Raw genomic sequence first — 56243 nt, 5'->3', positions numbered from 1 at the left:
AGAGCACCTTCTCGCCCTGCTCGAAGGCCCACTCCAGGGCCTTCTTCGCGTTGGACGAGGTGCAGATCGTGCCGCCGTGCTTGCCGGTGAAGGCCTTGATGTCGGCGGAGGAGTTCATGTACGAGACGGGAACCGTCGCACCGGCTATGCCGGCCTCGGTCAGCACGTCCCAGCACTCGGCGACCTGCTCGGCGGTGGCCATGTCGGCCATCGAGCAGCCGGCGGCCAGGTCCGGCAGGACCACCTTCTGGTCGTCCGAGGTAAGGATGTCCGCGGACTCGGCCATGAAGTGCACGCCGCAGAAGACGATGTACTCGGCCTCCGGCTTGGCGGCCGCGTCCTTGGCCAGCTTGAAGGAGTCGCCGGTGACGTCGGCGAATTCGATGACCTCGTCACGCTGGTAGTGGTGGCCCAGGATGAAGACCTTGTCCCCGAGCTTCTCCTTGGCGGCGCGGGCACGCTCCACGAGGTTCGGGTCCGAGGGCGAGGGCAGGTCGCCGGGGCACTCCACCCCGCGCTCGCTCTTGGGGTCGGCCTCGCGGCCGAGCAGCAGCAGGGCAAGGGGCGTCGGCTGGACGTCCAACGGCTGGGCGGTGGTCACGACACGCACCCTTTCTGTTCTGCGACAAGGGACTTCTGGATCATCGCTTCGACTTCTCGTCTACTTGACGTTATCTATCATAACCGCTTCACGTCAGTTTGACGATGCCCATAGTGTCAATGTGACGCATCAGCCCTCGATCCTTCGGCCCCGCCCCGCGCGCGGTGTGCGAGCATGGAATATCTGAAACAAGCGTCGGGTCCCGGAATGAATCCGCGGTCCCGCTCGTTGCCACCGACGGCAAGAGTCCGACGTTTCCCCGTCTCCGGCGGGGAGCCGCCCACTTCGGGAGTGAATGCAGATGTCCGTACAGGACGACAAGACCACCGTGAGCGACGGCATCCTCCTGTCCGACGCCGCCGCCGAAAAGGTCAGGACCCTGCTGGAGCAGGAAGGCCGCGATGACCTGGCGCTGCGCGTCGCCGTCCAGCCCGGTGGCTGCTCCGGCCTGCGCTACCAGCTCTTCTTCGACGAGCGCTCCCTCGACGGCGACGTCGTGAAGGACTTCGACGGTGTGAAGGTCGTCACGGACCGGATGAGCTCCCCGTACCTCCACGGCGCGTCCATCGACTTCGTCGACACCATCGAGAAGCAGGGCTTCACGATCGACAACCCGAACGCCACGGGCTCCTGCGCCTGCGGCGACTCGTTCAGCTGAGCCCGGACGCTCCGCACGTCCCCACGACGAGGGCCCGCCTCCGGTCGCACCGACCGGAGGCGGGCCCTCGCCGCATGCCCGGGGACCGGGCACCCGCTCCTACTGCCGGGGGAGCGGCTTGCCCGTGGTCGCGTCGAGCACCTTCCGGTCGCCCAGCGGCTGCGCCAGCGTGGCCGTCAGGGACCTCTCCTCCGCGAGCATGATGCAGGCCTGACCCGGCTTGTTCGGGGTGTCCGTGATCTTCACCAGGACCGATTCGGCCGACTCCCGCGCCTCCAGGGCGTAGGTGCTGCACACGCTGCCCCAGAAGTTCACGGTCAGTTTCCGGTCGGCTTCCGCGTACGAGAATCCGGGGACGGTACGACCGTCCTTCGGGCCGGGGGTGCTCTGCTCGGCGGCGGCCGGCTGGGCCACCGTGTGCGCGGGCGCGCCGCCGCGACCCGCCACCTCGAAGAGCCAGGCCGGGACCAGGCCCCGTGAGCCGTTCACCGTGCCCGGGGCCAGCCCGAGCACCGCGCCCTGGACCGTCTCCGTCCGCGGGGGCTTCATGGGTCGCGGCTCCGGGTTGCACGGCACCGTGTCGGTGGCCGCCACCGGGGCGTCCGGCGCCAGCGGGACCGCCGTGGCGCAGCCGCTGGGATCGGGGCCGGTGCCCTCCCGGCCGCCCGACTTCGCGTTCAGTGCGGCCAGCGCCTCCACGGCCCCGACCACCGGTTGCTCGGCCGCCCGGACGGGGGCCTTCAGCTCGCCGCTGCCACCGACCACCGAGCCGTCGCCGGCCACGCTCACCTTCGTGGACCAGCCCTGCGTGGGCAGCCCGCCGAGCACCGGATCGGCGCTGACCACCCGCACCGAACCCTGGGCGAGCCGGGCGTCGAGCTTCGCCCCGTCCAGCCCCGCGGCGGCCAGTACGGGGGCCGCGGCGGCCTTGGCGGCCTCCTCGGACACCGGGTTCGCCGAGGCCGCGGGCTTGTCCGCGCCCGGTACCGCGCCGCCGTCCTGCGGGACGGTCGCGGGACCGCAGGTGTCCTTGCCGCGGACGCAGTCGTCCCCGGTGCCGTTGGTCGGCGCCTGGAAGCGGGCGAAGTTCCAGGTGCCCGGAGCCGTACGGCTCACCGTGAGCCGGGGACCGGAACCGTCGGCGGCCTCCCCGGCCAGCCAGACGTCCCCGGCCAGCCGCGGCTCGCCCGGAATGCCGAGGGCCGCGGCGAGCCGGGCCACCTCCGCCGAGGTGACCTCGCCCGACGCGGCGAAGGCGGGTGCGGAGGCCGGGCCCTCCGGAAGCTTCACATCGGCCCGGTAGACCACGCCCTCGCCGGACGGATCGGGCTCCCCGGGCGCGATGCCCGGCCCCGAGGGATCTCCCGCGTCACGGGGCGCCGAAGCCGCGCTGTCCCCCGTACGGTGCCCCGGCCCGCCGTCGCCGTGGGCCGTGGACGCCCAGTACGCGGTGCCGCCGCCCGCGAGCAGCACCGCAGCCGCGATCGAGCCGACGGCCCAGGCGGGCCGCCGTCGTGTGCCGCGTGATGTGTCGGGTTGTTCGCTGGTCACCGCATCGCTCCTTCTCCGGTCCCGCCGTGTCTGATGCGGGTGTGACGGAACAGGGGCGCAACCGGTTCCCCGCCCTCCTACTGGTCCCCGTACGCCGCGGTGGAGGCGATCAGCCGCGCCGAGGCCGACGGGACGTTGATCCCGTGGATCTGCGAGGGCGCCACGCGGGCCGGCCGGGGGTCCGCCGGGACCGCCCAGTGCGGGGCCATCCGGGCGCAGTCGCCCAGCAGCCGGGCGAGGCCGGGCTCCCGGGGGGCTTCCGTGCCGCGCTTGTCCGCGGTGTACTCGCCGTAGCCGTAACCATCGGTATAGGTCATGAAGGCACCGTAGGCATCGGGGCTCTCGCGAAGAAAGAGCTACTAAGGGGTAGTTTCTGGGGTTCGGCCTGGGGTCGCTTACCGGGTAGTTTTGACTGTCCCTCGCCGTCCTCAGCAGGAGCGTCCACGCCGTGCGCATTGCAGTCACCGGCTCCATCGCCACCGACCACCTCATGACCTTCCCCGGCCGTTTCGCCGACCAGCTGGTCGCCGACCAGCTGCACACGGTCTCCCTCTCCTTCCTCGTCGACAACCTCGACGTGCGACGGGGCGGCGTGGGCCCGAACATCTGCTTCGGCATGGGGCAGCTCGGCAGCCGCCCGATCCTGGTCGGAGCCGCCGGCTCCGACTTCGACGAGTACCGCGCCTGGCTGGACCGGCACGGCGTCGACACCGACTCCGTCCGCATCTCCGAGGTGCTGCACACCGCGCGCTTCGTGTGCACCACGGACGCCGACCACAACCAGATCGGCTCCTTCTACACCGGCGCGATGAGCGAGGCCCGGCTGATCGAGCTGAAGGCCGTGGCCGACCGGGTGGGCGGGCTGGACCTGGTCCTGATCGGCGCGGACGACCCCGAGGCGATGCTGCGCCACACGGAGGAGTGCCGGACGCGGGGGATCCCCTTCGCCGCCGACTTCTCGCAGCAGATCGCCCGCATGGACGGCGACAACATCCGCACCCTGATGGAGGGCGCGACGTTCCTCTTCTCGAACGAGTACGAGAAGGGCCTCATCGAGTCGAAGTCGGGCTGGACCGACGCGGAGATCCTCGCGAAGGTCGGCACGCGGGTGACCACGCTGGGCTCCAACGGCGTCAGGATCGAGCGGGTCGGCGAGGCCCCGATCGTGGTCGGCTGCCCGGAGGAGACCGCGAAGGTCGACCCGACGGGCGTCGGCGACGCGTTCCGCGCCGGGTTCCTCACGGGGCTGGCCTGGGGCGTGGGCCTGGAGCGGGCGGCGCAGCTGGGCTGCATGCTCGCGACGCTGGTCATCGAGACGCTCGGCACCCAGGAGTACACCCTGGCCCGGGCCCACTTCATGGAGCGCTTCACGAAGGCCTACGGCGAAGAGGCCGCCGCCGAAGTCCGCGCCCACCTGGCCTGACCCCTGGCCTGACCCGGGCCTGCGCTGCCGCCGCCTGGACTCCGCCGCCACCTTCCGGCCTCGCCGGCGTTTGAGTGGGGGTTCCCCCCGGACGGAGTCCGGGGGAGGGTCCGGGCGGAGCCCGGTGCGCCGGCGGAGCCGGTGGTCCTGCCCGGTGCCGGGTGCGGCGCCGCCGCCGGGGGCGCCGCACCCGGACCCCCGCGCCTCGAACGCCGACGGGGCTGGTGTTGGCCAGGCTGGAACATCCAGGCGCGGGTCTGGGCGGCCCCGAGTTACAGCAGGCGGCGGACCGTGTAGGCGGAACCGGTGTCGCGGGGGGTTTCGCCCACGTACTCGTGCCCCCGCATCGCGCACCACGCCGGAATGTCCAGCCGGGCCACCTCGTCGTCGGAGACGACCGTGACCGTGCCGCCCACCGGGACCCGGAAGATGGCCCGGGCCAGTTCGATCACCGGCTGCGGGCACCGCAGGCCGAGCGCGTCGAGCTCCAGGAAGTCCGCCACCGGCTGCACCGCCGGCGGTTGCGAGACGCCGAGCCGCTCCCGAACGTCCGCCACCACACCCGGCAGCACCTCGAGGAACGCGTTGACCTCCTCCGCCGTGGTCCCCGGCGGCAGGGACACCCGAACGTTCCCCTCCGACAGCACGCCCATCGCTCGCAGCACGTGACTGGGGGTCAGCGTGGAGCTCGTGCACGAGGAGCCCGAGGAGACCGAGAAGCCCGCCCGGTCCAGCTCGTGCAGCAGCGCCTCCCCGTCGACGTACAGGCAGGAGAAGGTGACCAGGTGCGGCAGCCGCCGGTCCGGGTCGCCGACCACCTCCACGTCCGGGACCAGCCGCACCACCCGCCGCCGGATCCGGTCCACCAGGATCCGCAGCCGGGCCGCCTCCGCCTCGGCCTCGGCCCGTACGGCCCGCAGGGACGCCGCCGCCGCCACGACCGCGGGGAGGTTCGCGAACCCGGGTGAGCGCCCCGACTCCCTTTCGTCGGAAGGGTGTTGGGGGGCGAAGCGGACCCCCTTGCGGACGGCCAGCAGGCCGACCCCGGGCGGGCCGCCCCACTTGTGGGCGCTCGCGGCCAGGACCGACCAGGCGCCCTCCACCGGACCCCAGCCCAGCGACTGCGCCGCGTCCACCAGCAGCGGCACCCCGGCCGCCGCGCAGACTTCGGCCACCTCCGCCACCGGCTGGACCGTGCCCACCTCGTGATTGGCCGACTGGAGGCAGGCGAGGGCGGTCGTCGGGAGCAGCGCGTCCGCGTACCCGGCCGCGGTCACCGCGCCCGACCGGTCCACCGGGACCTCGGTCACCGTCCCGCCCTGCGCCTCGTGCGCCGCCGCCGCGTGGAGTACGGAACTGTGTTCGACGGCGGACATGGCCAGATGGCCTCCGACGCGCCGGCGCCCCGCGAGGACCCCCGCCACCCCCGTGTGAACCGCGTGCGTCCCCGAAGGAGTGAACACGAGCTCGTCGGGGCGGCATCCCACCGATTCCGCCGCGGCCTCCCGCGCCGCGTCCAGCAGCAGCCGGGCGCGCCTGCCCTCCCGGTACAGCCTGGCCGGATCGGCCCAGCCCTCGTCCAGGGAGGCCTGCAGCGCCTGCCGGGCCACGGGGTGCAGGGGAGCGGCGGACGCGCTGTCGAAGTACGGCATCCGGCCACCGTAAGGCAAGGCGGCGAGTCCGGTAGCGTCCGAGGTCAGGGGGCGTCAGTTGTGCCCCGGAGTCCGCCATTCAGGGCCGTCCGCACCGTCCCCCGGACGGCGGATCCATCCCTTCGGGGGCTGTAGCGGCGCGTTGGGCACCCTCCCCGCGCGACCCCAAATAGCGTCCAGTAGGGTTTGGTCCGCATAAACATCCAAACCCCTGCCTGCGTCAGGGCCGGCGACCGACCCGAACACGGCCGCGGCCGGCCGCGCGGGCCGAGACTCTCGGGAAGGCGCTACGTGAGTCCCTACGGCTCCGACCGCTCGCCGCGGCGCCCGATGCGGCGGAAGCTGCTGCAGGCGCTGACTGCGGGCGTGGTCCTGGCGACCGCCACTGGTTGCTCGTATACATGGAAAGACTTCCCCCGCCTCGGAATGCCGACTCCGGTAACCGAGGAGGCGCCGCGCATCCTCTCCCTGTGGCAGGGATCCTGGGCGGCCGCGCTCGTCACGGGCATCCTGGTCTGGGGCCTGATCATCTGGAGCGTCATCTTCCACCGGCGCAGCCGGACGAAGGTGGAGGTCCCCCCGCAGACCCGGTACAACATGCCCATCGAGGCGCTGTACACCGTGGTCCCGCTCATCATCGTCTCGGTGCTCTTCTACTTCACCGCGCGTGACGAGTCGAAGCTGCTCGCCCTCTCCAAGCCGGCGCACACGATCAACGTGATCGGCTTCCAGTGGAGCTGGGGCTTCAACTACGTCGAGAACGTCGACGGCGACGCGGCGACCCCGAAGACGGGCGAGGTTCCCAAGGAGCTCGCCTCGATCCCGGACCGCTTCACGAAGGCCTTCCCGGCGGGTGCCGAGGGCGTCTACGAGAAGGGCGTCCCAGGCGACAAGAACCCCCAGACGGGCAACCCGGGTCCGACCCTGGTCCTGCCCAAGGGTGAGAAGGTCCGCTTCATCCTGTCGTCCAACGACGTCATCCACTCCTTCTGGGTGGTCCCCTTCCTGTTCAAGCAGGACGTCATCCCGGGCCACACCAACGTCTTCGAGGTCACCCCGAGCCAAGAGGGCACCTTCATGGGCAAGTGCGCCGAGCTCTGCGGCGTCGACCACTCCCGGATGCTCTTCAACGTCAAGGTGGTCTCGCCCGAGAAGTACCAGGCGTACCTGAAGGAGCTGGCCGAGAAGGGCCAGACCGGCTTCCTGCCCGCCGGCATCCAGCAGACCGACCCGGCCCGGAATGCGGAAGTGAACAAACTGTGAGCATCCTCAACGAATCCCAGGGTGCCGCCGCAGCTGACTCGTACGAGAACGAGCTGCCGGTACGGCGCAAGCAGCCGGGCAACGTGGTCGTGAAGTGGCTCACCACCACCGACCACAAGACCATCGGCACGATGTACCTGGTCACGTCGTTCGTGTTCTTCATCATCGGCGGCCTCCTGGCGCTCTTCATGCGCGCCGAGCTGGCCCGTCCGGGTACGCAGATCATGTCGAACGAGCAGTTCAACCAGGCGTTCACCATGCATGGCACGATCATGCTGCTGATGTTCGCGACCCCGCTGTTCGCGGGCTTCGCGAACTGGATCATGCCGCTGCAGATCGGCGCGCCTGACGTGGCGTTCCCGCGGCTGAACATGTTCGCGTACTGGCTGTACCTCTTCGGTTCGACCATCGCGGTGGCCGGCTTCGTGACGCCGAACGGCGCCGCCGACTTCGGCTGGTTCGCCTACTCCCCGCTGTCGGACGCGGTCCGCTCGCCGGGCATCGGCGCCGACATGTGGATCATGGGTCTGGCCTTCTCCGGCTTCGGCACGATCCTCGGCTCGGTCAACTTCATCACCACGATCATCTGCATGCGCGCTCCGGGCATGACGATGTTCCGCATGCCGATCTTCACCTGGAACGTGCTGCTGACCGGTGTCCTGGTCCTGCTCGCCTTCCCGGTACTGGCCGCCGCGCTCTTCGCGCTGGAGGCCGACCGCAAGTTCGGTTCGCACGTGTTCGATGCCGCGAACGGCGGCGCATTGCTGTGGCAACACCTCTTCTGGTTCTTCGGACACCCAGAGGTGTACATCATCGCGCTGCCGTTCTTCGGAATCGTTTCCGAGATCATTCCGGTCTTCTCGCGCAAGCCGATGTTCGGTTACATCGGTCTGATCGCCGCGACGATCGCGATCGCCGGCCTCTCGGTGACCGTGTGGGCCCACCACATGTACGTCACCGGCGGTGTGCTGCTGCCGTTCTTCTCCTTCATGACCTTCCTGATCGCGGTACCGACCGGTGTGAAGTTCTTCAACTGGATCGGCACCATGTGGAAGGGCTCGCTGTCCTTCGAGACCCCGATGCTCTGGACGATCGGCTTCCTGGTCACCTTCACCTTCGGTGGTCTGACCGGCGTCATCCTGGCCTCGCCCCCGATGGACTTCCACGTCTCCGACTCGTACTTCGTCGTCGCGCACTTCCACTACGTCGTCTTCGGCACCGTGGTCTTCGCGATGTTCGCCGGCTTCCACTTCTGGTGGCCGAAGTTCACGGGCAAGATGCTGGACGAGCGCCTCGGCAAGATCACCTTCTGGACGCTGTTCATCGGCTTCCACGGCACGTTCCTGGTGCAGCACTGGCTGGGCGCCGAGGGCATGCCGCGTCGTTACGCGGACTACCTCGCGGCCGACGGCTTCACCACGCTGAACACGATCTCCACGATCAGCTCGTTCCTGCTCGGCCTGTCGATGCTTCCGTTCATGTACAACGTCTGGAAGACCGCCAAGTACGGCAAGAAGATCGAGGTCGACGACCCGTGGGGTTACGGCCGTTCGCTCGAGTGGGCGACCTCCTGCCCGCCGCCGCGGCACAACTTCCTCACCCTGCCGCGGATCCGCTCCGAGTCCCCGGCGTTCGACCTGCACCACCCCGAGATCGCGGCCCTCGACCACCTCGAGGACCACACCGCCGGCGCCACCAAGGCCCTCACCGGTGACAAGGAGGCCGGCAAGTGAAGATCCAGGGCAAGATGTTCCTCTGGCTCTCCTTCTTCATCCTGGTCATGGCCGTCGTGTACGGCGTGTGGTCGAAGGAGCCCGTCGGTACCACCGCGCTCTTCCTGGCCTTCGGCCTGAGCGTCATGATCGGCTACTACCTGGCCTTCACGGCCAAGCGCGTCGACGAGATGGCCCAGGACAACCTGGAGGCCGACGTCGCCGACGAGGCCGGCGAGCTGGGCTTCTTCTCCCCGCACAGCTGGCAGCCGCTCTCGCTGGCCATCGGTGGCGCGCTCGCCTTCATGGGCGTCGTCTTCGGCTGGTGGCTCATGTACTTCTCGGCCCCGATCATCCTGATCGGCCTGTGGGGCTGGGTGTACGAGTACTACCGCGGTGAGAACGCGAACCAGTAGGCAGCACCCGCGCGCGGCCGTGCCGCGCGAACACCTGGGGCCCGGACACCTCTTCGGAGGAGTCCGGGCCCCTCGTTTGCAGTCACCCCGCGCGCCGTAATTGTCATATCTTCATAGCGTTGGCCCCATGAACCACTCACCGCGTCTTTGGACGGTACTCAGCTGCTCCCTGCTGGTCGCGTCCCTCGGGGCCGGCGCCACCGCATGCGGGTCCGGCGAGAAGAACCCGCTGTCCGCCCGCCCGTACGACGCGGGCGATCAGGTCGCCTCCAACCAGACCGCCGGCAGCCGCCCCGTGGACCCCGACCGACCCCTCGAAATCACCGCCAAGGCCGGCGGCGGCCGGATCACCGACGTGCTGGCCGTGGACACCCACGGCCGCCGCCTGGCGGGCGAGCTGAGCGCCAAGGGAGACCGCTGGCACAGCACGGTCCCGATGGCCTCGGGAGTCCGCTACACGGTCACCGTGAGCACCGAGGACGAGCGCGGCGCTCCGGGGCAGCGCACGCTCACCTTCAACACGACCCCGTCGAAAGGGGTCCTGAAGGTCGAATTCGGCCCGGAGGAGGGCAAGTACGGCGTCGGACAGCCCCTCACGGCCGAGCTCAGCGAGCCCGTCAAGGACAAGGCCGCCCGCGCGATCGTGGAACGGGGCCTGATCGTCGACGCCCCGCCCGGAGTCGAGGGCGCCTGGCACTGGGTGGACGACAAGAACCTGCACTACCGCCCGAAGGACTACTGGCCCGCCAACTCCGCCGTCTCCGTACGGAGCAACCTGGAGGGCATCAGGATCACGGACGAACTCCACGGGGTCGCCTCCAAGCCGCTGAAGCTGGAGATCGGGGACCGGGTCGAGGTCACCACCGACGCCGCCTCGCACTACCTGACGTTCAAGCGCAACGGAGAAGTGATCAACACCATCCCGGTGACCACCGGGAAGCCCGGCTTCTCCACCCGCAACGGGGTCAAGGTGGTCCTCGGCAAGCAGTACTTCGTCCAGATGCGCGGCGACACCGTCGGCATCGGCGGCAGCGAGTACTACAACCTGCCCGTCTACTACGCCACCCGCGTCACCTGGAGTGGTGAATACGTCCACGCCGCGCCGTGGTCCGTCGGCTCCCAGGGCTACGAGAACGTCAGCCACGGATGCACCGGAATGAGCACGGGCAACGCCGCCTGGTTCTACGAGAACATCACCGAGGGCGACATCGTCCAGGTGATCAACAGCATCGGCGACGACATGGACATCTTCGGCAACGGCTTCGGCGACTGGAACATGGACTGGAAGGACTGGCGCCAGGGCAGCGCCCTCCTCAAGGGCACCCAGGAAGGCCGCAACCCGATGGACCAGGCCCGCCTCCGGCCCACTGTGTGACCGGAAGCGCGCTGCGGGCCCGCGGGGAAGCCGCGGGCCCGCAGGCGCTCCGTCAGGCGGCCGAGGAGGAGAGGCGGGAGCGCAGAACGCCCGCCAGGGCGTCCGCGAACTCCACCGGGTCCACCGGAAGGGTCACGGCGGCGTCCGCGCGGCTCCACGTGGCCAGCCAGGCGTCCTGGGGACGCCCCATCAGCAGCAGCACCGGCGGACACCGGAAGATCTCGTCCTTGATCTGCCGGCACACGCCCATGCCCCCGGCCGGAACCGCCTCGCCGTCGAGCACGCAGGCGTCGATGCCGCCCGCGTCCAGCTCCGTCAGGACCGCCGGCAGCGTCGCGCACTCCACGAACTCCACCGGCGGCAGGTCCGCGGCGGGCCGGCGTCCGGCCGCCAGCCGCACCTGCTCCCGGGTGCCCGCGTCGTCGCTGTAGACCAGAACCCGCGCAGTCGCCCGCATTTCGTTCCTCCACGTGTCCCGTGAATCACGTTGATGTTGCGCGGGATGCTACTCCTCCCGCTGCGCTGTCAACATCGGTTCGGACATGTGCACGGGTCATCCCACCGAGGTCATCTGATGGGCCGTTCGGGCCTTGCACACGCCGCTGACACTCCGAACGGCACCCCCCGGGGTGAGGGCGGGATAAGCGACCGACATAATGTCGGTCGTGGCGACAGCAACGACAGTAGATACCGGGCACGCGCACCCGACGGTCAACCGGCCGAACCTCGTCAGCGTCGGAACCATCATCTGGTTGAGTTCCGAGCTGATGTTCTTCGCGGCCCTCTTCGCGATGTACTTCACCCTGCGATCCGTGACAGGACCCGAGTACTGGACAGAGCAGGCTTCGGCCTTGAATCTGCCCTTCTCGGCGACGAACACGACGATCCTGGTGCTTTCCTCGCTCACCTGCCAGCTCGGCGTATTCGCCGCCGAACGCGGTGATGTGAAGAAGCTCCGGACGTGGTTCATCATCACGTTCGTCATGGGTGCGATCTTCATTGGCGGCCAGGTGTTCGAGTACACCGAGCTGGTCAAGCACGAGGGCATGAGCCTCTCGTCCGGTCCGTACGGCTCGGTCTTCTACCTGACCACCGGCTTCCACGGTCTGCACGTGACGGGTGGCCTCATCGCCTTCCTGCTGGTCCTCGGCCGGACGTACGCGGCCAAGAGGTTCACCCACGAACAGGCCACGTCGGCCATCGTCGTGTCCTACTACTGGCACTTCGTCGATGTCGTCTGGATCGGCCTCTTCGCCACGATCTACCTGATCAAGTAGCGAACACGTCACCGGGCCCGACCCGGCACTCCATCCAGACACACCGACGCAGAAGATCCTGACACCGGGGTAATCCGTGAAAAAGCTCTCCGCACGACGACGCCATCCGCTGGCGGCGGTCGTCGTTCTACTCCTCGCGCTGGCGGCCACTGGGGGGCTGTACGCCGCCTTTGCTCCCGCGGGCAAGGCGCAGGCCGATGAAACCGCCCAGTCCCTCGCCATCGAGGAGGGCAAGAAGCTCTACGCCGTGGGTTGCGCAAGCTGCCACGGAACCGGCGGTCAGGGTTCCTCTGACGGCCCGAGCCTGGTCGGCGTCGGCTCCGCGGCCGTCGACTTCCAGGTGAGCACGGGCCGCATGCCCGCCCAGCAGCCCGGCGCCCAGGTGCCGAAGAAGCCCGCCGTCTACACCCAGGCGCAGATCGACCAGCTGGCGGCGTACATCGCGTCCCTCGGCGCCGGTCCGATCACGCCGACCGCAAAGCAGTACGACCCGGCAGGTGCCGACATCGCCAGGGGTGGTGAGCTGTTCCGCAACAACTGCGCGCAGTGCCACAACTTCACCGGTGAGGGCGGCGCGCTGACGAACGGCAAGTACGCCCCGAACCTTGAGGGTGTCGACCCGAAGCACATCTACGAGGCCATGCAGACCGGCCCGCAGAACATGCCCTCCTTCCCGGACCAGACCATGCCGGAGCAGCAGAAGAAGGACATCATCGCGTACCTCCAGAACGTGAACGGCGAGAAGTCGGTCAGCCCTGGCGGCCTGAAGCTCGGTGGCCTCGGCCCCGTCTCCGAGGGTCTGTTCGGCTGGATCTTCGCCCTGGGTGCGCTGATCGCTGTCGCCGTCTGGGTCGCGGCCCACACCGCTAAGGCCAAGAAGTCATGAGTAGCCAAGAGATTCCCGAAGAGAAGCACCTGCCGAGCGAGCAGGGCGACGCGCACCACGGTGCCGTAGCGGTCGCGGACGACCCGTTCGCCGACCCGGGCCTTCCGGTCCACAAGCCCCGTATCCAGGACATCGACGAGCGGGCGGCGAAGCGCTCCGAGCGCACCGTCGCGATGCTGTTCACGCTGTCGATGCTGGCCACGATCGGCTTCATCGCGTCCTACGTGATCTTCCCGGTCGGGAAGATCGTGTACATCTTCCCCATCGGGAAGGTCAGCGCGCTCAACTTCGCCCTGGGCATGACGCTGGGCACGGCCCTCTTCTGCATCGGCGCGGGCGCGGTCCACTGGGCCCGCACCCTGATGTCCGACGTGGAGGTCGCCGCCGAGCGCCACGAGATCGCCGCTCCGCCGGAGGTCAAGGCTCAGGTCCTGCAGGACTTCCGCGACGGCGCGAGCGAGTCCGGCATCGGCCGCCGGCCCCTGATCCGCAACACGATGCTCGGTGCGCTGGCGATGCTGCCGCTCTCCGCCGTCATGATCATGCGCGACCTCGGCCCGCTGCCCGAGCAGAAGCTGCGCAAGACCGCATGGGCCAAGGGCAAGCTGCTCATCAACGACAACACGAACGAGCCGCTGCGTCCCGAGGACGTGCTCGTCGGGTCGCTGACCTTCGCCAGGCCGGAAGGCCTGGAGGAGGAGCAGCACGACTTCCAGGTCCAGATCGCCAAGGCCGCCCTGATGATCGTCCGCATTCAGCCGGACGACATCAAGGACAAGCAGGAGCTGGAGTGGTCCCACGACGGGATCGTGGCCTACTCCAAGATCTGCACCCACGTCGGCTGCCCGATCAGCCTGTACGAGCAGCAGACGCACCACGTGCTCTGCCCGTGCCACCAGTCCACCTTCGACCTCTCCGACGGCGCCCGTGTCATCTTCGGCCCGGCCGGTCACGCGCTTCCGCAGCTGCGGATCGGCGTGAATGACGAAGGCTTCCTCGAAGCGCTCGGCGACTTCGAAGAGCCCGTCGGTCCTGCATTCTGGGAGCGCGGATGAGCACCAGCGACAACAACGAGCGCAAAGCGCCGGCCGGCGAGCGCGTAGCGGACTGGGCGGACGGCCGCCTGGGCATCTACGGCCTGGCCAAGGCCAACATGCGCAAGATCTTCCCGGACCACTGGTCCTTCATGCTGGGTGAGATCTGCCTCTACAGCTTCATCATCATCATCCTCACGGGTGTGTACCTGACGCTGTTCTTCCACCCGAGCATGAACGAGGTCGTGTACCACGGCTCGTACGTGCCGATGCAGGGCGTCATGATGTCCGAGGCCTTCGCCTCGACGCTCGACATCAGCTTCGACGTCCGCGGTGGCCTGCTGATCCGTCAGATCCACCACTGGGCGGCGCTGATCTTCGTCGCGGCCATGGTCGTGCACATGATGCGCGTCTTCTTCACCGGTGCGTTCCGCAAGCCGCGTGAGGTCAACTGGATCTTCGGCTTCCTGCTGCTGGTCCTCGGCATGTTCACCGGCTTCACCGGTTACTCGCTGCCGGACGACCTGCTCTCGGGTACCGGTGTCCGCTTCATGCAGGGCGCCATCCTGTCCGTCCCGGTCGTCGGCACGTACCTGTCGATGTTCCTGTTCGGCGGGGAGTTCCCGGGCGGCGACTTCGTCGCGCGGTTCTACTCGGTGCACATCCTGCTGCTGCCCGGCATCATGATGGGCCTGCTGGTGGCCCACCTGATCCTGGTCTTCTACCACAAGCACACCCAGTTCGCGGGTCCCGGCAAGACGAACAACAACGTCGTCGGCATGCCGCTGCTGCCGGTCTACATGGCCAAGGCCGGAGGCTTCTTCTTCCTGGTCTTCGGTGTCATCGCGGCCGTCTCGGCCATCGCGACGATCAACCCGATCTGGGCGCTCGGCCCGTACCGCCCGGACCACGTGTCCACCGGTGCGCAGCCCGACTGGTACATGGGTATGCCGGAAGGCCTGATCCGTGCCATGCCCGGCTGGGAGATCAACCTGTGGGGCCACACGCTCGTCCTGGGCGTGTTCATCCCGCTGCTGCTCTTCCCGCTGGTGCTGGGTGCGATCGCCGTCTGGCCGTTCATCGAGTCCTGGGTCACCGGGGACAAGCGCGAGCACCACATCCTGGACCGCCCGCGCAACGTCCCGACCCGAACGGCCTTCGGTGTCGCCTGGATCGCGGAGTACATCGTGCTCCTCATCGGCGGTGGCAACGACATGTTCGCCCAGTACTTCCACCTGTCGATCAACTCGATCACCTGGTTCGTCCGGATCGGCTTCTTCGTCGTCCCGGTCCTCGCCTTCATCGTCACCAAGCGGATCTGCCTCGGCCTCCAGCGCCGGGACCACGACAAGGTGCTGCACGGTCGCGAGACCGGCATCATCAAGCGTCTGCCGCACGGTGAGTTCGTCGAGGTCCACGAGCCGCTCCCGCAGGGCACGCTGCACACCCTCACCGCGCACGAGCAGTACAAGCCGGTCGAGATCGGCCCGACGGTCGACGAGAACGGTGTCGAGCGCAAGGTGAAGGCCACCGAGAAGCTGCGCGCGAAGCTCAGCAAGGGCTTCTACGGTGAGAACAACCAGATTCCGAAGCCCACGGTGGAGGAGTACAAGGAGATCCAGGCCGGCCACGGCCACCACTGATCCCCTGCACGACCGAATGAGGGACTGATTCAGGTCAGTCCTGGTGTCGCCACGGCGAGAGCCCCGTCCAGTGTCTGGACGGGGCTCTTTGCCGTCTTGCGGGCTGGATAGGCTGAAGCCCTTCCCATTCGACGTGGAAACCTTGACGAGCAGCAGGAGCGGACCATGAACGTTGTGACCCCGGCAGGCGGCGACAGCGTGGCGGCTCGTGGCTGGCCGGGCGTCCTCGACGCTCTGCTGACCGGCCAGGACCTGCGTGCCGAGGACACCGCCTGGGCCATGGACCGGATCATGCGCGGGGAGGCCACCGACGCCCAGATCGCCGGCTTCACCGTCGCGCTGCGGGCGAAGGGGGAGACGGTCGCGGAGATCAACGGCCTCGTACGGGCGATGTACGAGCACGCCAACCTGATCGAGGTGCCGGGCCGGACGGTGGACATCGTCGGCACGGGCGGCGACGGGGCCAAAACGGTGAACATCTCGACGATGTCGGCGGTCGTGGTGGCCGGAACCGGCGCCAAGGTCGTCAAGCACGGCAACCGGGCCGCCTCCTCCGCGAGCGGCTCCTCGGACGTCCTGGAGAAGCTCGGGGTGAACCTCAACCTCAGCCTGGCGCGGGTCGTCGAGGTCGCGGAGGAGGCCGGCATCACCTTCTGCTTCGCGGTGAAGTTCCACCCGGCGCTGCGGCACGTGGCGGCGGCCCGCAAGGAACTGGGCATCCGGACCTTCTTCAACGCGCTGGGCCCGCTCACCAATCCGGCCCGGGTACGCGCCCAGGCGACCGGCGTGGCCGACCCCCGGATGGCCCCGATCATCGCGGGCGTGCTCGCCGAACGGGGCTCCTCCGCGCTGGTCTTCCGCGGTGACGACGGACTGGACGAGCTGACCACGACGGCAACGTCGCGGGTGTGGTGGGTCCGGGACGGCAAGGTGGCGGAGCAGGTCTTCGACCCGCGCGACATCGGCATCGACCTGGTCGACGTCTCGGCGCTGGCCGGCGGCGACCCCGCGTACAACGCGGACGTGGCCCGCCGTCTGCTGGCCGGCGAGACCGGCCCGGTCCGCGACGCCGTGCTGCTGAACTCGGCGGCGGCCCTGGTGGCCCTGGACCCCGGTACGGGCACGCTGGAGGAGCAGCTCGCCGCCGGCATCACCCGCGCGGCGGAGTCCATCGACTCGGGTGCGGCGCGTGCGGCACTGGAGCGTTGGGTGGCGGCCAGCAACGTCTGAACCCGAGGCCGGTCGTTTCGAGCCAAGGCCCCGGTCCGCCATGCGGACCGGGGCCTTGCGCACGGAGGATCATGTGGCAGGATGCTGACCAGGTCACGAGTGACAGCGTTTAGGCCCCGGCTTGCTGTCCGGCAACCCTCCTTCCGTGGCGGGGTGCCCCGGGTGATGACCAGGTCGTAGGCAGCAAGGCCTACGGCAAGCGCGGATCCCTCGACACCAGGGGTCCTGGTCTTCTCGAGGAGCTTTTTCCGTGAGCAAGCGAATGCGATAGGGCGACTCCGCCCCTACTTCACCCCTCGGACCAGGGTCACTTCCGTGTACCCCCGCCGACCGTCAGGTCCGGCCCGAGGGCTCTCCCGTACCCCGGACGGCCGCACGGCCGTACCCGCGTACGGACTCACCGAAGCCATTCAGCCCTGCCTGCCGGGAGATACCGCCATGTCCGCATTCCTGAACGCCGCCGCCACCTCCGCCGCCGCCACCTCCGTCGCCACCGCTTCCGCCGGCACCGCCGAGGGCCCCGCCTGTGCCGAGCCCCTGCCGGTGCTCGGCCGGGACGTCACCGTCCCGCTCGTCACCGGCGGCGAGGTCACCTACGCGGCCCTGGACTACGCGGCCAGCGCCCCGGCGCTCCAGCGGGTCTGGGACGACGTGGCCGCCTACGCCCCGTACTACGGCAGCGTGCACCGCGGCGCCGGGTACCTCTCGCGGCTCTCCACCGACCTCTTCGAGCAGAGCCGGGTCACGGTCGCCGAGTTCCTCGACTGCCGCCCCGCCGACCAGGTGATCTTCACCCGGTCCACCACCGACTCGCTGAACCTGCTCGCCGCCGTGCTCCCCGCCGACTGCCAGGTCTTCGTCTTCGAGACCGAGCACCACGCCTCGCTGCTGCCCTGGACGAACGCGCAGGTCACCTACCTCAACGCCCCGCGCACCCCGGACGAGGCCGTGGCCACCCTGGAGCGGGCCCTCGCCGGCCGGGAGCCGTACGGCCCGGCCCTGGTCTGCGTCACCGGCGCCTCCAACGTCACCGGTGAACTGTGGCCGGTGAAGGAACTCGCCGCCGCCGCGCACGCCCACGGCGCGCGGATCGTCCTGGACGCCGCCCAGTTGGCCCCGCACCACCCCGTCTCGGTCCAGGACCTGGACGTGGACTGGGTCGCCTTCTCCGGACACAAGCTCTACGCGCCCTTCGGCTCGGGCGTGCTCGCCGGCCGCGCGGACTGGCTGCAGCAGGCCGAGCCCTACCTCGCGGGCGGCGGTGCCTCCCGCAAGGTGGCCCGGCGCGAGGACGGCGGCGTGGACGTCGAGTGGCACACCACGGCCGCCCGCCACGAGGCCGGCTCCCCGAACGTCATCGGCGTCTACTCCATCGCCTCGGCCTGCAAGGCCCTGACCGAGGCGGGCTTCGACAGCCTCGTCGCCCGCGAGCGCCACCTCATCGCGAAGGTCCGCGAGGGACTGGCGGAGGTCCCGGCGGTCCGCGTCCTGTCCCTCTTCGGGGACGAGGCCCCGCGCGTCGGCGTCATCTCCTTCGTGGTGGACGGCTGGAACAGCTCCCACTTCGCCGCCGCGCTGTCCGCGGAGTACGGGATCGGCGTCCGCGACGGCCTGTTCTGCGCCCACCCGCTGGTCCGCACCCTCCTGGGCAGCGAGCCGCAGGCCCAGGGCGAATGCGGTGCGCCGGAGGCGGCCCCGGGGGAGCGCTCGCTGAACGCGATCCGCGTCAGCTTCGGCGCGGGTACCCCGGACGAGCACGTGGAGCGCTTCGTCCGCGCGGTGAAGGAGCTCGTCGCGGACGGAGCGAAGTGGCAGTACCGCACGGAGGAGGGCCGCTGCGTCCCGGCCGTGTGACCTGCGGTCGGCTCGGCGGGGCCGGGGGGTGCGGGGCGGTGCCCCGCGGGTGACAGGCCCGCAGACGCGACGACGAGGAGACGTCCCGGAGGGACCCCGCGTACGGGCCGACTGCTCAAGCCACTGCTCGGGGGCACCAACCCAGCCCCGCCGGCGTTTGAGGCGGACCGGAGCCGGGGCTACGGGGCAGCCCGGTACCCGTACGGCACAGCGCTACGCGTCCAGGCCGATCGCGAACGCCGCTTCCAGGTCGTGCTGGGAGTAGGTGCGGAAGGCCACGTGGGTGTCCGTCGCCTCGACGCCCGGGATCTTGCTGATGCGGCCGGGGATGATGTCGGCCAGGTTCTCGTGGCGGGCCACGCGGACCAGCGCGATCAGGTCGTACGTCCCCGTGACGGAGTAGACCTCGCTGACGCTGTCCAGCGCGGCGATGGATTCGGCGATCTCGGGGATGCGGTCCACGCTGGTCTTGATGAGCACGATCGCGGTGATCACGGCTGGCTGTCTCCCTCGGTGGCCGTCGCTGGTCGCCTCACTCTAGTCGTACCCCGATAGCGGGCCCACGCGTAGAGGAAGCCGACCGAGAAGCCCACCAGATGGGCCAGGTAGGCGACCCCCGGGCCGCTTTCCGCCCGGTGCGCGGCCACCCATTGGAGGGCGAACCAGAACAGCAGCACGAGCCACGCCGGGAAGCGCAGCGGCAGGAAGAACAGGAAGGGGAACAGGCTCGTCACCCTCGCGCGCGGGAGCAGGTAGAGGAACGCGCCCAGGACCGCCGAGATCGCGCCGGACGCCCCCACCAGGGTCTGCGGGGACCCCGCGTTGGCCGCCGCGTACGCCGCCAGGGCCACGTACCCCGTGCAGATGTAGAAGACGAGGAACGCCGGGCGGCCCATCCGTTCCTCCGCCATCGCCCCGAAGACGTAGAGGAAGAGCATGTTCCCGAGCAGGTGCAGCCAGCTGCCGTGGACGAACAGGGCCGTCAGCGGGGTCAGCCAGGCGCGCGGGGTGCCCGTGAAGAGCTCGTCCGGGACCACGCCCCAGCGCCGGAAGTACTCCGTCCCGGCGGCCAGCAGCTCGTCGCCCGTCCCGTAGACCGGGTTGAGCCCCGAGGCAGGGCCCAGTACGAACACCACACCGCAGCCCGCGATCAGCGCATGGGTGACCACCGGTCCCCGGGCAGCCTCGCGTACGGCCCGCCACCTTACGATCATGTGACAGAGCATGACGCAACGGGACCCACCTGAGGCGGTGGCAGGCCGTAGGGTTACGAGCTGCGGTCCGCCGTCCGAGGAAGTCCGGCCCGGACCGACGCCGACAGGCGCGGAGAGCTGCGCGGACGGCGGCGCGGACGGCTTTAATTGAATCAGCTACGAAGGAGAGAGCGACCTGATGACGGTTCCCCTGCCGACCGACAGCACCCGGTGGCGCTGCACCCTGTGCGGCAACCTCACGCGCTTCGACGTCACCCGTTCGTCGAAGGTCGTCGAGTACGTCCACCTGGACCTCGCCGGGGAGCCCAAGGTCGAGGAGCGCGAGGTGGTCAATGAGACCATCGAGTCGGTCCGCTGCCGCTGGTGCAACGCGGTGGACCAGATCGAGCTCGTGGACAGGCCGGGTGCGGACTCCTGAGGGAGGCGTGCCCACACGTAGATCACGGTAGGGGTGACGGATTGTGGAGCCAGCAAGCGGCGCTGAGCCGGCCGACGCGGCCGGCGACGCCGCCGAGGCGCTCGACCGCCCACTGCCGGAAGGCGTGCGGCGGCGGGTCGTCGCGCTCGTCTCGGACGCCTTCGGCGCACTGACGGTCGCGGACCTGCCGGCGCAGTTGCGCCAGTACGCCCGTTTCACCCCGACCCGGCGCGCCAAGTTCGCGGGCAACGCCATGGCCACGGCGGTCGAGACCGACGCGGTGTTCCGCAGCCGGGTCGCCGAGAAGCTGCGGGAGGGGCAGGCCGAGCTGGCCGCCGCGCTGGAGTCGGGTGCGCCGCCCGCGGCCGCGGATCCGCTGGACGTGGCGGCCGCCGCGTTCGTCCTGAGGCCGGCCGGCTGGGTCAAGCTGGTGGCCGCCGCGGGCGAGGAGGCGCAGCGTGCCGACGCCGAGCGGGTCGGCGAGGAGACCCGGCGCGAGCTGGAGCGGCTGCGCGAGGAGCTGGCCCACGCCCGGGAGCTGCAGCGCACGGGCGGCGAGCACGTGCGCGTGGAGCTGGACGCGGCCCGCAAGGAAGCGGAATCGCTTCAGCGCAAGCTGCGCAGCGCCCTCAGCGACGTCAAGCGCGGTGAGGCGGCCCTGCGCAAGCTGACCGCCGAGGTCGACGGGATCCGCGGCGACGCGGCCACCCGGGTGGCCGCCGCCGAGAGCGAGAGCCGGCGGCTCAAGTCCCGCCTCGCGGAGGTGGAGGCGGCGCTGGAGACCTCCCGCCGGGCCACCCGCGAGGGTCGCAGCATCGAGGACATGCGGCTGCGGCTGCTGCTGGACACCGTGCTGGACGCGGCCCAGGGGCTGCGCCGCGAGCTGGCGCTGCCGCCGGTGAACACGCGCCCGGCCGACACCGTGGACGCGGTGGAGCCGGGCCGGATGACGCCGAAGGACATTGCGGCGCGCGCCCTGTCGGAGACCGATCCGGCCCTGCTGGACCAGCTGTTGGCGCTGCCCCAGGCCCATCTGGTGGTCGACGGCTACAACGTGACCAAGACCGGCTACCCGACGATGCCGCTGGAGAAGCAGCGGCTGCGGCTGCTGGGCGGGCTGTCGATGCTGGCCGCGCAGACGGGCGCGGAGATGACCTGTGTCTTCGACGGGGCGGAGCTGGCGGCCCCGGTACTGCTCGCCCCGCCGCGCGGGGTGCGGGTGCTGTTCTCCAAGGCGGGGGTGACGGCGGACGAGCTGATCCGCCAGCTGGTGCGCGCCGAACCGCCCGGCCGGCCGGTGGTCGTGGTCTCCACGGACCGGGAGGTCGCCGACGGGGTGGCCAAGGCCGGTGCGCGGCCCGTGACGTCCGCTTTGCTCCTGAAGCGGCTTTCGCGCGTTTCGTAACTCCCCGCCCGAATGCCGGAATTGACCGGCGCCACAGCGAACGTACCGTCAAGTGCCCGGCACGGAGCGTGCGCTGTAGGTAAAGAACCTGGTCGGGGATCGGGTTTTTACCCGGCGGGATTTGAATGGATCACAGCAAGGTCACTAGGGTGCGTTCAAACCTTCGTGCGGTAGATCACTCATTCGGAGTGGCGGCGGAGGTGCTGCCGAGTTGCGTTCTTCGGCGGCTCTAGGAAGAAGGAGCTCGCCTCCGTGGCGTCCCACCGTCGACCCAAGCAGCCGAACCGCACTCGTGTGACCGTGCTCGGCGCCACCGCCGCCGCCGTGGTGGCCCTCACCTCCCAGAGCGCCTCCGCCGCGCCGGCGAAGCCGAGCAAGGACGAGGTCAAGACCCAGGTCGACGCCCTCTACGAAGAGGCGGAGCAGGCCACTGAGAAGTTCAACGGGGCCAAGGAGCGCCAGGAGAAGCTCGAAAAGGAGATCGGGCAGATCCAGGACCAGGTCGCGCGCGGGCAGGGCGAGCTCAACGACCTGCGCAGCGCGCTCGGTTCGATGGCCAGCGCCCAGTACCGCAACGGCGGCATCGACCCCTCCCTCGCTCTCCTCCTCTCCCAGGACCCCGACAGCTACCTCGACAAGGCCTCCTCGCTCGAGCACTTGAGCGGCAAGCAGGTCGAGTCGGTCCAGCGCATCCAGGCCAAGCAGCGCACCCTCGCGCAGCAGCGCCAGGAGGCCGCCGGCAAGCTGGCCGACCTCGACGCCACCCGCAAGGAGCTCGGCGAGAAGAAGAAGGTCTCGCAGGACAAGCTCGCCGAGGCCCAGGCCCTGCTCAACACGCTGACCGCGCAGGAGCGCGCGGCGCTCAAGGACGAGGAGTCGCGCGCCAGCCGCGCCGACGGCCAGCGGGTCGACCTCGGCGACGTCAAGGCCTCGGGCCGTGCCGGCGCCGCCCTCGCCGCCGCCAAGACCAAGCTGGGCAGTGCGTACATATCCGGCGAAGAGGGCCCCAACGCCTTCGACTGCTCCGGGCTGACCCAGTGGGCGTACAAGCAGGCCGGCGTCAACATCAGCCGCGTCACCTACACCCAGGCCAACGACGGCACCCGCATCGGCCGCAGCCAGCTCCAGCCCGGTGACCTGGTCTTCTTCTACGGGGACCTGCACCACGTCGGCCTGTACGCCGGCAACAACATGACGCTGCACGCCTCGAACCCGCGCGGCGGCATCAAGTACGAGTCCATGGACAACATGCCGTTCCAGTTCGGCGTCCGCATCGGCTGACCCGCCGCACACCGCCCATCCGGGCGAATTCCGCGGCCCCGTTCCGACCCCACGCCCCGCCGGTGACCTGCGTCTCCTGCGGGGCGTCGCCGTGTGCGGGCTCCGACGGCCGTTGGTCGGCATGTGACCGCCCGGCTACTGTCTGCCAGCGCGGAACCCGGCACAAGGCCGTCCACGGGGGGCGGACCCGGGCCACACACAGCGGAAGGGAGCGGTTTCACGTGGCGTCCCATCGCCGGAGCGGGCTCGGCAGCCTCGACCGGAACACGAAGGTCACCGTCCTCACCGCCGCCGCGGCCACGGCAGCGGCCGCCTTGGCGGGGGCGCCCGCGAGCGCCGCCCCCGGCCTCCCGTACGAGCCCGGCGGCGCGGCGAGGACGGGCGTCAGCGCCCAGGTCGACCGGCTCTTCGAAGAGGCCGAGCAGGCCACCGAGCGCTTCAACGAGGCGGGCGAGAAGGCCGACCGGCTGCGCGCCGAGGTCAACCGGGCCCAGGAGGCGGTGGCCCGCGGACAGGAGCGCATCAACACCATGCGGGGCGTCCTCGGCACCTTCGCCGGGGCCCAGTACCGCAGCGGCGGCATCGACCCGGCCGTCGGCCTGATGCTGGCCGAGGACCCCGACGCGTACCTGGAGCAGGCCGCCGCCCTCGACCGGCTGTCCGGCCGTCAGGCCCGGCAGCTCGACGAACTGCGCGAGGAGCAGCGCCAGCTCGGCCAGGAGCGCCGGGAGGCCTCCCGCAAACTCGCCGAACTCGACGCCCTGCGCTCCGACGTGGCCCGGCACAAGCGCTCCGTCACCGCGAAGCTCGCCGCCGCCCGGCGGCTGCTCAACACCATGCCCTCCGAGGAGCGGGCCGACTTCGAGCGCTCCTCGCGCTCCGGCGGCCGCGGCGACGAGCTGCCCGAGATGTCCGCCTCCGGCCCGTCCTCGGGCCGCGCCGCGGCCGCCGTGATGGCGGCCCGGTCGGCGGTCGGCCGCCCCTACGTATGGGGCTCCACCGGCCCCTCCGGCTTCGACTGCTCCGGGCTGATGGTCTGGTCGTACCGGCAGGCGGGGGTCTCGCTGCCGCGCACCTCCCAGGCCCAGCGGCACGCCGGCCGGCAGGTGCCGCTGTCGCAGGCCCGCCCGGGCGACCTGGTGACGTACCGCTCGGACGCCAGCCACGTCGGCATGTATGTCGGCAACGGCCAGGTGGTGCACGCGCCGTACCCGGGGGCCCGGGTGCGCTACGACCCCGTCGGGATGATGCCCGTCTCGTCGGTGACCCGCCCCTGACCGCCTCCCGCGCAGCCCAGCCCCCGGCCCCGGTCCGGGACCCCTCGTCCGGACCGTGCGTACGATCGGCGGATGCTCCCCGGTCGCCGTCTCGTCCGCGTACTGCCGCTCCTGCTGTGCGTGCTGCTCGCCGGCTGCGCGGCGCGGCCCGCCGACACCACGGGGCGCGACGTCCGCCGGGCCGTGGCCGACTGGTCGCGGGTGCCGCCCGGAGCGCTCTCCGGGATCCCCCTCGAGGGCTGGACGTACGAGGTCGCCTCGGTGCGGCGGGACGGCGCACGCGCCCTCGTACGCGCCGAGCTGCGCTACCGGCTGGCCGGCTACGACACGGCCCCGGGCGGCTCGGCGCGCGAGCTGGAACTCGTACGCGCGGCGGGCGGCGGGCCCTGGCTGGTGCGCGCCGACCGGCCCGCGCCGGGCGCGCCGCCGCAGCTGTGGGACCAGGGCCCGGTGTCCGTGGTCCGCGGTGCGCACTCCCTGGTCCTGGGCGGCGCCGGGCAGTCCCGCGAGGTGCTGGCCGGGATCGCCGCCGAGGCCGACCGGGCGGTTCCCGCGGCGAGCGCGGCCTGGCCCGGGCCCTGGGCGGGGCGGGTGGTCGTCCTGGTCCCCGGATCCCTGGAGCGGATGGCGCAGCTGCTGGGGCGGCCCGCCGACGAGTACCGGGGCATGGGCGCCGTCACCACCGGCCGGGTGGGCGCCGGACCGGCTCCAGCTGACCGGGTGGTGATCAACCCGGAGGGATACGCGGAGCTGGGCGGGGCGGGCCGGCGGGTCATCCTGACCCACGAGGTCACCCACGTGGCCACCCGGGCGGCGACCTCCGCCACGACCCCGCTGTGGCTCTCCGAGGGCTTCGCGGACTGGGCGGCGTACCGCGGCACCTCCACCACGCCGGAGCAGGGCGCCCCGGCCCTGGCCCGGGCGGTGCGGCGCGGCGAGGTGCCGGCCGGGCTGCCGCGGGCGGAGGAGTTCGCCTTCGGCGGCGACCCGGAGGCGCTGGCCGGGGCGTACGAGGGGGCGTGGCTGGCCTGCCGGCTGATCGCGGACCGGTGGGGCGAGGCGGCGCTGGTGGGGCTGTACGAGAAGGCGGGGCGCGAGCCGTGGCCGACGGCGGTGCGGGAGGCGCTGGGCAGGGACCCGGCGGGGCTGACGGAGGAGTGGCAGGAGGCCCTGCGGAAGGAGTTCCGCTGAGGGCGTCCGGTACGTTGGCAGCGATGCACAAGACGCTGATCGTGACCAACGACTTCCCGCCGCGACCGGGCGGCATCCAGGCCTTCCTGCACAACATGGCACTGAGGCTGGAACCCGACCGGATCGTCGTCTACGCCTCCACGTGGAAGCACGGTGCGGAGGGCCGCGAGGCCACCGCGGCCTTCGACGCGGAGCAGCCGTTCCAGGTGGTCCGCGACCGTACGACGATGCTGCTGCCGACCCCGCGCGTGACGCGGCGGGCGGTGGGCCTGCTGCGCGAACACGGATGCGAGTCGGTGTGGTTCGGGGCGGCGGCCCCCCTCGGGCTGATGGGTCCGGCGCTGCGGCGCGCGGGCGCGCGGCGGATCGTGGCGACCACGCACGGGCACGAGGCGGGCTGGGCCCAGCTGCCGGCGGCGCGGCAGCTGCTGCGGCGGATCGGCGAGGGCACGGACACGCTGACCTACCTGGGGGAGTACACGCGCTCGAGGATCGCCTCCGCCGTGACGGACCGGGCGGCGGCCCGGATGGTGCAACTCCCGCCGGGGGTGGACGAGAAGACCTTCCACCCGGAGTCGGGCGGGGCGGAGGTCCGGGCACGGCTCGGGCTGACCGACCGGCCGGTGGTCGTCTGCGTCTCGCGCCTCGTTCCCCGCAAGGGGCAGGACACGCTGATCGAGGCGATGCCGCGGATCATGGCGGCGGTGCCGGACGCGGTGCTGCTGATCGTGGGCGGCGGGCCGTACGAGGCGGACCTGCGGGCGCTGGCCGTCTCGACCGGCGTCGCGGACTCGGTGGTCTTCACGGGGGCGGTCCCGTGGTCCGAACTGCCCGCCCACTACGGCGCGGGCGACGTCTTCGCGATGCCGTGCCGGACCCGGCGGGGCGGGCTGGACGTGGAGGGGCTCGGCATCGTCTACCTGGAGGCTTCCGCCACGGGCCTGCCGGTGATCGCGGGCGACTCCGGCGGGGCGCCGGACGCGGTGCTGGACGGCGAGACGGGCTGGGTCGTCCGGGGCGGCGCCCCCGACGACGCGGCGGACCGGATCGTCACCTTGCTGAAGGATCCGGAACTGCGCCGCCGGATGGGCGAGCGGGGCCGTGAGTGGGTCGAGGAGAAGTGGCGCTGGGACCTCCTGGCGGAACGCCTGCGCGAGCTGCTGTAGCCGTGGGGCCGCGCCCGCCGCTGCCGGGGGTCCGTCCCGGACCCCGCGCCTCAACGCCGGCGCGGCTGGATCTTGCCGGCGCCGGCTGACAATTTCCGCCCCCCGGCGTTTGAGGAGCGGGGGGCCGGGGGGCGCCCCCGGGAGCCGAGCCGCAGCCGACGACCTGCGCAGCCACGACCGACTGTCTCTCAGATGCCTGTCAAGACGGCGTCTGGCCGGACGGCTGGATTCCGCCCATGATGCGGCCATGACACCCAATCTGACGCGCCGTCACCTCCTGGGGCTCGGCGCACTCTCGACCGCCTCCGCCCTCGGGTTCACCCGGATCGGCCTGGCCTCCGCCGCCGCTGTCGAGCCGGCCGCAGCCCCGTACGCGCCCGCCGTGGTCGTCGGCTCCGGTTACGGCTCCGCCGTCGCCGCGCTGCGGCTCGGACAGGCGGGCGTGCGGACCGTCGTCCTCGAAATGGGCCGGCTCTGGGACACCGCCGGGCCCGACGGCAAGGTCTTCCCCTCCACCTCCGCGCCCGACCACCGCTCCATGTGGTTCCGCACCCGCACCGAGGCACCGCTCGCCCAGTTCCTCTGGCTCGACGTGGTCAACCGCAACATCAGCCCTTACCCGGGGGTGCTGGACCGGGTGAACTTCGGCGACATGTCCGTGTACGTGGGCCGCGGCGTCGGCGGAGGCTCGCTGGTCAACGGCGGCATGGCGCCCACGCCCCGCCGCTCGTACTTCTCCGAGGTGCTGCCCCAGGTCGACGCCGACGAGATGTACGGCACGTACTACCCCCGCGCCCGCGCCATGCTCGGCGTCAACGACATCGACCCGGCCTGGTTCGAGTCCACGGAGTGGTACCGCTTCGCCCGGATCTCCCGCAAGCACGCCCACAACACCGGCCTGAAGACCGTCTTCGTCCCCAACGTCTACGACTTCGGGTACATGAAGCGCGAGGCGGCCGGCACCGCCACCAAGTCCGCGCTCGCCGGCGAGGTCATCTACGGCAACAACCACGGGAAGAAGAGCGTCGACAAGACCTACCTCGCCGCCGCCCTGGGCACCGGCAACGTCACCATCGAGACCATGCAGCGCGTGGTCGGCGTACGGCAGGACCCCGCCGGGGGGTACGTGCTGACGGTGCAGACCAGCGACGTGACCGGGCGGGTCACCCAGGTCCGCGAGCTCGGCTGCAGGCAGCTCTTCCTCGGGGCGGGCAGTCTCGGCACCACCGAGATCCTGCTGCGGGCCCGCGAGACCGGGACGCTGCCCGCCCTCGACGGCAAGGTCGGGCGCGGCTGGGGCCCCAACGGCAACGTCATGACCGCCCGCGCCAACCACCTCTGGGACACGGTCGGCGCCAACCAGGCCACCGTGCCCGCCATGGGCATCGACGACTGGGACAACGCGGCCAACCCGGTCTTCGCCGAGATAGCCCCGCTCCCCATGGGGCTGGAGCACTGGATCTCGATGTACCTGGCCATCACGAAGAATCCGGAGCGCGGGCACTTCACCTACGACGCCGCCACCGACTCGGCCCGCCTCAACTGGCGCAGGGACCAGAACACGCCCTCGGTCGACGCGGCGAAGAACCTCTTCGACCGCATCAACCGGCGGAACTTCACGATCTACCGGTACGACCTCTTCGGCGACAACAAGGCGTTCGCCGACAACTTCACCTACCACCCCCTCGGCGGCTGCGTACTCGGCGACGCCACCGACGCGTACGGGCGGGCGAAGGGCTACCAGGGGCTGTACGTCGTGGACGGCTCCCTGATCCCCGGGTCGCTCGGCGTGAACCCGTTCGTGACCATCACCGCCCTCGCGGAGCGGAACATGGCCCGGATTCTCGCCGAGGACCCCAGGTGACGACGGCCGGGACTAGCCCCGGTAGAGCGCCTCGATCTCGTCCGCGAAGTCCTTCGCCACCACGTTGCGCTTCAGCTTCAGCGACGGCGTGATGTGACCCGACTCCTCCGTGAACTGGGAGGGCAGAATGCGGAATTTCCGCACCGATTCCGCCTTGGACACCGCCGCGTTGCCGTCGTCCACGGCCTTCTGGACGGCGGCGACGAGGTCCGCGTCCTCACGCAGCTCGGCCGCGGTCACCCCGGCCGGCTTGCCGTTCTCGGCCGCCCAGCGGCCCAGGAACTCCTCGTCGATGGTGACGAGGGCCGCCACGAACGGCCTCGCGTCGCCGACGACCATGCACTCCGCGACCAGCGCGTGCGCCCGGATCCGGTCCTCGATCACGGCGGGCGCGACGTTCTTGCCGCCCGCGGTGACGATGAGTTCCTTCTTGCGCCCGGTGATCGCGAGGTAGCCGTCCTCGTCGAGGGTGCCGACGTCGCCGGTGTGGAACCAGCCGTCGGTCAGCGCCTCGGCGGTCGCCGTCTCGTTCTGCCAGTACCCGTTGAAGATGTGCTCGCCGTGCAGCAGCACCTCGCCGTCGTCCGCGATGCGCACCACGGAGCCCGGCAGCGGCTGCCCGACCGTACCGATCTTCGTCTTGTCCCACGGGTTGAAGGCCGTGGCCGCGCAGGACTCCGTCAGGCCGTAGCCCTCCAGCACGGTGAAGCCGATGCCGCGGAAGAAGTGGCCGAGCCGCTCGCCCAGCGGGGCGCCGCCGGAGATCGCGTACTCGCCGCGTCCGCCGAGCACCGTGTGCAGCTTGCTGTAGACCAGCTTGGAGAAGATCTTGTGCTTGAGCTTCAGGCCGAAGGACGGACCGCCCGGGGCGTCGAGCGCCCGGCTGTAGGCGATCGCCGTCTCGGCGGCGGCGTCGAAGATCTTCCCCTTGCCGTCGGCCTGCGCCTTGGCGCGCGCCGAGTTGTAGACCTTCTCGAAGACGCGCGGCACGCCGAGGATCAGCGTGGGCCGGAAGGACTGCAGCTCGTCGGTCAGGTTCTTGATGTCCGGTACGCAGCCCAGGCGGATCGGCGCCAGTACGGCCGCCACCTCCACCAGGCGCCCGAAGACGTGCGCGGCCGGGAGGAAGAGCAGGACGGAGCACTCGCCGGTGCGGAAGAGCGGGCTGAGGCGCTCCACCACGTTGCCGCACTCGGCGAAGAAGTTGCGGTGGGTCAGCACGCAGCCCTTGGGGCGGCCGGTGGTGCCCGAGGTGTAGACGATGGTGGCCGGGTCGTCGGCGTTGGCGAGGCTGCTGCGCTCCTCGACCTCGGCGTCGGAGATCTCCGCGCCGGCGGCCTTCAGCGTCTCCAGCGCGCCCTGCTCGATCTCCCAGACCTCGCGCAGCTCCGGCAGCCGGTCGCGCAGCGAGGCCACGGACGCGCTGTGCGCCGGGCTCTCCACGATGACCGCCACGGCGCCGGAGTCGCCGAGGATCCACTGGACCTGCTCGGGGGAGCTGGTCTCGTACACGGGGACGGTGACGCCGCCCGCGCTCCAGATCGCGAAGTCGAACAGCACCCACTCGTAGCGGGTGCGGGAGATGAGGGCGACCCGGTCGCCGGGCCGGATGCCGGCCGCGATGAGGCCCTTGGCCGCGGCGCGGACCTCGGCGAGGAACTCGGTCGCGGTCACGTCCTGCCACCGGCCGTCGACCTTGCGGCTCATGACGGCGGTGTCTGGATGCTGAGCGGCGTTGCGGCGGATGAGATCCGTCAGGTTCCCGTCCGACGGGACCTCGTACAGGGCCGGAAGGCTGAACTCGCGCAAGACTGCTGCTCCTCTGGGCGCCATCGCCACCATGTGGACCGACCGGACGTTACCCACCGGTAGTGGGTTCCCGATAGAGGGAACCGGCCAGATGTTCCGTGCGTCACATTCTGTACTTGCACCGCCTGGCCCTCACGTGCCGACAGTAGTCGACCCCTCTTGCGACTCGGAAGTAACCGCAGGTCCGCCCGCCCCTCCCACCCCCTCTACCCCGCAACTGCCGGGCCCCCCTAGGGTTGTCCGCATGGGTGGCAGCATGCGGAGCGGGCAGGGCGGCACGAGCGGATCGAGCCGACCGGGCGGATCGGGCCGGACGGCCGCACCGGGCCGCACGCGGGTCCACGTCGTGAGCGACGTGCACGGCAACACCGAGGCCCTCGCCCGTGCGGGAGAAGGGGCCGACGCCCTGATCTGCCTCGGTGACCTCGTCCTCTTCCTCGACTACGCCGACCACTCGCGCGGGATCTTCCCCGACCTGTTCGGCGTCGAGAACGCCGACCGGATCGTCGAGCTGCGCACCGCCCGCCGCTTCGAGGAGGCCCACACCTTCGGGCGCCGGCTCTGGGCCGGGCTGGACCGGGAACGGCTGATCGAGGGCGCGGTGCGCCGCCAGTACGCCGAGATGTTCGCCGCCTTCCCGAACCCGACGTACGCCACCTACGGCAATGTCGACATCCCAGGTCTGTGGCCGGAATACGCCGACCGCCACGGCCTCACCGTGCTCGACGGGCAGCGGGTGGAGATCGGCGGCCGGGTCTTCGGCTTCGTCGGCGGCGGGCTGCCCTCGCCGATGCGGACCCCGTACGAGGTGGGCGTCGAGGAGTACGCGGCCAAGGTGGAGGCGCTCGGCGAGGTGGACGTACTCTGCTCGCACATCCCGCCGGAGGTGCCCGAGCTCTGCTACGACACGGTCGCGCGCCGGTTCGAACGCGGCAGCGAGGCCCTGCTGGCCGCCATCCGCCGCACCCGGCCCCGGTACGCGCTCTTCGGGCACGTGCACCAGCCGCTGGCGCAGCGGATGCGGATCGGGGCCACGGAGTGCGTGAACGTCGGCCACTTCGCGGCGACCGGCCGCCCGTGGGTGCTGGAATGGTGAGCGGCGGCCGGTTCGCGACGGCCCCCGCGGGACCGCGGGAGGCCCTGGAGTGGCGGAGTCCGCACGCGCGGTAGCCTTCACGCGGCGGCCGGAGGCCGCACACATCCTCGAAACACTCCACGGAGGAGCGACCGCGATGGCGGAACACACCAGCTCAAGCATCACGATCGAGGCTGCGCCCAGCGACGTGATGGCCGTGATCGCCGACTTCGCCCGCTACCCCGAATGGACCGGCGAGGTGAAGGAGGCCGAGGTGCTGGCCACCGACGCCGAGGGGCGCGCCGAGAAGGTCCGCCTGCTGCTCGACGCCGGCGCGATCAAGGACGACCACACCCTCGCCTACACCTGGAAGGGCACGGACGAGGTCAGCTGGACCCTGGACAAGTCCCAGATGCTGCGCCAGCTGGACGGCTCGTACCGGCTGGCCCCGGTGGAGGGCGGCAAGCGTACCGAGGTCACCTACCAGCTGACCGTGGACGTCAAGATCCCCATGCTCGGCATGATCAAGCGCAAGGCGGAGAAGGTCATCATCGACCGGGCGCTGGCGGGCCTGAAGAAGCGCGTCGAGTCCGTCTGAGCACCCGTAGGCACCCGGCATCCGCCGGCACCGGCACCCGTAAGCCCCCGGCACCTGTAGGCACCCGCACATGCACACCTTGCTGATCACCGGCCCCGGCGGGGCCGGGCGGACCACCGTGGCCGCGGCCACCGCCCTCGCCGCGGCCCGCCACGGGAGGCGGGTGCTGCTGCTGTCCGGCGACGTCGGCGACCCGCTCGCCGCCCTGGCCGGGGAAGAGGCCGTACCCGGGCTGCGGGTGGCCCGGGTCGACTCCGGCGAGGAGTTCCGCGAGGAGCTCGTCGCCCTGCAGGAGCGCGGATCCGCGCTCCTCGCCATGGTCGGGGCCCGTCCGCTCGGCGCCGAGGAGCTCACCGAGCTGCCCGGCGCCGAGCAGTTCGCCCTGCTGCGCGCCCTGCGGCGGGCCGCCGCCGCACCCGGCACCGACCTCGTCGTCGTCGACATGCCCCCGCTCCACCAGACCCTCTGCACCCTGGCCCTGCCCGCCCAGCTGCGCCGCTACCTCGCCCGCCTGCTCCCCGCCGAGAAGCAGGCCGCCCGCGCCCTGCGGCCCGTACTGGCCCAGCTCGCCGGCGTGCCCATGCCCGCGCAGTGGCTCTACGAGGCCGCCGCCCGCTGGGACGAGGAGCTCGCCGCCGTCCAGGCCGTCGTCGAGGCCGACACCACCGAGCTGCGCCTGGTCGCCGAGCCGGGACCGGCCGCCGCCGACGCGCTGCGGCTCGGACGGCTCGGGCTCGCCCTCCAGCAGCTGCCCGTCTCCGGCCTCGTCGCCAACCGGATGGTGCCGCAGGGCTCTGCCGACCCCTGGCTCGCCGGGCTCGCCGCCCAGCAGGAGAAGTACGCCGCCGAATGGGCCGCGGACGTGCCCGTCGTCACGCTCGCCCACCTCGGCCGCGACGCGCGCGGCCCGCAGGACCTCGACCTGCTCGCCGCCTCGGACGGGCTCCTCCCCGCGGCGCCCGCGCCCCGCAGGCCCTGGGCCGTCGAGGACCGGCTCGCCGCGGACGGGGTGCTCGTCTGGGTGGTACCGCTGCCCGGCGCCCACAAGAGCGACCTCGACCTCGTACGTCGCGGCGACGAGCTGCTGCTCACGGCGGGCCCGTACCGCAGGATCGCTCCGCTGCCCGCGGCGCTGCGCCGCTGCACCGTCTCCGGCGCCGCCCTGACCGCGGGCGAGCTCCGCATCCGCTTCACCCCGGACCGGGGACTGTGGCCCCGCACGCAGTGAACGGCTTACCCCCGTTCGGGTACCGTCGAAGGTAGCCCGTACGCACGCCCAGCAGCCGCCGCAGGAGAGTCCGCCATGAGCGAGGCCACCGACCGCCCCACCGACGACGACGCCTGGGCCAAGGCCTGCGCCGAGGACCTCGCCGCCGAGAAGGAGCGCCTGCGCGGACAGGACCGGGCCGGCTCGGCCGGCACCGGAACCGCCGCGGAGGAGCTGTTCAAGCTCTTCGAAGCCGTCGCCGACAAGGTCTCCGGGCTGAACAACCCGCTGATCGGCGCGGCCGCCCAGGGCGCGGTCCGGCAGATCGTCGACCAGGCCAAAACCGCCGCCAAGCCCGTCATCGAGCGCAACCCCCAGGTCTTCGACCACCTCGCGGCCGCCGGCTCCGAGCTCCTCGCCGCCTACCGCTCCGCCGTCGAGGGCCACGAGCGCCGCTGGACCCAGGACACCCCTCCCGCGCCCCGCCGGGAGCACGACCCCCACGACGACGGCCCCGACGCGGGCCCGGCCGAGAGGATCGATCTCGACTGAGGGCCCGCCGCCCTCGGGTACCGTTGGCCGTGGCGGGGTTTGACCGGAAACCGAGGGACTAATGGGACTCACCATCGGCGTCGACATCGGCGGCACGAAGATCGCGGCCGGCGTGGTCGACGAAGAGGGCACGATCCTTGAGACGTACAAGGTGCCCACCCCGCCGACCGCGGACGGAGTGACGGAGGCCATCTGCGCCGCCGTCTCCGAGGTCAGCAGCAGTCACACCATCGACGCCGTCGGCATCGGCGCCGCCGGCTACGTGGACGACAAGCGCGCGACCGTACTGTTCGCGCCGAACATCAATTGGCGCCACGAGCCGCTCAAGGACAAGGTCGAGCAGCGCATCGGCCTGCCCGTCGTCGTCGAGAACGACGCGAACTGCGCCGCCTGGGGCGAATACCGCTTCGGTGCCGGCCAAGGCCACGAGGACGTCATCTGCATCACGCTCGGCACCGGCCTGGGCGGCGGCATCATCATCGGCAACAAGCTGCGCCGCGGACGCTTCGGCGTCGCCGCCGAGTTCGGGCACATCCGGGTCGTCCCGGACGGCCTGCTGTGCGGCTGCGGCAGCCAGGGCTGCTGGGAGCAGTACGCCTCCGGGCGCGCGCTCGTCCGGTACGCGAAGCAGCGCGCCAACGCCACCCCCGAGAACGCGACGGTCCTCCTCTCGCTCGGCGACGGCACCCCCGAGGGCATCGAGGGCAAGCACATCAGCGAGGCCGCCCGGCAGGGCGACCTGGTGGCCATCGACGCCTTCCGCGAGCTGGCCCGCTGGGCCGGCGCCGGCCTGGCCGACCTGGCCTCGCTGTTCGACCCGTCCGCGTTCATCGTCGGCGGCGGGGTCTCCGACGAGGGCGACCTCGTCCTCGACCCGATCCGCAAGTCCTTCAAGCGCTGGCTGGTCGGCGGCGCCTGGCGACCGCACGCGCAGGTGCTCGCCGCACAGCTCGGCGGCAAGGCCGGCCTCGTCGGAGCCGCGGACCTGGCCCGCCAGGGCTGACCCGTTCCACCCGGACCGCCCGCCGCGCCCCTTGGGGGAGCGGCGGGCGGCTGCGTATCTTGCGGTGCATGGACCAGTTGCTGCCCTCGCTGCCGAAGTCCCGTACGGAGCCCGACGGTTCTGCCGTGATCCGGGTTCTCAGCTACAACGTCCGCTCGCTGCGCGACGACGAGGAGGCGCTGGCCCGGGTCATCCGGGCCTGTGAGCCCGACCTCGTCTTCGTACAGGAGGCGCCGCGGTTCTTCCGGTGGCGCAAACACGCGGCGCGACTGGCCGCGAAGTGCGACCTGGTGGTGCTGGGCGGGGGAGCGACGGCGGCCGGGCCGCTGCTGCTGTGCTCGCTGCGGGTCTTCGTGGAGCGCACCCAGGACGTCCTGCTGCCGCACACGCCCGGCCTGCACCGGAGGGGCTTCGCCACGGCGGTCGTCCGCATCGGCGCTGCCCGCGCGGGGCTGGTCTGCGCGCACCTGTCCCTGGACCGGGCGGAACGGCTGGCCCAAGCCGAGATGCTGTTGGACCGCGCCGCGGCGATGGACGTCTCACACGTGATCGCCGCGGGCGACGTGAACGAGGGGCCGGGCGGTTCGGCCTTCTCCCGTCTCGCGGGCACGCTGCAGGACTGCTGGACGGTGGCGCCCTGGGGAGGGGAACGGACCTTCCCGGCGTCGGCGCCGGACCGGCGCATCGACGCGGTGTTCGCGACGAAGGGGGTGGAGGTGCTGGGATGTGGTGTCCCGGTGGGACTGCCCGGCGTTACCCCCGCGGACCTGCTGGCGGCCACGGACCACCTCCCGGTCCTGGCGGCCCTCCGCCTGCCGGCTGCGCCGTAGCTCCGCGGTCCGGGCGCGGCGCCGTTGCGGGGGCGCTGCCCCCGAGCGCCCCGCGCCTCAAACGCCGGCGGGGCCGGATGTGGCCGGCGTCAGCCGGTACCTGCCTGTGGGGCTGGATTGCGCGGAGCGCAATGTCAGCCCCTCCGGCGTTCGAGGAGCGGGGCTCGGGGCGGAGCCCCGGTCTTTCAGCCTCGCCGGCGTTTGAGGCGCGGCTCTGGGGCGGAGCCCCAGTTACACCACGGCTCCGCGGCCCGGGTCGTCGTCCTCGTCGTCGTCGTGCTGCATGCGTGCGACCAGCGTCGCGAAGCCGCCCAGGAAGCCGCCGATGCCGAGCGTCGTCAGCCACCAGGTCATCTCCCACTGCAGCAGCACCGCGAGGAGCAGCAGCACCGGCCCGCCGACGACCGCCAGCCACGCGAACTTCGCCGTCGTGTCCGCCGGCGGCAGTTCCGGTTCCGGCTGGACGAAGTGGCCCTCCTCGGCCGGAGTCAGGTCGTCCTCCTGCGGTTCCGCCAGCGAGTGGTCCCGGGGGCCGGTCATGCCCACGCCCGGGGCGAAGACCACCGAGCTGCCCAGCGCCGCAGCCGGCGGCTCGGGCTCGGCCTCGGGCTTCGTCTCTGTCTCCGGCTCCGACGGCAGCGGCTTGACGTCCTCCTCCGGCAGGAGGAGGTTCTCGATCGGCTTGAACGGCCGGGCCCCCGGCGGGTCCGGCGGCTCCTGCCCGTACCCGGCGACGATCGCCGCCCACGCCGCTTCCTCGTCCAGCGGCGGGACTCCGCCCGACTGCTCCTCGTGCTCAGCCACCGGCCTGCGCCCCCTCCCTGCCCACGCTCTCCGCCAGTCGGCCGACGAACGCATAACTGTCCGCGAAGATCCGCTCCGCGTCATGGTCCAACGTCGCGACGTGGTAGCTCTGTTCCAGCAGCGTCTCGGTGACGTCCGTCGAGGAGACGCGGGCCAGGATCCGCTCGGAGTCGACGGGCGGTACGACGTGGTCCTGCGGGCTGTGGAGCAGCAGCAGCGGCTGCGTGACCTGCGGCAGGTCGGCGTCCACCAGTTGCAGGAACTTCCGCAGGGAGTGCGCGGCGCGGGTCGGGACGCGGTCGTAGCCGACCTCCTCCGAGCCCGGCTTCGCGATGTCGCTGGCGATGCCCGGCGTCGACCGGATGAAGTGCTTGGCCACCGGGAGGGCGACGGCCAGCGGGTCGTGCACCTTGTTGGCCGGGTTGACGAGGACGATGCCGCTGATGGCGTCCCCGTGCTTGGCGGCCAGCCGCAGGGTCAGCGCGCCGCCCATCGACAGCCCGAAGACGAACACCTGCTCGCACCGGTCCAGCAGTTCCCGCAGGGCGCGGTCGACCTCGGCGTACCAGTCCTGCCAGCCCGTGAGCTGCATGTCCTGCCAGCGCGTCCCGTGTCCGGGCAGCAGCGGAAGCGACACCGTGAGGCCCTGCCCGGCGAGGTACTCGGCCCAGGGCCGCAGCGACTGCGGGGAACCGGTGAAGCCGTGGCAGAGGAGGACGCCGACCTCTCCGCCCTCGTGGCGGAACGGCTCGGCTCCAGGGAGGACGGGCACCGGGGTCTCCTTGATCATGAGGTACGTCGGGTGGGTGCGTTGCTCTGTGTGACTTCACCGTACGCGACCGGGGTGGCACCGGCCAGGGTCGTCGGGCCCCTGCCGGGGGAGGCACGGGATATGGTCTGTTCGACAGACACAGGAAGGCTTTCGAGTTGATCTACGGCGCAATGAAGTTCTCCATCGGCGGTTCACTGAAGCTCGCTTTCAGGCCGTGGGTGGAGGGCCTCGAGAACATTCCCGCGGAGGGGCCGGCGATCCTCGCGAGCAACCACCTGTCCTTCTCCGACTCCTTCTTCCTGCCGGCCGTACTGGACCGGAAGGTCACCTTCATCGCGAAGGCGGAGTACTTCACCTCCCCGGGGGTCAAGGGCAAGCTGACGGCCGCCTTCTTCAAGGGCGTCGGCCAGCTCCCGGTGGACCGCTCCGGCGCCCGTGGGGCCGGAGAGGCCGCGATCAAGAGCGGCATCGACGTCATCGAGCGCGGGGAGCTGTTCGGTATCTACCCCGAGGGCACGCGTTCACCCGACGGGCGCCTGTACCGCGGCAAGCCCGGCGGTCTGGCCCGTGTGGCGCTGGCCACGGGCGCGCCCGTGATTCCCGTGGCGATGATCGACACGGAGAAGATCCAGCCGCCCGGCAAGGTCGTCCCCAAGCTCATGCGCCCGGGCATCCGGATCGGCAAGCCGCTGGACTTCAGCCGCTACCACGGCATGGACGGCGACCGCTTCATCCTCCGCTCGGTGACCGACGAGGTCATGTACGAGATCATGAAGCTCTCCGGCCAGGAGTACGTCGACATCTACGCGACGGCGGCCAAGCGCCAGATCGCCGATGCGGAGAAGGCGGAGAAGGCCGAGAGGGCCGAGAGGACCGCCAAGGGCGAGAAGGCCGACGGCACGTCGGAGTAGGTCGGGCGGTACCGCCCGCAGGGGGTGGGGGAGATGGCGAAACGCGAACGCGTCGTACGCATGTCGGTCGAGCAGCCGCTCTGGCGTGCCCTGACGGTGTACCGGCTGCTGACCATGGTCTACGCGGTGCTGCTGTTCGCCTCCGCCTACAAGAGGTACCCGCACCCCTGGGTCGCGGCCGGATACCTCGCCTTCCTCGCCGTCTGGACCCTGGCGACCACCTCGAAGGTGGCCAACGCCGCCAGCTGCACCAAGGGCTTCCTGGTCGCCGACCTCACCGTGGCCATCGTCGGGATCGGGCTGACCCCGCTCGCCGACACCCACGAGCGGATCACCGGGGGCGGTCCCACCCTCCCCACGATCTGGACCGGGGGCGCGGTCCTGGGCTTCGCCATCAAGGGCGGCTGGCGCTGGGCCTGTTTCGCCTCCACCTTCGTCGCCGCGGCCACCATCCTCATCCACGGCGGCCAGCCCACCCAGGACGCCCTGCACAACGTGCTGCTCGTCTGGGTCTCCTCCGTGGCCATCGGCTACGTCGTCGAGGTCGCCCGGGCCAGCGAGAACACCCTCGCCCGCGCCCTGGAGATCGAGGCCGCCACCCGGGAGCGCGAGCGCCTCGCCCGCGACATCCACGACGGGGTCCTCCAGGTCCTCGCCATGGTCCAGCGGCGCGGCGCCGAACTGGGCGGGGAGGCCGAGGAGCTCGGCCGGATGGCGGGGGAGCAGGAGGTGGCGCTGCGCACACTGGTCTCCACCGGTCTCGTGCACCCCTCCCGGGTCTCCTCCGACCAGTCGCGCGGCGCGCTGGTGGACACGTACGAGGTGGAGGAACCGGGCGCCGACGACGGCGAGCTGGACCTGCGCACCCTCCTCGCCCCGCACGCCGGATCCCGGGTGAGCTTCGCCGAGCCGGGCACCCCGGTGCCGCTGCCGGTGCCCGCCGCGAAGGAACTGGCCGCGGCGGTCGGTGCGGCCCTCGACAACGTGCGCAAGCACGCGGGCGAGGGGGCCAGGGCCTGGATCCTGGTCGAGGACTGGGGCGACGAGGTGATCGTGACCGTCCGCGACGACGGCCCGGGCATCCCGGCGGGCCGGCTCGACCAGGCCGAGGGCGAGGGCCGGATGGGCGTGGCCCTGTCCATCCGCGGCCGACTGCGTGACCTCGGCGGCAGCGCCGATCTGGTGTCCGTCCCCGGGCAGGGCACCGAAGTCGAACTGAAGGTACCCAGGGGGAGGACCCAATGAGCACGAACGAACCGCACGAGATCAGGGTGATGGTCGTCGACGACCACCCGATGTGGAGGGACGCGGTCGCACGCGACCTGGCCGCCGCGGGCTTCGACGTGGTGGCCACCGCCGGCGACGGCCCCGAGGCGGTACGCCGGGCCCGCGCCGTCACCCCCGACGTCCTGGTCCTCGACCTCAACCTGCCCGGCATGCCGGGGGTGCAGGTCTGCAAGGAACTGGTCGGCGCCCACCCGGCGCTGCGCGTCCTGGTCTTGTCCGCCAGCGGTGAGCACGCGGACGTCCTGGAAGCGGTGAAGTCCGGCGCGACCGGCTACCTGTTGAAGTCCGCGGGCGCCCAGGAGCTCATCGACGCGGTCCGCCGCACCGCGGCCGGCGACCCGGTCTTCACCCCCGGCCTGGCCGGGCTGGTGCTCGGCGAATACCGGCGCCTCGCCACCGACCCGGTGCCGACCGCCTCCGACGAGCCGAAGGCGCCGCAGCTGACCGACCGGGAGACCGAGGTGCTGCGCCTGGTGGCCAAGGGGCTCTCGTACAAGCAGATCGCGGAGCGGCTGGTCATCTCCCACCGCACCGTGCAGAACCACGTCCAGAACACCCTGGGCAAGCTGCAGTTGCACAACCGGGTGGAGCTCGTCCGGTACGCCATAGAGCGGGGCCTCGACGACGCGTAGGCCCCCTCCGGGGCGGCGGGCACCGGGCGTCGATCGTACTTACGTCCTCGTACGAGTGAACGGGCGTACGCAACGCCCCGCGATTCCACCGGAATTGACGCCTTCAGCTCCCTTGCTGTGACCTGTGTCACCACTAGCGTGACCGTCATGGCGAAGGGAGATGCAATGAAGGTCGGAGTGCTGACCGGTGGCGGCGACTGCCCCGGGCTCAACGCGGTGATCAGGGCCGTCGTCCGCAAGGGCACCCAGGAGTACGGCTGCGGGTTCGTCGGCTTCAAGGACGGCTGGCGGGGCGCGGTCGAGGGGAGGACCGTCCCGCTCGACATCCCCGCCGTCCGCGGCATCCTGCCCCGCGGCGGCACCATCCTCGGCTCCTCGCGCACCAACCCGTTCAAGACGGAGAACGGGGTGCGCGACATCAAGGACAACCTCGCCAAGTACGAGGTGGACGCGCTCGTCGCGATCGGCGGCGAGGACACCCTCGGGGTGGCCGCCCGGCTGTACGGGGAGTACGGCATTCCCTGCGTCGGCGTGCCCAAGACCATCGACAACGACCTGTCCGCCACGGACTACACCTTCGGCTTCGACACCGCCGTCGGCATCGCGACGGAAGCGATCGACCGGCTGCACACCACGGCCGAGTCGCACATGCGGGTCCTGGTCGTCGAGGTCATGGGCCGGCACGCCGGCTGGATCGCCCTGCACTCGGGGCTCGCGGGCGGCGCCAACGTCATCCTCATCCCGGAGCAGCGCTTCGACATGGACGAGGTGTGCGCCTGGGTGACCTCCCGCTTCAAGGCGAGCTACGCACCGATCGTCGTGGTCGCCGAGGGTGCGATGCCCAAGGACGGGGATCTGGTCCTGAAGGACGCCACCAAGGACTCCTTCGGGCACGTCCGGCTGTCGGGCGTGGGCGAGTGGCTGGCCAAGGAGATCGAGGCGCGGACCGGCAAGGAGGCCCGTACGACCGTGCTCGGGCACATCCAGCGCGGAGGTACGCCCAGCGCCTTCGACCGGTGGCTGGCGACCCGGTTCGGGCTGCACGCGATCGACGCGGTGCACGACGGGGACTTCGGCAAGATGGTCGCGCTCAAGGGGACGGACATCGTCCGGGTCCCGATCGCGGAGGCGACGGCGAAGCTGAAGACCGTGGATCCCGCGCTCTACAAGGAGGTCGGGGTCTTCTTCGGCTGAGCTCGGCCGGGCTCCGGCTGAGCGGCGACGCGCAGCCATGGGTCGTTCGGTGGCGAACGGCCCATGGTTCGGCGTACAGGAGAAGGCGTGTCCTGGCGATCATGTCGCAGACCGGTCCGGGTGGCCTAGATTCGCCGCGTGGACATACCTCTCTGGGGCAGGCTCGCCCTGCTGGCCCTTGCCGCGTTGCAGATCTTCGGCAGCCTCCGCTCCTCCTGGGCCAAGGCCCGCAGCGGGCAGCGCGACGCCGCGCGCACTGACGCCAGGCTCGACCTGGCCGACGGTTTCGCCGGTACGGTGCTGCTCCTCGGGCTGGCCTTCGGTCAGCTCCCCGTCGCCGTGTGCGGCTTCGCCGTGCAGGGGCCGATCCTGGCCACGCAGCTGATCCGCCGCATGCTCCTCCGCGGCAAGCGGGCGGGAGTCGAGACCGGGGGCGCGTAGTCGGTCGGCCTGGTCAAGGGTGTGCCGGGATGCCTGCCAGAAAATAGTATCCATGTACATAGTAGCCATGTACTCTATCTGCCATGAGCACGGATTCGCCACGTCCCACGCCCGGTTTCCTCGTCTGGCGGCTCGCCAACAAATGGCGCGTCGCGGTCGATCGCGCGGTGGCTCCGCTGGGCCTCACGCACGCGCAGTACTCGCTGGTCGCGTCGCTGTACGGCATGCAGCGCGCCGGTGAGCGGCCCAGCCAGCGCCGGCTCGCCGACCACACCGGCCTGGAGGCGCTGTACGTCTCGAAGCTGGCGCGCGCCCTGGAGTCGGCCGGCCTGATCGAGCGCACCCGCGACCCCCGCGACCCGCGTGCCGTTCAGCTCGCCCTCACCGAGCAGGGCCGGGCCGTCACGCGGCAGGCCATCGCGGTGGTCCAGGAGCTGCTTCAGCAGCTGCTGGAGCCGCTCGGCGGCCTCGACGCCCCGCGGACGCGCGCGTTCGCCGACGAGCTGACGACCCTGCTCGACGCACCTCTCGCTCCATCCGTACCGACCGACGAGAGCACCCAGGGGACGACACCATGACCACCACCGCATCCGCCCCGGCACCCGTCGCCGATGCCCGCGGCCTCGGCCTGGCCCACTACGCCGCCCGCGGCGTCCTCGAGCACGTCCTGGCCCGGCACGGCGTCACCTTCCAGCAGCAGATCGCCCTGCGCGCCGTCGTCACGGCCGACGCCCCGCAGACGCCGGATGACGTCGTCACCCAGGTCCGGGCCTCCCTCAAGGCCGCTCCCGCCGGCATCCGCACCACGCTCGACGAACTGCTGGCCAAGCAGCTGCTCGCAGTGGACGGCGCGCACCTGCGCCCCACGGACGCGGCGCGCGAGCTGCTCGCCGCCGTCGGTGCGGAGACCGGCGCCGTCTCCGCCCGCATCTGGGGCGGGATACCCGCCGAGGACCTGGCCGCCGCCGGCCGCGTCCTCGCACTGGTCACCGAACGCGCCGACGCGGAGCTCGCGGCGCTCACCGGTGACGCCAAGGACGCCTGACCCGCACGACGGGCGACGCGCCGGCCCCGGCTCCCCCGCGGAGCCGGGCCGGCGTTGCCCGCTGACCGGCCGACCTAGGCTAGGCGGGAGCCGACACCACCCCGGCCACGAGCTCGCCCAGCAGCTCCGCGCCCCGCAGGGTGAGGACGGACTCCGGGTGGAACTGGACCCCCGCGAAGCCCGCCGCGGAGCGAAGGGCATGGACCTCGCCCGTCACCGGATCGCGGGCCACCTCCACCCCGTCCACGGAGAGCCGCGCGGCCAGCGACTCGTCGCAGTGCGCGGTGTACGTGTTGTAGAAGCCCACCACCTCCTGCGCCCCGAACAGGTCGATCCGGACCTGCGCCCCCTGCGCCGGCTCCGCCTTGCAGATCAGCGGCAGCCCCAGCTCAGCCGCCAGCAGCTCGTGCCCCAGGCAGACCCCGACCAGCCCGTGCCGGTGCCCGGCCAGCAGTTCCGCGGCCAGCGCGCGCAGCATCCGCATCTTGGGGTCCGAGGCGTCCGCCGGATTGCCGGGGCCGGGGCCCAGGACGATCGGGCCCTCCCAGGACAGGGCCGCCGCCCGCAGCCCCGGATCGTCGTAGCGGCGTACGGTCACCTCCAGTCCGGCCACCCGCAGGACGTGCGCCAGCATCGCCGTGAAGGTGTCCTCGCCGTCGATCACCAGTGCGTGGCCGGTCAGGGAGGAGGGCCGCTCCTGCATGCGCAGCCAGAAGGGGGCCAGGTCCGACCGCCGGGCCGCTAGGGCCGCCCGAACCCGCGGGTCGTCCGCCAGCCGCGCCCCCTCGAAGGAGGGCCGGGGTGCGGCCGGCCGCACCCCGAGCGCCGCCAGCACCCCCGCCGCCTTCGCGTGCGTCTCCGCGACCTCGCCCGCCGGATCGGAGTGCCGTACGAGCGTGGCGCCGACCGGCACCCGCAGCGCGCCGTCCGCGGCGATGTCGGCGGTGCGGATCAGGATGGGGGAATCGAGCGTCTGCCCCCCGGCCGCGTCCTGCCCGAGCAGGGCCAGGGCGCCCGCGTAGTAGCCGCGGCCCCCGCTCTCGTACCGCTCGATGACCCGGCAGGCGTTCTGCACCGGGGAGCCGGTGACCGTCGCCGCGAACATCGTCTCCCGCAGCACCTCCCGCACGTCCAGCGAGGAGCGCCCCCGCAGCTCGTACTCGGTGTGGGCGAGGTGGGACATCTCCTTCAGCCGCGGTCCGACGACGACCCCGCCGCGGTCGCCGACGGTGCACATCATCTTCAGTTCCTCGTCGACGACCATCGACAGCTCCTCGGTCTCCTTGCGGTCGCCGAGGAAGGCGAGGAGGGAGTCCACGGTGGGTCCTCCGGCCGGGTGACGGTACGTCCCGCTGATCGGGTTCATCACGACCGTGCCCCCGGACATCCGCACGTGGACCTCGGGGCTCGCCCCGACCAGCGTCCGCTCCCCGGTGTGGACGACGTACGTCCAGTACGCGCCGCGCTCGCCCAGCAGCAGCCGCCGGAACAGGGCGAGGGCGTCCGCGCGGCCGAACCCCTCGATCCGGCCCTCGTAGGTCCGCCGGATGACGAAGTTCGCGCCCTCCCCGCGGCCGATCTCGTCCTCGACGACCCGCTCGACCGTGTCCGCGTACTGCGCGTCGGGAACGTCGAAGCCGCCGCCCTCGACCCGCACCTCGTGCGCGGGCAGCGCGGCCAGCGCCTCGGCGAGCGGGATCTCGTACGCCTCCTCGGCGACCAGCACGCTCAGCGGCGTGCCGTCGTCGCGTACGTCGAACCCGCGCTCCCGGATCTGCCGGAAGGGGACGAGGGTGAGGGTGGGCAGCTCGCGGACGGGCAGGTCGGCGAGGTGTTCGGCCTCGTGGACCGCGCCGATCAGCACCTCGACGGTGTCGTGGTCGCGGCCCGGGGTCCGCCGGCGCAGCAGGGCGAACGGCGGGCAGGAGTCGTCGAGCAGGCGGCTGAGCCGGCCCGGCCGGCCCGGCCGGCCCGGCCGGCCCGGCCGGCTCGGCCGGCCCGGCCGGCTCGGTCGGTTCGGGTGCCTGGGGTCCATGGGCGGGGCGTCCTTCCGGTGGGAGGAGCGGCGCCCGCGTCGGAGAACACGGAAGGCCGCCCCTCGGGGCGGCCTTCGCGTCGATACGTGTCGTCAGGTACGCGCGAGAAGTGGGCCGCCGGGAGCGGGCCACCACCAGTTCTGGTTCGTGTGCGCGTACATGGGAGGCACCCTAGCCCACAGGGGCTCTCCGGCGCCGGATCCGTCTCACGGCGTGGGCTGAACCATGGATTCCGTTCCCGTGGGGTCCCCCTGCCTTCGAGCAGGGCCGTCTCACGTTGTGGGCGGAGGGCGGGATGGGACGTATGACGCCGTAATGTGTACGAGGTGACCGTGAACGCTGAAACCCAAGCCCCCGCCGCCAAGGCGACCTGGCGAGACCTTCCCGCGGCGCAGCAGCCTTCGTACCCCGATGCCGAGGCTCTGCGCGCTGTCGTCGCGGACCTCGAGTCGTATCCTCCGCTCGTTTTCGCGGGTGAATGCGACCAGCTGCGTGCCCGTCTGGGAGCCGTCGCCAAGGGCGAGGCGTTCCTCCTCCAGGGCGGCGACTGCGCCGAGGCCTTCGACGGCGTGTCCGCCGAACACATCCGAGCCAAGCTGAAGACGCTGCTCCAGATGAGTGCCGTACTGACGTACGCGGCCTCCGTCCCGGTCGTCAAGGTCGGCCGCATCGCGGGCCAGTACTCCAAGCCGCGCTCCAAGGACACCGAGACCCGCGACGGCGTCACCCTGCCGACCTACCGCGGCGACTCCGTCAACGGCTTCGCCTTCACCGAAGAGGCCCGGATCCCGGACCCCGAGCGGCTGAAGCGCATGTACAACGCCTCCGCCTCCACGCTCAACCTGGTGCGCGCCTTCACCACCGGTGGTTACGCCGACCTGCGCCAGGTGCACGCCTGGAACCAGGACTTCGTGAAGTCCTCCCCGTCCGGTCAGCGGTACGAGCAGCTGGCGCGGGAGATCGACAACGCGCTGAACTTCATGAAGGCGTGCGGCACCGACCCGGCCGAGTTCAAGGCCGTCGAGTTCTACGCCTCCCACGAGGCGCTGCTGCTCGCCTACGAGGGCGCGCTGACGCGTACCGACTCGCGCACCGGCAAGCTGTACGACACCTCCGGTCACATGGTCTGGATCGGTGAGCGCACCCGCCAGCTGGACCACGCGCACATCGAGTTCTGCTCGCAGATCGCCAACCCGATCGGCATCAAGCTCGGCCCCACCACCACGGTGGACGAGGCGCTGACCTACATCGACCGCCTGGACCCCGAGCGCGAGCCGGGCCGGCTGACGTTCGTCGTCCGCATGGGCGCCGACAAGGTCCGCGACAAGCTCCCCGAGCTGGTCGAGAAGGTCACCGCTTCCGGTGCGGTCGTCGGCTGGGTCACCGACCCGATGCACGGCAACACCTTCGAGGCGGCCTCCGGCCACAAGACGCGCCGTTTCGACGACGTGCTCGACGAGGTCAAGGGCTTCTTCGAGGTCCACAAGAGCCTCGGCACCCACCCGGGCGGCATCCACGTCGAGCTCACCGGTGACGACGTCACCGAGTGCGTGGGCGGCGGCGACGAGATCTTCGTCGACGACCTGCACCAGCGCTACGAGACGGCCTGCGACCCGCGGCTCAACCGCAGCCAGTCCCTGGACCTGGCGTTCCTGGTCGCCGAGATGTACCGCGACCAGTAAGGATCAACCAGTACCTTCCTACGACTGTGGGGCGCGGATCGATGTGATCCGCGCCCCACAGTCGTCTCCAGGGCTTTTAGGTCACCCTAACTTTAGGTACGGTTAGGTAAGCCTCACCGAATAGGGGATGGCTCGTCGAACCATTCCGCCCAGGGAGGTGAACCGCGTGTACGTCTGCTCTTGCTTCGGGATCACCGACAAGCAGGTCAAGGACCACGCGGCCGCCGGGGCCTGCACCCCGCGGCAGATCGCCTCGGCCACCAAGGCCGGCACCGACTGCGGTTCCTGCGTGCGCACCATCCAGGGCATCCTCGGCCGTGGCGCCTGCCCGCGCCGGGAGCTGCTGGAGAAGGGTGACGCGGCGGCCGTGCTCGCCGCCGAGACGGAGCCGGCGCGTTCGCCCGCACTGGCGGAAGCGGCCTGACCGGCCCGGTGGGACCGGTCGGCCCCCGGAACGGTGGGCGACGGGGACGGACGGACTACTAGCTCGGCTGCTCGATCAGCTGCGCGATGTAGAGCGGCTCGCCCAGGGACTCGATGAGCTCCAGCTGGGTGTCGAGGTAGTCGATGTGGTGCTCCTCGTCCTCCAGGATCTCCTCGAAGAGGCGCGCCGAGGTGATGTCGCCCTTGCCGCGCATGACCTCGATGCCGCGCTTGAGCCGGTCGATGGCCTCGACCTCGACCTGGCGGTCCGCCTGGAACATCTCCGTGAGCGTCTGCCCGACGCGCACGTGGAAGAGCCGCTGGTAGTTCGGCAGGCCGTCGAGCATCAGGATGCGCTCGGTGATCTTGTCCGCGTGCTTCATCTCGTCGATGGATTCTTCACGCGTGTACTTGGCGAGCTTGGTCCAGCCCTTGTTGTCCTGGATGCGGTAGTGCAGCCAGTACTGATTGATGGCCGTCAGCTCGCCGGTCAGCTGCTCGTTCAGAAACTCAAGGACCTCGGGGTCGCCCTGCATCGCAGAGGCTCCTTCCAGGCAATGTCAGTCACGTGACGGGGCTGGGGGTACCTCCCAGCGCTAACTGGGGGATCTGCGCGCATCCTTGCACTGCCGTCGGAGGCCGTCCAGTAAGTGCCTCCTTAGTGGGAGTTGCCGTGACTTGCCCGAATCGGTCCAGACCTGGTCATGACCACCCCGGTCAGTCTGTCACCATGGAGTCATGGGTCAGCCGGAAAGCCGGGAATCTCCGGGAGCAGAGCCGCTGGAGCTTCCACCGGGGCAGCGGCTGCAGAGGGGCTGGCCGGTCACCCATTACGGGCCCGTACCCAAGTTCAAGCCGGACCGCTGGGAATTCCGGGTCTTCGGCGCGACGGCCGACGGGGACAAGCACTGCTGGAACCACGAGGAGTTCACGGCCCTGCCGTTCGACTCCGTCGTGGCGGACCTGCACTGCGTCACCAAGTTCAGCATGCAGGGCGCCGAATGGGGCGGTGTGCTCGCCCGCGAGATCCTGGCCCTGGCGCCGCCCGCGCCGCAGGTCACGCACGTGATGGTGTGGGCCGAGTACGGCTTCAGCTCCAACCTGCGGCTGGCCGACTTCGCGTCCGAGCGGACCGTCTTCGCCACCCACCAGGGCGGTGAACTGCTCACCGCCGAGCACGGTTTCCCCGTGCGGCTCGTGGTCCCGCACCTGTACGCCTGGAAGGGGCCCAAGTGGGTCCGCGGCGTCGAGTACATGACCGCCGACCGCCGCGGCTTCTGGGAGGAGCGCGGTTACCACAACATCGGCGACCCCTGGCGCGAGCAGCGCTACTCGTACCAGGAGGGGCCGGGGGACGGCCCCGAGTTGTAGGGGGCGTCCGGCCTTCAGTGGTGGTACTGGTGGACGACCGCGTGACCCTTGCCGCGGCCGATCATCCACTTGTTGACCGGGACCGTGACCACGAAGGCGACGACGAGCGAGAGCGCGAGCACCGCCCAGAACAGCGGCTCCGAGAGGTGCGCGTCCATCGCGCCGGGCCACAGGGCGATCACCCCGTTGTCGATCAGCTCCATGACGGCGATCGAAAGGGTGTCGGCCGCCAGAGCCACCCGGATGGCCGTACGGAGGCCGACGCCGGCGGAGAGGATCCCGCGCAGGGTGAGGGCGTAGCCGAAGAAGAACGCCAGCACGATCGCCAGGGCCATGGTGGACACGTTCCCCCAGCCGAGGGCCGTGCCGATGACCATGCCCAGCACCTCGCCGATGGCGCATCCGGTGAGGCAGTGGAGGGTGGCCCGTGCGGCCATGGCCCAGCTGGCCTTGCCGGCGTGGCTGCCGGCGCCGTGCCCGTGCCCACCGTGCCCGCCGTGGTGCTGGTGGTGTTCGTGGTCTGCGTGTGCCTGCTCCATGACGACCCCCTGATGGGAAATGCCGAGTAGCGGTTCTGCCGATATGCCAGAACCGTATACCCCCCCAGGGTATTCCTCAAGGGATCACCGGATCATTGCGGGCCGCGCAGCTCCTTCAGCAGCGCCACGTCCGCCGCATGTCCTTCCTTGCCGCCGGGGGTCTCGATGATCAGCGGTACGCCCTCCATCGCGGGGTGCGTGACCAGCTCGGCGAAGGCGTCCCGGCCGATGTGGCCCTGGCCGATGTTGGCGTGCCGGTCCTTGTGGGCGCCCACGCCCTCCTTGGAGTCGTTGGCGTGGACGAGCTTCAGCCGGCCCTCGCCCACGGTGTCCACGAGCAGGTCGAGCGTCAGCTTCGTCCCGCCCGTCTCCGCCAGGTCGTGTCCGGCCGCGAAGATGTGGCAGGTGTCCAGACAGATCCCCAGCTTCGGGTGGTGCTCGAGCGCCTCGAAGTACGGGCCGAAGTCCCAGGTGCGCGAGCACAGCGAAGAACCCTGCCCGGCCGTCGACTCCAGCAGCAGGAAGGGGTCGTCCTCGTGCGTCAGCTCGTCCAGCAGCGGCAGCATGCGCTCCCTGACCTGCGCGTACGCCGCCTCGCGCGGGCGGCCCCCGGTCGCCGACCCGGTGTGCACGACCACCCCGAGCGCGCCGATCTCCCGGCCGCGGCGCAGCGAGTGGCGCATCGACTCAATCGACTTCTCCACGGTGGCCTCGCTGTGCGAGCCGAAGTTGATCAGGTATGGCGCGTGCACGTAGGCCGGTATGGACTCGTCCGCGCACTGCGCCCGGAACAGCTCGTCCTGCGCCGGGTTGCCCACCGGGGTGGCCCAGCCGCGCGGATTGGCGACGAAGACCTGGACTGCCTCGGCGCCCATCTCGCGGGCGTAGGTCAGCCCGACCTTGGCGAGGCCGCCGGCGACGGGGACGTGCCCGCCCACTGGATTGCGAATCACTGCGCCTTACAGCCCCTTGGTCCTGATGGTGATCGTGGTGCCCTCGGGAGCGTTCAGTCCGCCCAGCACCGACTGGCTCTCCACCGTGTTGCTGAAGGAGATCAGCGGCCGGTCCACCTTCACCTTGAAGCCGGCGGCCTCCAGGGCCTTGCGGGCGGCGTCCACCTCCTGGCCGGTCACGTTCGGCACCGGGAGCTGGCGGGGGCCCTTGGACACGGTCAGCGTGACGGTGTCACCGGCTGCGGCCTGGGTGCCGGCGCCGATCGACTGGTTGGCGACCGTACCGGCCGCCGCGGGGGAGTTCACCTGCTCGGGAGCCGTCGCCACCTTCAGTCCCAGCGCCTCCAGGCTGGCCCTCGCCTGTTCGACGGGGAGCCCGGTCACGGTCGGGACGGGGACCGGCCGGCCCTTGCTGACCACGATCGAGACCGCCGTGTCCGGCGCCCGCTTCTCGCCGCCCACCGGGTCGGTGGCGATCACCGAACCCTGCGCGACGTCCTGGCTGAAGGCCTGCGTGACGATGCCGGGGGCCAGCCCGGACTTGGTCAGCTCGGCCTTGGCCTCCTCCAGCGGCCTGCCCTTGAGATTGGGCACGGCCACGACCTCGGGACCGCGGGAGATGGTGAGGGTCACCGCACCGTTGCCGCGGATCCGCCGGCCGCCCCCGGGATCGGTGTTCATCACCGTGCCGCGGTCGAAGGCGTCGCTGAACTTCCGGTCGATCCCCTTCACGCCGAGCCCGGCCGCCGACAGCTGGGAGCGGGCCTGCGCCTCGGTCTTGCCGAGCAGGTTCGGGACCTTGGTGAACTGGCCGGAGTTGATGTACCACACACCGGTGCCCACGCCGAGGGCGAGCAGCACCCCGGCGATGACGAGGAACACGCCGCGGCGGGGCCGCCCGGCGGGCGCCGGCCGGTGCGCGGGCGGAGCGGCCGGCGGCGGCAGCGTCTCCAGCCGGGAGGTGTGGTTCACGGGCTGCGCGGTCACCGGGCGCGGGATCACGCCGGTGCGGTCCTCGGCGGACGACCGCTCCTCGGCGCGCGCCTGCGGCGGTACGGCGTCCAGGTCGGCGTCGCTGAGCAGGGCGCGGGCCTCACGGGCGAGGCCGAGCAGCGCGGCTGCGTCGTAGGGGCGCAGGTCGGCGCTGCGGGCGGTGGCCTGCGCGACCAGCTCGTCGAGCCCGACGGGGAGTCCGGGGACCGTGGCGGAAGGAGGCGGGACGTCCTCGTTGAGGTGCTGGTAGAGGACCTGGGCGGGGGTGCCGCCGAGGTGGGGCTTGGAGCCGGTGAGCATCTCGTAGAGGACGACACCGCAGGCGTAGACGTCCACGCGGGTGTCGGCGACGCCGCTCTCGATCTGCTCGGGGGCCAGGTAGGAAACGGTGCCGAGGACGGAGTCGGTGGTGTTGGTGACCGAGTCCACGGACCGGACCAGCCCGAAGTCCGCGACCTTGACCCGGCCGTCGTCGCCGATCAGGACGTTCTCGGGCTTCATGTCGCGGTGCACGAAGCCGGCCCGGTGGGCGGCGCCGAGGGCGGCGAGCACGGGTTCGAGGATGTCGAGTGCGGCCCGCGGCTGGAGCGCGCCGCGCTCGCGGAGCACGTCGCGCAGGGTGCAGCCGGAGACGTACTCCATGGCGAGGTAGACGTACGGTCCGTCCGTGCCCTGGTCGAAGACGGCGACCACGTTGGGGTGCGCGAGCCGGGCCACGGACTTCGCCTCGCGGATGAACCGGTCCACGAAGGCGGCGTCGGCGGCGAGGGCCGGGTGCATCACCTTCAGGGCGAGCACACGGTCGAGGCGGGTGTCGACGGCCCGGTAGACCGTGGCCATGCCGCCGGCCGCGATGCGGGCGTCGATGCGGTAGCGGCCGTCGAGCACGCGCCCGACGAGGGGGTCATCCAGGGTCGTATCCACCCGAGGATTCTACGAGCCGCTCTGCTGCCGCCGGTCTGGCCGGGTCGCGTTGCAGCGCAGCTGTGACGTGACCCGGGTGCGGCGCCCCCGCCGGGGGCGCCGCACCGGTCTTCCGGTCCCGCCGCGTGCAAGGCGCGGGCGCGGAGCGCCGTGAGGGTCCGGGGCGGAGCCCCGGGAGCGGACCGCGGGTCAGAACGCCGGGCGTTCGGGGTCCAGGGCGGCGCGGCCCTCCGCGGGAGAGGAGGCTTCGGCGAAGCGGCGTTGCGGGATGCGCCCCGCGCGGAAGGCGAGCCGCCCCGCCGAGACGGCGTCCCGCATGGCGGACGCCATCAGGACGGGCTCCTGTGCCCGCGTCACCGCCGAGGCCAGCATCACCGCCGCGCACCCCAGTTCCATGGCGAGGGCGGCGTCCGACGCCGTGCCCGCGCCCGCGTCCAGGATGACCGGCACCGACGCCCGCTCCGTGATCAGCTCGAAGTTGTGCGGGTTGCGGATGCCCATCCCGGATCCGATGGGGGATCCCAGCGGCATGATCGCCGCGCAGCCCACGTCCTCCAGCTTCCGCGCGAGCACCGGGTCGTCGTTCGTGTAGGGGAGGACCGTGAAGCCCTCGTCCACCAGGATCTCGGCGGCGTCCAGCAGTTCGACGCCGTCGGGCAGGAGGGTCCGCTCGTCCGCGACCACCTCCAGCTTGATCCAGTCCGTGCCCAGAGCCTCCCGGGCCAGCCGGGCCGTGAGCACGGCCTCGCCCGCCGTGAAGCAGCCCGCCGTGTTGGGCAGGACCGCGATGCCCAGCTTGGTCAGTACGGAGAGGACGGAGCCCTGGACCGTGGGGTCGAGGCGCCGCATCGCGACGGTCGTGAGTTCGGTGCCGGACGCGACCAGCGAGCGTTCCAGCACGTCCAGGCTCGGGGCCCCGCCCGTGCCCATGATCAGGCGGGAGGAGAAGGTCCGGCCGCCCAGCGTGAAGAGGTCGTCCGCCATGGTGCTCAGCCTCCCTGGACCGCGGTGAGGATTTCGACCCGGTCGCCGTCGCCCACCGGCGTGGCCGGCCACTGCCCGCGCGGGACCACGGTCTCGTTGAGCGCGGCGGCGACGCCGGAGGGGGCCGTGGTCAGGGTGGTGACCACGGTGTCGAGCGTGGTGCCGGCCGCGACCTGGCGCGGCTCGCCGTTGACGGAGACGGACACGGAGACGGGGAGGGTCATGCGTACGACTCCTGTCGTGCGGCGGAGAACCGGCGGGGGGTGAAGGGGCGCGCGATCTCCGGCACTTCGCCGGTGGCCAGCAGCTCGGCGAGCACCTCGCCGGTGAGCGGGGTCAGCAGCACCCCGTTGCGGTAGTGCCCGGTGGCCAGGTGCAGGCCCGGCAGGTCGGTCGGGCCGAGCAGCGGGGCGTTGTCGGGCGAGCCGGGGCGCAGCCCCGCACGGGTTTCGGTGAGGGGGAGTTCGGTGATGCCGGGGACCAGTTCATGGGCGTCGCGCAGGAGTTCGTAGACCCCGCCCGCGGTGACCGTGGTGTCCCAGCCGAGTTCCTCGCTGGTGGCGCCGACGACGAGTTCGCCGTTCTCGCGCGGCACCAGGTAGACGTGGCTGCCGCGGACGACCGCCCGGACGGTCCGGGACAGGAACGGTGCGTAGGCCGGGGGCACGGACAGGCGCAGGACCTGGCCCTTGACCGGCCGCACGGGAGGCAGCACCTCCGGCGGTACGCCCGCGAGCCTGCCGCTGAGCGAGCCCGCCGCCAGGACCACCTGGGCGGCGCGCAGCTCCGTACCGTCGTCGAGCACGACCCCGGCGGCCCGGTCGGAGGTGACCAGCAGCCGTTCCACGGCGGCCCGGTGGATGATCACGCCGGCCCGCTCGCAGGCGGCCAGCAGGGCGGCCGCGAGCCGGCGCGGGTCGACCTGGTGGTCGCCGTCCACGCGTAGGCCGCCGCGTACGCCCGGGGCGAGCATGGGCTCCAGGCGGCGGCACTCGCGGCCGGTGAGCCACTCGGACTCCAGGCCGCAGCGGCGCTGCAGGGCGTGCAGTTCCCGCAGGTGGAGCCGGTCGTCGGAGTCGAGGGCGACGGCGAGGGTGCCGCAGGCGCGGAAGCCGATGTCCATGCCGCCGCTCGCGTCGGCGAGCTCGGCGGCGAACTCCGGATAGCGCGCGGCGGAGGCGAGGCCGAGGCCCAGCAGGGCTTCCTCGCCGAAGTGCAGTTCGGTGACGGGGGCGAGCATGCCGGCCGCGACCTGGGCGGCGCCGCCGCCGGGTGCCGGGTCGGCGAGCACGGTGCGCAGCCCGCGCGCCGCGGCCCGCCAGGCGGTGACCAGGCCGATGATCCCGCCCCCGATGACGAGGACGTCGGATCCCTTCCGAGATGAGTGCATGGGCGTCCAGCCCCTCCCTTCGCCGGCATGACCCGGATCAGGTTCGTACGGTCGGAGGCCGGCCAGCCTCCCTCTCAGCCCGGTGCGCCGGACTCCCGCGATAGGTACGGTGGCCAGACTATCCCGGCCCCGGACGGCCGGTAAGGCGGCGCCTGTTCCTGACGGAGCGTCAGGTCATTAGGGTGGCCGGGTGAGCGAGCAGACGGAACACAATGAGCGCGGCGTCGTGATCGTCGGCGCCGGAATGGCCGGGGTGCAGACCGCGGTCGCCCTGCGCGAGCAGGGATTCGCCGGCCCCCTGACCCTCCTGGGAGCCGAACCCCACCAGCCCTACGACCGCCCCCCGCTGTCCAAGGCGGTCCTGCTCGGCAAGGCCGAGGACTCCGCCTTCGACGTGGACTTCGAGGGGCTCGGCATCGAGCTGCGGCTCGGGACGGAGGTCACCGGGCTCCGGGCGGCCGACCACGAGCTGGACACCGAGGCCGGACCGGTCCCGTACGAGGTCCTCGTGCTGGCGACCGGCGCCGAGCCGCTGACCCTGCCCGGCACCGAGGGCGTCCCGGGCGTCCACCTGCTGCGCACGCTGGACGACGCGGCGCGGCTGCGCCCGGTCCTGGCGGGCGCGCCCGCGACGGTGGTCGTCGGGGCGGGCTGGATCGGAGCCGAGTTCGCCACCGCGGCCCGCGAGGCGGGCTGCGCGGTGACCGTGGTCGAGGCGGCGGACCGGGTGCTGGCGGGGGCGCTGCCCGCCGAGGTCGCCGAGCCGATGGCGCGCTGGTACGAGGAGGCGGGCGCCGGGCTGATCACCGGCGCGAAGGTCGCCGGGATCGAGGAGGGCCGGGTCCTGCTCGCGGACGGGCGCGCCCTGCCGGCCGGCGCGGTCGTCGTCGGCATCGGCGCGCGCCCCGCCACGGGATGGCTGGCCGGGACGGGTGTGGAACTGGGCCCGGACGGCTCGGTCACCGCCGACGCGTACCTGCGCACCTCCCTGCCCGGGGTGTACGCGGTCGGGGACTGCGCCTCCTTCCCCTCGGGGCGGTACGGGAAGCGGCTGCTCGTGCACCACTGGGACAACGCGCTCCAGGGACCGCGGACGGTGGCGGCGAACATCCTGGCCGGGGGCGGGGCCGGGGAGGCCCGGGTGTACGACCCGGTGCCGTACTTCTGGTCGGAGCAGTTCGGCAGGTTCGTGCAGTACGCCGGACACCACGGCGGGGCCGACACCCTGCTCTGGCGCGGCGACCCGGCCGGGCCGGCCTGGTCGGTGTGCTGGCTGCGGGGCGGCGTCCTGGTCGCGGTCCTGGCGGTGGGCAGGCCCCGCGACGTGGCACAGGGCCGGAAGCTCATCGAGGCGGCGGCGCCCGTGGACCCGGCCAGGATCGCGGACCCCGCCACCCCGCTGAAGTCGGCTTCGGCCTGAAGAATCCAGGCCCGCCGGCGTGTGAGGAGCAGGGTCCGGGGCGGAGTCCCGGCACGGCCGCGACCCGGACGGGGCTGCTCAGGTACCGGCGGCGGAGCCGAGATGGCAGGCTTGTGTCCGTGACCGAGATTGACGCAAAGATCGATGCCCTTGTCCCCTCGTGGCTGTACCTCCCCGACATCGCGGAGAAGCTCGACATCGAGGTGACCCGGGTCCGCCAGATGGTCAAGGAAGGGCAGCTCATCGCCGTACGCCGGGGCGAGAACCGCTCCCTGCAGGTGCCGGCCCCCTTCATCGACGGCGACAAGGTCGTCAAGGGCCTGGTCGGGCTGCTGACCGTGCTGCGCGACGACCGCTTCACCGACGAGGAGATCCTGGAGTGGCTCTTCACCGAGGATCCGACCCTGCCCGGCACTCCCGTGCAGGCGCTGAGCGAGAATCGCGGCACGGAGGTGAAGCGCCGCGCTCAGGCGCTCGCCCTCTGACCTGATCCGCAGTTCGCTCCACCGCGGTGTACGGGCCCCGCGCCCGTACACCGCCTCCACCACGGGGGGTTCACCCATGCAGCTGTCCGACGCCCGGCTCTACCTCTGCACGGACGCCCGCAAGCGGCAGGGTGACCTCCCCGAGTTCCTCGACGCCGTCCTGGCCGGGGGCGTGGACATAGTCCAGCTCCGGGACAAGGGCATGGAGGCGGGGGAGGAGCTCGAACACCTCCAGGTGTTCGCCGAGGCCGCACGCCGCCACGGCAAGCTCCTCGCCGTGAACGACCGGGCCGACGTCGCCCACGCCATCGGCTCCGACGTCCTCCACCTCGGCCAGGGCGACATCCCCGTCCCCGCGGCCCGCGCCATCCTCGGCGAGCGCGTGCTGATCGGCCGCTCCTGCCATGCGGAGGACGAGGTCGACGCGGCCGTGGCCGAGCCCGGCGTCGACTACTTCTGCACCGGCCCCTGCTGGCCCACCCCCACCAAGCC

At 71.5% G+C, this 56243-nt stretch carries 56 protein-coding genes and 2 riboswitches (1 of these 58 running past the window's edge); of the genes, 38 read left to right on the top strand and 18 right to left on the bottom strand.

The genetic code is table 11. The features are described from left to right. On the bottom strand, nucleotides 1–610 hold the 5' portion of the coding sequence (gene nadA / locus PV721_RS02220) for a quinolinate synthase NadA (protein WP_319721042.1). Its footprint begins 578 nt before the window's first position; 610 of the gene's 1188 nt are visible here — the first part of the coding sequence; the start codon lies at nucleotides 608–610; its stop codon lies off the left edge, out of view. A 292-nt stretch (nucleotides 611–902) separates the two neighbouring features. Here nadA and erpA point away from each other — a divergent pair, with 292 nt between their 5' ends. Next, a complete protein-coding gene (gene erpA / locus PV721_RS02215; protein ID WP_030010511.1) occupies nucleotides 903–1259 on the top strand; it encodes an iron-sulfur cluster insertion protein ErpA in 357 nt (118 codons plus the stop codon). 99 nt (nucleotides 1260–1358) lie between these two features. Here the strand turns inward: erpA and PV721_RS02210 are convergent, their stop codons facing one another. Then, on the bottom strand, nucleotides 1359–2810 hold the full coding sequence (locus tag PV721_RS02210; protein ID WP_319721041.1) for a hypothetical protein: 1452 nt from the start codon (nucleotides 2808–2810) through the stop codon (nucleotides 1359–1361). Nucleotides 2811–2887: 77 nt separating this feature from the next. Next, nucleotides 2888–3127 carry a hypothetical protein gene (locus tag PV721_RS02205; RefSeq protein WP_319721040.1) on the bottom strand — a complete coding sequence of 80 codons (240 nt, stop codon included), beginning with the start codon at nucleotides 3125–3127 and terminating at the stop codon, nucleotides 2888–2890. Between the two features lie 131 nt (nucleotides 3128–3258). On the opposite strand from PV721_RS02205, the gene PV721_RS02200 reads away from it, so the two are divergent. Further along, a complete protein-coding gene (locus PV721_RS02200; RefSeq protein WP_319721039.1) occupies nucleotides 3259–4233 on the top strand; it encodes a carbohydrate kinase family protein in 975 nt (324 codons plus the stop codon). A 272-nt stretch (nucleotides 4234–4505) separates the two neighbouring features. Here the strand turns inward: PV721_RS02200 and PV721_RS02195 are convergent, their stop codons facing one another. Further along, nucleotides 4506–5885 (bottom strand): cysteine desulfurase/sulfurtransferase TusA family protein, encoded by a 1380-nt coding sequence (locus tag PV721_RS02195; RefSeq protein WP_319721038.1) that lies wholly within the window; start codon nucleotides 5883–5885, stop codon nucleotides 4506–4508. 291 nt (nucleotides 5886–6176) lie between these two features. Here PV721_RS02195 and coxB point away from each other — a divergent pair, with 291 nt between their 5' ends. From coxB to PV721_RS02175, 4 genes are all read left to right on the top strand, one after another. Further along, a complete protein-coding gene (gene coxB / locus PV721_RS02190) occupies nucleotides 6177–7148 on the top strand; it encodes a cytochrome c oxidase subunit II (RefSeq protein WP_319721037.1) in 972 nt (323 codons plus the stop codon). Further along, nucleotides 7145–8881, top strand: a complete 1737-nt coding sequence (gene ctaD, locus PV721_RS02185; protein ID WP_319721036.1) for a cytochrome c oxidase subunit I — start codon at nucleotides 7145–7147, stop codon at nucleotides 8879–8881. Before coxB ends, ctaD begins: the two co-directional genes overlap by 4 nt. Then, a complete protein-coding gene (locus PV721_RS02180; protein WP_319721035.1) occupies nucleotides 8878–9276 on the top strand; it encodes a cytochrome c oxidase subunit 4 in 399 nt (132 codons plus the stop codon). The genes ctaD and PV721_RS02180 overlap by 4 nt, the downstream gene beginning before the upstream one ends. A 127-nt stretch (nucleotides 9277–9403) precedes the next feature. Continuing rightward, the gene (locus PV721_RS02175) at nucleotides 9404–10651 is read left to right on the top strand and encodes a L,D-transpeptidase (RefSeq protein ID WP_319721034.1); all 1248 of its coding nucleotides are present in this window, start codon (nucleotides 9404–9406) and stop codon (nucleotides 10649–10651) included. Between the two features lie 52 nt (nucleotides 10652–10703). On the opposite strand, the gene PV721_RS02170 is transcribed toward PV721_RS02175, so the two are convergent. Then, a complete protein-coding gene (locus PV721_RS02170; protein ID WP_319721033.1) occupies nucleotides 10704–11108 on the bottom strand; it encodes a hypothetical protein in 405 nt (134 codons plus the stop codon). Between the two features lie 199 nt (nucleotides 11109–11307). On the opposite strand from PV721_RS02170, the gene PV721_RS02165 reads away from it, so the two are divergent. The 6 genes from PV721_RS02165 to PV721_RS02140 all read left to right on the top strand — a co-directional run bounded on the left by PV721_RS02165 (nucleotide 11308) and on the right by PV721_RS02140 (nucleotide 18575). After that, on the top strand, nucleotides 11308–11928 hold the full coding sequence (locus PV721_RS02165) for a cytochrome c oxidase subunit 3 (protein ID WP_030036314.1): 621 nt from the start codon (nucleotides 11308–11310) through the stop codon (nucleotides 11926–11928). Between the two features lie 76 nt (nucleotides 11929–12004). Continuing rightward, complete coding sequence (locus PV721_RS02160; protein WP_319721030.1) at nucleotides 12005–12814, top strand: c-type cytochrome; 810 nt, start codon at nucleotides 12005–12007, stop codon at nucleotides 12812–12814. Continuing rightward, nucleotides 12811–13869 carry a ubiquinol-cytochrome c reductase iron-sulfur subunit gene (locus PV721_RS02155; protein WP_319721029.1) on the top strand — a complete coding sequence of 353 codons (1059 nt, stop codon included), beginning with the start codon at nucleotides 12811–12813 and terminating at the stop codon, nucleotides 13867–13869. Before PV721_RS02160 ends, PV721_RS02155 begins: the two co-directional genes overlap by 4 nt. Continuing rightward, nucleotides 13866–15491, top strand: a complete 1626-nt coding sequence (locus tag PV721_RS02150) for a ubiquinol-cytochrome c reductase cytochrome b subunit (RefSeq protein WP_319721028.1) — start codon at nucleotides 13866–13868, stop codon at nucleotides 15489–15491. Before PV721_RS02155 ends, PV721_RS02150 begins: the two co-directional genes overlap by 4 nt. Before the next feature lie 165 nt (nucleotides 15492–15656). Next, nucleotides 15657–16721 (top strand): anthranilate phosphoribosyltransferase, encoded by a 1065-nt coding sequence (trpD, locus tag PV721_RS02145; RefSeq protein WP_319721027.1) that lies wholly within the window; start codon nucleotides 15657–15659, stop codon nucleotides 16719–16721. Between the two features lie 91 nt (nucleotides 16722–16812). Continuing rightward, nucleotides 16813–16929: riboswitch (SAM riboswitch) on the top strand. Between the two features lie 230 nt (nucleotides 16930–17159). Further along, nucleotides 17160–18575 (top strand): aminotransferase class V-fold PLP-dependent enzyme, encoded by a 1416-nt coding sequence (locus PV721_RS02140; RefSeq protein ID WP_319721026.1) that lies wholly within the window; start codon nucleotides 17160–17162, stop codon nucleotides 18573–18575. 213 nt (nucleotides 18576–18788) lie between these two features. Here PV721_RS02140 and PV721_RS02135 read toward each other — a convergent pair whose 3' ends face one another. Further along, nucleotides 18789–19070, bottom strand: coding sequence for an Lrp/AsnC family transcriptional regulator (locus tag PV721_RS02135; RefSeq protein WP_008738815.1), 282 nt, complete (start codon nucleotides 19068–19070; stop codon nucleotides 18789–18791). Then, entirely contained in the window at nucleotides 19067–19789 is a 723-nt protein-coding gene (locus PV721_RS02130; protein ID WP_416371006.1) for a rhomboid family intramembrane serine protease, read from the bottom strand. The genes PV721_RS02135 and PV721_RS02130 overlap by 4 nt, the downstream gene beginning before the upstream one ends. Before the next feature lie 178 nt (nucleotides 19790–19967). Between PV721_RS02130 and PV721_RS02125 the strand changes: the two genes are divergently transcribed. The 7 genes from PV721_RS02125 (at nucleotide 19968) to PV721_RS02095 (ending at nucleotide 28391) form a co-directional block, all read left to right on the top strand. Beyond that, a complete protein-coding gene (locus PV721_RS02125) occupies nucleotides 19968–20207 on the top strand; it encodes a hypothetical protein (RefSeq protein WP_073914485.1) in 240 nt (79 codons plus the stop codon). A 40-nt stretch (nucleotides 20208–20247) separates the two neighbouring features. Next, a complete protein-coding gene (locus PV721_RS02120; protein WP_319721065.1) occupies nucleotides 20248–21612 on the top strand; it encodes an NYN domain-containing protein in 1365 nt (454 codons plus the stop codon). A gap of 252 nt (nucleotides 21613–21864) precedes the next feature. Next, nucleotides 21865–22893 carry a C40 family peptidase gene (locus tag PV721_RS02115; RefSeq protein WP_319721024.1) on the top strand — a complete coding sequence of 343 codons (1029 nt, stop codon included), beginning with the start codon at nucleotides 21865–21867 and terminating at the stop codon, nucleotides 22891–22893. Nucleotides 22894–23114: 221 nt separating this feature from the next. Further along, on the top strand, nucleotides 23115–24170 hold the full coding sequence (locus PV721_RS02110) for an NlpC/P60 family protein (protein ID WP_319721023.1): 1056 nt from the start codon (nucleotides 23115–23117) through the stop codon (nucleotides 24168–24170). A gap of 72 nt (nucleotides 24171–24242) precedes the next feature. Continuing rightward, nucleotides 24243–25361: a hypothetical protein gene (locus tag PV721_RS02105; protein ID WP_319721022.1), complete on the top strand. Its 1119-nt coding sequence runs from the start codon at nucleotides 24243–24245 to the stop codon at nucleotides 25359–25361. Between the two features lie 23 nt (nucleotides 25362–25384). Continuing rightward, nucleotides 25385–26527 carry a glycosyltransferase family 4 protein gene (locus PV721_RS02100; protein WP_319721021.1) on the top strand — a complete coding sequence of 381 codons (1143 nt, stop codon included), beginning with the start codon at nucleotides 25385–25387 and terminating at the stop codon, nucleotides 26525–26527. A 247-nt stretch (nucleotides 26528–26774) separates the two neighbouring features. Further along, nucleotides 26775–28391, top strand: a complete 1617-nt coding sequence (locus tag PV721_RS02095; RefSeq protein ID WP_319721020.1) for a GMC oxidoreductase — start codon at nucleotides 26775–26777, stop codon at nucleotides 28389–28391. A 12-nt stretch (nucleotides 28392–28403) separates the two neighbouring features. On the opposite strand, the gene PV721_RS02090 is transcribed toward PV721_RS02095, so the two are convergent. Then, complete coding sequence (locus PV721_RS02090; RefSeq protein WP_319721019.1) at nucleotides 28404–30200, bottom strand: AMP-dependent synthetase/ligase; 1797 nt, start codon at nucleotides 30198–30200, stop codon at nucleotides 28404–28406. Between the two features lie 256 nt (nucleotides 30201–30456). On the opposite strand from PV721_RS02090, the gene PV721_RS02085 reads away from it, so the two are divergent. From PV721_RS02085 to PV721_RS02060, 6 genes are all read left to right on the top strand, one after another. Beyond that, a complete protein-coding gene (locus tag PV721_RS02085; protein WP_416371009.1) occupies nucleotides 30457–31296 on the top strand; it encodes a metallophosphoesterase family protein in 840 nt (279 codons plus the stop codon). A gap of 136 nt (nucleotides 31297–31432) precedes the next feature. Next, a complete protein-coding gene (locus tag PV721_RS02080; RefSeq protein WP_319721017.1) occupies nucleotides 31433–31873 on the top strand; it encodes an SRPBCC family protein in 441 nt (146 codons plus the stop codon). Between the two features lie 70 nt (nucleotides 31874–31943). Then, complete coding sequence (locus PV721_RS02075) at nucleotides 31944–33101, top strand: ArsA family ATPase (RefSeq protein ID WP_319721016.1); 1158 nt, start codon at nucleotides 31944–31946, stop codon at nucleotides 33099–33101. A 75-nt stretch (nucleotides 33102–33176) separates the two neighbouring features. After that, on the top strand, nucleotides 33177–33632 hold the full coding sequence (locus PV721_RS02070) for a DUF5304 domain-containing protein (protein WP_319721015.1): 456 nt from the start codon (nucleotides 33177–33179) through the stop codon (nucleotides 33630–33632). A gap of 61 nt (nucleotides 33633–33693) precedes the next feature. Continuing rightward, nucleotides 33694–34635, top strand: a complete 942-nt coding sequence (locus PV721_RS02065) for an ROK family glucokinase (RefSeq protein WP_319721014.1) — start codon at nucleotides 33694–33696, stop codon at nucleotides 34633–34635. Between the two features lie 68 nt (nucleotides 34636–34703). Continuing rightward, a complete protein-coding gene (locus PV721_RS02060) occupies nucleotides 34704–35465 on the top strand; it encodes an endonuclease/exonuclease/phosphatase family protein (RefSeq protein WP_319721013.1) in 762 nt (253 codons plus the stop codon). Nucleotides 35466–35696: 231 nt separating this feature from the next. On the opposite strand, the gene PV721_RS02055 is transcribed toward PV721_RS02060, so the two are convergent. After that, the gene (locus PV721_RS02055; RefSeq protein ID WP_319721012.1) at nucleotides 35697–36269 is read right to left on the bottom strand and encodes a hypothetical protein; all 573 of its coding nucleotides are present in this window, start codon (nucleotides 36267–36269) and stop codon (nucleotides 35697–35699) included. Further along, nucleotides 36262–37041, bottom strand: coding sequence for an alpha/beta hydrolase (locus PV721_RS02050; RefSeq protein WP_319721011.1), 780 nt, complete (start codon nucleotides 37039–37041; stop codon nucleotides 36262–36264). Before PV721_RS02050 ends, PV721_RS02055 begins: the two co-directional genes overlap by 8 nt. Before the next feature lie 170 nt (nucleotides 37042–37211). On the opposite strand from PV721_RS02050, the gene PV721_RS02045 reads away from it, so the two are divergent. From PV721_RS02045 to PV721_RS02015, 7 genes are all read left to right on the top strand, one after another. Next, entirely contained in the window at nucleotides 37212–37952 is a 741-nt protein-coding gene (locus PV721_RS02045) for a lysophospholipid acyltransferase family protein (protein WP_319721064.1), read from the top strand. Between the two features lie 33 nt (nucleotides 37953–37985). Next, nucleotides 37986–39197 (top strand): MacS family sensor histidine kinase, encoded by a 1212-nt coding sequence (gene macS / locus PV721_RS02040; protein ID WP_319721010.1) that lies wholly within the window; start codon nucleotides 37986–37988, stop codon nucleotides 39195–39197. After that, nucleotides 39194–39871 carry a response regulator transcription factor gene (locus tag PV721_RS02035; RefSeq protein ID WP_319721009.1) on the top strand — a complete coding sequence of 226 codons (678 nt, stop codon included), beginning with the start codon at nucleotides 39194–39196 and terminating at the stop codon, nucleotides 39869–39871. The genes macS and PV721_RS02035 overlap by 4 nt, the downstream gene beginning before the upstream one ends. A gap of 165 nt (nucleotides 39872–40036) precedes the next feature. Next, nucleotides 40037–41065: a 6-phosphofructokinase gene (locus PV721_RS02030; RefSeq protein WP_319721063.1), complete on the top strand. Its 1029-nt coding sequence runs from the start codon at nucleotides 40037–40039 to the stop codon at nucleotides 41063–41065. Between the two features lie 138 nt (nucleotides 41066–41203). Then, nucleotides 41204–41506, top strand: coding sequence for a hypothetical protein (locus PV721_RS02025; protein WP_319721008.1), 303 nt, complete (start codon nucleotides 41204–41206; stop codon nucleotides 41504–41506). An 83-nt stretch (nucleotides 41507–41589) separates the two neighbouring features. Beyond that, a complete protein-coding gene (locus PV721_RS02020; protein WP_319721007.1) occupies nucleotides 41590–42084 on the top strand; it encodes a MarR family winged helix-turn-helix transcriptional regulator in 495 nt (164 codons plus the stop codon). Then, nucleotides 42081–42551 (top strand): MarR family transcriptional regulator, encoded by a 471-nt coding sequence (locus tag PV721_RS02015; protein WP_319721006.1) that lies wholly within the window; start codon nucleotides 42081–42083, stop codon nucleotides 42549–42551. The genes PV721_RS02020 and PV721_RS02015 overlap by 4 nt, the downstream gene beginning before the upstream one ends. 79 nt (nucleotides 42552–42630) lie before the next feature. On the opposite strand, the gene PV721_RS02010 is transcribed toward PV721_RS02015, so the two are convergent. Continuing rightward, on the bottom strand, nucleotides 42631–44586 hold the full coding sequence (locus tag PV721_RS02010) for an anthranilate synthase family protein (protein WP_319721005.1): 1956 nt from the start codon (nucleotides 44584–44586) through the stop codon (nucleotides 42631–42633). Between the two features lie 327 nt (nucleotides 44587–44913). On the opposite strand from PV721_RS02010, the gene PV721_RS02005 reads away from it, so the two are divergent. Both PV721_RS02005 and PV721_RS02000 read left to right on the top strand, forming a co-directional pair. Beyond that, nucleotides 44914–46269, top strand: a complete 1356-nt coding sequence (locus PV721_RS02005; RefSeq protein WP_319721004.1) for a class II 3-deoxy-7-phosphoheptulonate synthase — start codon at nucleotides 44914–44916, stop codon at nucleotides 46267–46269. A 166-nt stretch (nucleotides 46270–46435) separates the two neighbouring features. After that, the gene (locus PV721_RS02000) at nucleotides 46436–46693 is read left to right on the top strand and encodes a (2Fe-2S)-binding protein (protein ID WP_319721003.1); all 258 of its coding nucleotides are present in this window, start codon (nucleotides 46436–46438) and stop codon (nucleotides 46691–46693) included. Between the two features lie 58 nt (nucleotides 46694–46751). On the opposite strand, the gene bfr is transcribed toward PV721_RS02000, so the two are convergent. After that, the gene (gene bfr / locus PV721_RS01995; RefSeq protein ID WP_030010525.1) at nucleotides 46752–47228 is read right to left on the bottom strand and encodes a bacterioferritin; all 477 of its coding nucleotides are present in this window, start codon (nucleotides 47226–47228) and stop codon (nucleotides 46752–46754) included. Nucleotides 47229–47430: 202 nt separating this feature from the next. Here bfr and PV721_RS01990 point away from each other — a divergent pair, with 202 nt between their 5' ends. Further along, nucleotides 47431–48063, top strand: coding sequence for a sulfite oxidase-like oxidoreductase (locus PV721_RS01990; protein ID WP_319721002.1), 633 nt, complete (start codon nucleotides 47431–47433; stop codon nucleotides 48061–48063). Between the two features lie 14 nt (nucleotides 48064–48077). On the opposite strand, the gene PV721_RS01985 is transcribed toward PV721_RS01990, so the two are convergent. The 6 genes from PV721_RS01985 to thiO form a co-directional block, all read right to left on the bottom strand. Then, complete coding sequence (locus tag PV721_RS01985) at nucleotides 48078–48602, bottom strand: DUF4396 domain-containing protein (RefSeq protein ID WP_319721001.1); 525 nt, start codon at nucleotides 48600–48602, stop codon at nucleotides 48078–48080. A gap of 92 nt (nucleotides 48603–48694) precedes the next feature. Further along, a complete protein-coding gene (locus PV721_RS01980) occupies nucleotides 48695–49552 on the bottom strand; it encodes a deoxyribonuclease IV (protein WP_319721062.1) in 858 nt (285 codons plus the stop codon). Nucleotides 49553–49561: 9 nt separating this feature from the next. Then, nucleotides 49562–51472, bottom strand: coding sequence for a Stk1 family PASTA domain-containing Ser/Thr kinase (pknB, locus tag PV721_RS01975; RefSeq protein WP_319721000.1), 1911 nt, complete (start codon nucleotides 51470–51472; stop codon nucleotides 49562–49564). A gap of 189 nt (nucleotides 51473–51661) precedes the next feature. Then, nucleotides 51662–52456, bottom strand: a complete 795-nt coding sequence (locus tag PV721_RS01970) for a thiazole synthase (protein ID WP_319720999.1) — start codon at nucleotides 52454–52456, stop codon at nucleotides 51662–51664. A 5-nt stretch (nucleotides 52457–52461) separates the two neighbouring features. After that, a complete protein-coding gene (gene thiS / locus PV721_RS01965; protein WP_319720998.1) occupies nucleotides 52462–52680 on the bottom strand; it encodes a sulfur carrier protein ThiS in 219 nt (72 codons plus the stop codon). Next, entirely contained in the window at nucleotides 52677–53846 is a 1170-nt protein-coding gene (gene thiO, locus PV721_RS01960) for a glycine oxidase ThiO (protein WP_319720997.1), read from the bottom strand. Before thiO ends, thiS begins: the two co-directional genes overlap by 4 nt. Continuing rightward, a riboswitch (TPP riboswitch) is annotated at nucleotides 53844–53955 on the bottom strand. (Overlaps the previous gene by 3 nt.) An 81-nt stretch (nucleotides 53956–54036) precedes the next feature. Between thiO and PV721_RS01955 the strand changes: the two genes are divergently transcribed. The 3 genes from PV721_RS01955 to PV721_RS01945 all read left to right on the top strand — a co-directional run. Next, on the top strand, nucleotides 54037–55266 hold the full coding sequence (locus tag PV721_RS01955; protein ID WP_319720996.1) for an NAD(P)/FAD-dependent oxidoreductase: 1230 nt from the start codon (nucleotides 54037–54039) through the stop codon (nucleotides 55264–55266). Between the two features lie 119 nt (nucleotides 55267–55385). Beyond that, nucleotides 55386–55751: an Rv2175c family DNA-binding protein gene (locus PV721_RS01950; protein ID WP_319720995.1), complete on the top strand. Its 366-nt coding sequence runs from the start codon at nucleotides 55386–55388 to the stop codon at nucleotides 55749–55751. A 76-nt stretch (nucleotides 55752–55827) separates the two neighbouring features. Continuing rightward, nucleotides 55828–56243 (top strand): thiamine phosphate synthase (locus tag PV721_RS01945; RefSeq protein ID WP_319720994.1); only part of this gene is annotated, 416 nt, incomplete at its 3' end.

The organism is Streptomyces sp. MB09-01 (genome assembly GCF_033794505.1).
In the GTDB taxonomy this organism is placed as follows: Bacteria; Actinomycetota; Actinomycetes; order Streptomycetales; family Streptomycetaceae; genus Streptomyces.
This window is presented reverse-complemented; position numbering and strand designations above follow the sequence as displayed.

What these genes read in the sequence shown, in the direction of transcription:
- erpA (WP_030010511.1), top strand. Translation starts at nt 903, where the DNA reads ATGTCCGTACAGGACGACAAGACCACCGTGAGCGACGGCATCCTCCTG.
- PV721_RS02015 (WP_319721006.1), top strand. Translation starts at nt 42,081, where the DNA reads ATGACCACCACCGCATCCGCCCCGGCACCCGTCGCCGATGCCCGCGGC.
- PV721_RS02085 (WP_416371009.1), top strand. Translation starts at nt 30,457, where the DNA reads ATGCGGAGCGGGCAGGGCGGCACGAGCGGATCGAGCCGACCGGGCGGA.
- PV721_RS02195 (WP_319721038.1), bottom strand. Translation starts at nt 5,885, where the DNA reads ATGCCGTACTTCGACAGCGCGTCCGCCGCTCCCCTGCACCCCGTGGCC.
- PV721_RS02125 (WP_073914485.1), top strand. Translation starts at nt 19,968, where the DNA reads ATGACGGTTCCCCTGCCGACCGACAGCACCCGGTGGCGCTGCACCCTG.
- trpD (WP_319721027.1), top strand. Translation starts at nt 15,657, where the DNA reads ATGAACGTTGTGACCCCGGCAGGCGGCGACAGCGTGGCGGCTCGTGGC.
- PV721_RS02150 (WP_319721028.1), top strand. Translation starts at nt 13,866, where the DNA reads ATGAGCACCAGCGACAACAACGAGCGCAAAGCGCCGGCCGGCGAGCGC.
- PV721_RS02140 (WP_319721026.1), top strand. Translation starts at nt 17,160, where the DNA reads ATGTCCGCATTCCTGAACGCCGCCGCCACCTCCGCCGCCGCCACCTCC.
- PV721_RS02205 (WP_319721040.1), bottom strand. Translation starts at nt 3,127, where the DNA reads ATGACCTATACCGATGGTTACGGCTACGGCGAGTACACCGCGGACAAG.
- PV721_RS02035 (WP_319721009.1), top strand. Translation starts at nt 39,194, where the DNA reads ATGAGCACGAACGAACCGCACGAGATCAGGGTGATGGTCGTCGACGAC.
- PV721_RS02165 (WP_030036314.1), top strand. Translation starts at nt 11,308, where the DNA reads ATGTCGGTCGTGGCGACAGCAACGACAGTAGATACCGGGCACGCGCAC.
- PV721_RS02075 (WP_319721016.1), top strand. Translation starts at nt 31,944, where the DNA reads ATGCACACCTTGCTGATCACCGGCCCCGGCGGGGCCGGGCGGACCACC.
- thiO (WP_319720997.1), bottom strand. Translation starts at nt 53,846, where the DNA reads ATGCACTCATCTCGGAAGGGATCCGACGTCCTCGTCATCGGGGGCGGG.
- PV721_RS02100 (WP_319721021.1), top strand. Translation starts at nt 25,385, where the DNA reads ATGCACAAGACGCTGATCGTGACCAACGACTTCCCGCCGCGACCGGGC.
- PV721_RS02065 (WP_319721014.1), top strand. Translation starts at nt 33,694, where the DNA reads ATGGGACTCACCATCGGCGTCGACATCGGCGGCACGAAGATCGCGGCC.
- PV721_RS02080 (WP_319721017.1), top strand. Translation starts at nt 31,433, where the DNA reads ATGGCGGAACACACCAGCTCAAGCATCACGATCGAGGCTGCGCCCAGC.
- PV721_RS02060 (WP_319721013.1), top strand. Translation starts at nt 34,704, where the DNA reads ATGGACCAGTTGCTGCCCTCGCTGCCGAAGTCCCGTACGGAGCCCGAC.
- thiS (WP_319720998.1), bottom strand. Translation starts at nt 52,680, where the DNA reads ATGACCCTCCCCGTCTCCGTGTCCGTCTCCGTCAACGGCGAGCCGCGC.
- PV721_RS02070 (WP_319721015.1), top strand. Translation starts at nt 33,177, where the DNA reads ATGAGCGAGGCCACCGACCGCCCCACCGACGACGACGCCTGGGCCAAG.
- PV721_RS01970 (WP_319720999.1), bottom strand. Translation starts at nt 52,456, where the DNA reads ATGGCGGACGACCTCTTCACGCTGGGCGGCCGGACCTTCTCCTCCCGC.
- PV721_RS02175 (WP_319721034.1), top strand. Translation starts at nt 9,404, where the DNA reads ATGAACCACTCACCGCGTCTTTGGACGGTACTCAGCTGCTCCCTGCTG.
- PV721_RS02010 (WP_319721005.1), bottom strand. Translation starts at nt 44,586, where the DNA reads ATGGACCCCAGGCACCCGAACCGACCGAGCCGGCCGGGCCGGCCGAGC.
- PV721_RS02020 (WP_319721007.1), top strand. Translation starts at nt 41,590, where the DNA reads ATGAGCACGGATTCGCCACGTCCCACGCCCGGTTTCCTCGTCTGGCGG.
- PV721_RS02130 (WP_416371006.1), bottom strand. Translation starts at nt 19,789, where the DNA reads ATGATCGTAAGGTGGCGGGCCGTACGCGAGGCTGCCCGGGGACCGGTG.
- PV721_RS02030 (WP_319721063.1), top strand. Translation starts at nt 40,037, where the DNA reads ATGAAGGTCGGAGTGCTGACCGGTGGCGGCGACTGCCCCGGGCTCAAC.
- PV721_RS02095 (WP_319721020.1), top strand. Translation starts at nt 26,775, where the DNA reads ATGACACCCAATCTGACGCGCCGTCACCTCCTGGGGCTCGGCGCACTC.
- PV721_RS01985 (WP_319721001.1), bottom strand. Translation starts at nt 48,602, where the DNA reads ATGGAGCAGGCACACGCAGACCACGAACACCACCAGCACCACGGCGGG.
- bfr (WP_030010525.1), bottom strand. Translation starts at nt 47,228, where the DNA reads ATGCAGGGCGACCCCGAGGTCCTTGAGTTTCTGAACGAGCAGCTGACC.
- PV721_RS02105 (WP_319721022.1), top strand. Translation starts at nt 24,243, where the DNA reads ATGCTCCCCGGTCGCCGTCTCGTCCGCGTACTGCCGCTCCTGCTGTGC.
- PV721_RS02155 (WP_319721029.1), top strand. Translation starts at nt 12,811, where the DNA reads ATGAGTAGCCAAGAGATTCCCGAAGAGAAGCACCTGCCGAGCGAGCAG.
- PV721_RS01990 (WP_319721002.1), top strand. Translation starts at nt 47,431, where the DNA reads ATGGGTCAGCCGGAAAGCCGGGAATCTCCGGGAGCAGAGCCGCTGGAG.
- macS (WP_319721010.1), top strand. Translation starts at nt 37,986, where the DNA reads ATGGCGAAACGCGAACGCGTCGTACGCATGTCGGTCGAGCAGCCGCTC.
- PV721_RS02170 (WP_319721033.1), bottom strand. Translation starts at nt 11,108, where the DNA reads ATGCGGGCGACTGCGCGGGTTCTGGTCTACAGCGACGACGCGGGCACC.
- PV721_RS02045 (WP_319721064.1), top strand. Translation starts at nt 37,212, where the DNA reads ATGAAGTTCTCCATCGGCGGTTCACTGAAGCTCGCTTTCAGGCCGTGG.